The organism is Nocardia barduliensis, from assembly GCF_013315795.1.
GTDB classification, from domain to species: Bacteria; Actinomycetota; Actinomycetes; order Mycobacteriales; family Mycobacteriaceae; genus Nocardia; species Nocardia barduliensis.
In genome coordinates this window covers 1-56,641 of sequence record NZ_JABLTE010000036.1, presented here as the reverse complement: position 1 = coordinate 56,641, position 56,641 = coordinate 1, and the positions used below count along the sequence as shown (strand labels likewise).

58 protein-coding genes, 1 other RNA gene and 2 pseudogenes (1 of these 61 cut by a window edge) are annotated in these 56,641 nt (G+C 63.6%); 32 read left to right on the top strand and 29 right to left on the bottom strand.

All coding sequences use genetic code 11. The features are described 5' to 3' along the window. The 3 genes from HOV91_RS17480 to HOV91_RS17470 all read right to left on the bottom strand — a co-directional run. Positions 1-32, bottom strand: partial view of a hypothetical protein gene (locus HOV91_RS17480; RefSeq protein ID WP_174186465.1) — the start only. Its footprint begins 706 nt before the window's first position; the window shows 32 of its 738 coding nt (coding positions 1-32); its start codon is at positions 30-32; its stop codon lies off the left edge, out of view. Positions 33-359: 327 nt separating this feature from the next. After that, positions 360-1,283 carry a phosphotransferase enzyme family protein gene (locus HOV91_RS17475; protein ID WP_312884667.1) on the bottom strand — a complete coding sequence of 308 codons (924 nt, stop codon included), beginning with the start codon at positions 1,281-1,283 and terminating at the stop codon, positions 360-362. Positions 1,284-1,285: 2 nt separating this feature from the next. After that, the gene (locus HOV91_RS17470; protein WP_174186464.1) at positions 1,286-2,749 is read right to left on the bottom strand and encodes a helix-turn-helix domain-containing protein; all 1,464 of its coding nucleotides are present in this window, start codon (positions 2,747-2,749) and stop codon (positions 1,286-1,288) included. Positions 2,750-3,093: 344 nt separating this feature from the next. On the opposite strand from HOV91_RS17470, the gene HOV91_RS17465 reads away from it, so the two are divergent. The 6 genes from HOV91_RS17465 to HOV91_RS17440 are packed head-to-tail and all read left to right on the top strand — an operon-like array spanning position 3,094 to position 5,232. Next, complete coding sequence (locus HOV91_RS17465) at positions 3,094-3,303, top strand: hypothetical protein (RefSeq protein WP_174186463.1); 210 nt, start codon at positions 3,094-3,096, stop codon at positions 3,301-3,303. Positions 3,304-3,309: 6 nt separating this feature from the next. Then, positions 3,310-3,903 (top strand): hypothetical protein, encoded by a 594-nt coding sequence (locus HOV91_RS17460; RefSeq protein ID WP_174186462.1) that lies wholly within the window; start codon positions 3,310-3,312, stop codon positions 3,901-3,903. A gap of 6 nt (positions 3,904-3,909) precedes the next feature. After that, positions 3,910-4,113, top strand: a complete 204-nt coding sequence (locus HOV91_RS17455) for a hypothetical protein (RefSeq protein ID WP_174186461.1) — start codon at positions 3,910-3,912, stop codon at positions 4,111-4,113. Positions 4,114-4,150: 37 nt separating this feature from the next. Continuing rightward, positions 4,151-4,729 (top strand): hypothetical protein, encoded by a 579-nt coding sequence (locus HOV91_RS17450; protein ID WP_174186460.1) that lies wholly within the window; start codon positions 4,151-4,153, stop codon positions 4,727-4,729. Next, a complete protein-coding gene (locus tag HOV91_RS17445) occupies positions 4,726-4,929 on the top strand; it encodes a hypothetical protein (RefSeq protein ID WP_174186459.1) in 204 nt (67 codons plus the stop codon). The genes HOV91_RS17450 and HOV91_RS17445 overlap by 4 nt, the downstream gene beginning before the upstream one ends. Before the next feature lie 3 nt (positions 4,930-4,932). Further along, the gene (locus HOV91_RS17440; RefSeq protein ID WP_174186458.1) at positions 4,933-5,232 is read left to right on the top strand and encodes a hypothetical protein; all 300 of its coding nucleotides are present in this window, start codon (positions 4,933-4,935) and stop codon (positions 5,230-5,232) included. A gap of 212 nt (positions 5,233-5,444) precedes the next feature. On the opposite strand, the gene hisS is transcribed toward HOV91_RS17440, so the two are convergent. From hisS to HOV91_RS17405, 7 genes are all read right to left on the bottom strand, one after another. After that, positions 5,445-6,749, bottom strand: a complete 1,305-nt coding sequence (gene hisS, locus HOV91_RS17435; protein WP_174186457.1) for a histidine--tRNA ligase — start codon at positions 6,747-6,749, stop codon at positions 5,445-5,447. Between the two features lie 202 nt (positions 6,750-6,951). Beyond that, the gene (locus HOV91_RS17430; RefSeq protein WP_217440627.1) at positions 6,952-7,833 is read right to left on the bottom strand and encodes a phytanoyl-CoA dioxygenase family protein; all 882 of its coding nucleotides are present in this window, start codon (positions 7,831-7,833) and stop codon (positions 6,952-6,954) included. Beyond that, positions 7,830-8,540, bottom strand: coding sequence for a 2OG-Fe(II) oxygenase (locus HOV91_RS17425; protein WP_174186455.1), 711 nt, complete (start codon positions 8,538-8,540; stop codon positions 7,830-7,832). The genes HOV91_RS17430 and HOV91_RS17425 overlap by 4 nt, the downstream gene beginning before the upstream one ends. A gap of 17 nt (positions 8,541-8,557) precedes the next feature. Further along, a complete protein-coding gene (locus tag HOV91_RS17420) occupies positions 8,558-9,571 on the bottom strand; it encodes a Gfo/Idh/MocA family protein (RefSeq protein WP_174186454.1) in 1,014 nt (337 codons plus the stop codon). Continuing rightward, positions 9,568-10,962 (bottom strand): B12-binding domain-containing radical SAM protein, encoded by a 1,395-nt coding sequence (locus tag HOV91_RS17415; protein ID WP_281370902.1) that lies wholly within the window; start codon positions 10,960-10,962, stop codon positions 9,568-9,570. Before HOV91_RS17415 ends, HOV91_RS17420 begins: the two co-directional genes overlap by 4 nt. Continuing rightward, on the bottom strand, positions 10,962-12,125 hold the full coding sequence (locus HOV91_RS17410) for a radical SAM/SPASM domain-containing protein (RefSeq protein WP_174186452.1): 1,164 nt from the start codon (positions 12,123-12,125) through the stop codon (positions 10,962-10,964). Before HOV91_RS17410 ends, HOV91_RS17415 begins: the two co-directional genes overlap by 1 nt. Beyond that, complete coding sequence (locus HOV91_RS17405; protein WP_174186451.1) at positions 12,115-12,639, bottom strand: PqqD family protein; 525 nt, start codon at positions 12,637-12,639, stop codon at positions 12,115-12,117. The genes HOV91_RS17410 and HOV91_RS17405 overlap by 11 nt, the downstream gene beginning before the upstream one ends. A 201-nt stretch (positions 12,640-12,840) precedes the next feature. Between HOV91_RS17405 and HOV91_RS17400 the strand changes: the two genes are divergently transcribed. From HOV91_RS17400 to HOV91_RS17390, 3 genes are read left to right on the top strand one after another with little or no spacing between them, the layout of a single operon-like run. Further along, on the top strand, positions 12,841-14,217 hold the full coding sequence (locus HOV91_RS17400) for a helix-turn-helix domain-containing protein (RefSeq protein WP_174186450.1): 1,377 nt from the start codon (positions 12,841-12,843) through the stop codon (positions 14,215-14,217). A 43-nt stretch (positions 14,218-14,260) separates the two neighbouring features. Beyond that, entirely contained in the window at positions 14,261-15,280 is a 1,020-nt protein-coding gene (locus tag HOV91_RS17395; protein WP_217440625.1) for an asparaginase, read from the top strand. After that, on the top strand, positions 15,273-15,731 hold the full coding sequence (locus tag HOV91_RS17390; protein WP_174186449.1) for a PPC domain-containing DNA-binding protein: 459 nt from the start codon (positions 15,273-15,275) through the stop codon (positions 15,729-15,731). The genes HOV91_RS17395 and HOV91_RS17390 overlap by 8 nt, the downstream gene beginning before the upstream one ends. Positions 15,732-15,866: 135 nt before the next feature. Here the strand turns inward: HOV91_RS17390 and HOV91_RS17385 are convergent, their stop codons facing one another. Continuing rightward, positions 15,867-16,169, bottom strand: a complete 303-nt coding sequence (locus tag HOV91_RS17385) for a hypothetical protein (RefSeq protein ID WP_174186448.1) — start codon at positions 16,167-16,169, stop codon at positions 15,867-15,869. 270 nt (positions 16,170-16,439) lie between these two features. Here HOV91_RS17385 and HOV91_RS17380 point away from each other — a divergent pair, with 270 nt between their 5' ends. Continuing rightward, a complete protein-coding gene (locus HOV91_RS17380) occupies positions 16,440-17,198 on the top strand; it encodes an HAD family hydrolase (protein WP_217440624.1) in 759 nt (252 codons plus the stop codon). Positions 17,199-17,221: 23 nt separating this feature from the next. Here the strand turns inward: HOV91_RS17380 and HOV91_RS17375 are convergent, their stop codons facing one another. The 9 genes from HOV91_RS17375 to HOV91_RS17335 form a co-directional block, all read right to left on the bottom strand. After that, complete coding sequence (locus HOV91_RS17375; RefSeq protein ID WP_174186447.1) at positions 17,222-18,298, bottom strand: pyridoxal phosphate-dependent aminotransferase; 1,077 nt, start codon at positions 18,296-18,298, stop codon at positions 17,222-17,224. A gap of 21 nt (positions 18,299-18,319) precedes the next feature. Further along, on the bottom strand, positions 18,320-18,754 hold the full coding sequence (locus HOV91_RS17370; RefSeq protein ID WP_174186446.1) for a RidA family protein: 435 nt from the start codon (positions 18,752-18,754) through the stop codon (positions 18,320-18,322). Positions 18,755-18,789: 35 nt separating this feature from the next. Further along, the gene (locus HOV91_RS17365; RefSeq protein ID WP_174186445.1) at positions 18,790-19,464 is read right to left on the bottom strand and encodes a GntR family transcriptional regulator; all 675 of its coding nucleotides are present in this window, start codon (positions 19,462-19,464) and stop codon (positions 18,790-18,792) included. A gap of 5 nt (positions 19,465-19,469) precedes the next feature. After that, complete coding sequence (locus HOV91_RS17360; protein WP_174186444.1) at positions 19,470-21,122, bottom strand: flavin monoamine oxidase family protein; 1,653 nt, start codon at positions 21,120-21,122, stop codon at positions 19,470-19,472. After that, positions 21,064-22,011 (bottom strand): 2-phosphosulfolactate phosphatase, encoded by a 948-nt coding sequence (locus HOV91_RS17355; RefSeq protein WP_174186443.1) that lies wholly within the window; start codon positions 22,009-22,011, stop codon positions 21,064-21,066. Before HOV91_RS17355 ends, HOV91_RS17360 begins: the two co-directional genes overlap by 59 nt. Before the next feature lie 136 nt (positions 22,012-22,147). Further along, positions 22,148-22,570: a GlcG/HbpS family heme-binding protein gene (locus HOV91_RS17350; protein WP_174186442.1), complete on the bottom strand. Its 423-nt coding sequence runs from the start codon at positions 22,568-22,570 to the stop codon at positions 22,148-22,150. Between the two features lie 283 nt (positions 22,571-22,853). Further along, positions 22,854-24,176, bottom strand: a complete 1,323-nt coding sequence (locus HOV91_RS17345; RefSeq protein WP_174186441.1) for a hypothetical protein — start codon at positions 24,174-24,176, stop codon at positions 22,854-22,856. Then, a complete protein-coding gene (locus HOV91_RS17340) occupies positions 24,173-24,385 on the bottom strand; it encodes a hypothetical protein (protein WP_174186440.1) in 213 nt (70 codons plus the stop codon). The genes HOV91_RS17345 and HOV91_RS17340 overlap by 4 nt, the downstream gene beginning before the upstream one ends. A gap of 167 nt (positions 24,386-24,552) precedes the next feature. Continuing rightward, a complete protein-coding gene (locus HOV91_RS17335; protein WP_174186439.1) occupies positions 24,553-24,969 on the bottom strand; it encodes a hypothetical protein in 417 nt (138 codons plus the stop codon). A 163-nt stretch (positions 24,970-25,132) separates the two neighbouring features. On the opposite strand from HOV91_RS17335, the gene HOV91_RS17330 reads away from it, so the two are divergent. The 3 genes and pseudogenes from HOV91_RS17330 to HOV91_RS17325 all read left to right on the top strand — a co-directional run bounded on the left by HOV91_RS17330 (position 25,133) and on the right by HOV91_RS17325 (position 30,166). Further along, positions 25,133-29,239 carry a hypothetical protein gene (locus HOV91_RS17330; protein WP_174186438.1) on the top strand — a complete coding sequence of 1,369 codons (4,107 nt, stop codon included), beginning with the start codon at positions 25,133-25,135 and terminating at the stop codon, positions 29,237-29,239. Positions 29,240-29,326: 87 nt separating this feature from the next. After that, a pseudogene (locus HOV91_RS41080) lies at positions 29,327-29,533 on the top strand (hypothetical protein); the annotation flags it as partial. Between the two features lie 222 nt (positions 29,534-29,755). Beyond that, entirely contained in the window at positions 29,756-30,166 is a 411-nt protein-coding gene (locus tag HOV91_RS17325) for a hypothetical protein (RefSeq protein ID WP_174186437.1), read from the top strand. 125 nt (positions 30,167-30,291) lie between these two features. Here the strand turns inward: HOV91_RS17325 and HOV91_RS17320 are convergent, their stop codons facing one another. Next, positions 30,292-31,278 (bottom strand): hypothetical protein, encoded by a 987-nt coding sequence (locus HOV91_RS17320; protein ID WP_174186436.1) that lies wholly within the window; start codon positions 31,276-31,278, stop codon positions 30,292-30,294. 154 nt (positions 31,279-31,432) lie between these two features. Between HOV91_RS17320 and HOV91_RS40830 the strand changes: the two genes are divergently transcribed. The 17 genes and pseudogenes from HOV91_RS40830 to HOV91_RS41075 all read left to right on the top strand — a co-directional run. Beyond that, entirely contained in the window at positions 31,433-32,722 is a 1,290-nt protein-coding gene (locus HOV91_RS40830) for an OmpA family protein (protein WP_174186435.1), read from the top strand. Positions 32,723-32,783: 61 nt separating this feature from the next. After that, the gene (locus HOV91_RS17310) at positions 32,784-34,235 is read left to right on the top strand and encodes a hypothetical protein (protein WP_174186434.1); all 1,452 of its coding nucleotides are present in this window, start codon (positions 32,784-32,786) and stop codon (positions 34,233-34,235) included. A gap of 2 nt (positions 34,236-34,237) precedes the next feature. After that, the gene (locus HOV91_RS17305) at positions 34,238-34,486 is read left to right on the top strand and encodes a hypothetical protein (protein WP_174186433.1); all 249 of its coding nucleotides are present in this window, start codon (positions 34,238-34,240) and stop codon (positions 34,484-34,486) included. Then, positions 34,483-34,689: a hypothetical protein gene (locus tag HOV91_RS17300; RefSeq protein ID WP_174186432.1), complete on the top strand. Its 207-nt coding sequence runs from the start codon at positions 34,483-34,485 to the stop codon at positions 34,687-34,689. The genes HOV91_RS17305 and HOV91_RS17300 overlap by 4 nt, the downstream gene beginning before the upstream one ends. A gap of 201 nt (positions 34,690-34,890) precedes the next feature. Further along, positions 34,891-35,136: a hypothetical protein gene (locus HOV91_RS17295; protein ID WP_174186431.1), complete on the top strand. Its 246-nt coding sequence runs from the start codon at positions 34,891-34,893 to the stop codon at positions 35,134-35,136. Continuing rightward, positions 35,123-37,309 carry a type IV secretory system conjugative DNA transfer family protein gene (locus HOV91_RS17290; protein WP_174186430.1) on the top strand — a complete coding sequence of 729 codons (2,187 nt, stop codon included), beginning with the start codon at positions 35,123-35,125 and terminating at the stop codon, positions 37,307-37,309. Before HOV91_RS17295 ends, HOV91_RS17290 begins: the two co-directional genes overlap by 14 nt. After that, a complete protein-coding gene (locus tag HOV91_RS17285) occupies positions 37,306-38,325 on the top strand; it encodes a replication-relaxation family protein (protein WP_217440621.1) in 1,020 nt (339 codons plus the stop codon). The genes HOV91_RS17290 and HOV91_RS17285 overlap by 4 nt, the downstream gene beginning before the upstream one ends. Further along, entirely contained in the window at positions 38,322-38,888 is a 567-nt protein-coding gene (locus HOV91_RS17280; protein ID WP_174186429.1) for an MT-A70 family methyltransferase, read from the top strand. Before HOV91_RS17285 ends, HOV91_RS17280 begins: the two co-directional genes overlap by 4 nt. Positions 38,889-39,020: 132 nt before the next feature. After that, entirely contained in the window at positions 39,021-39,443 is a 423-nt protein-coding gene (locus HOV91_RS17275; protein ID WP_174186428.1) for a hypothetical protein, read from the top strand. Between the two features lie 110 nt (positions 39,444-39,553). Beyond that, positions 39,554-40,003, top strand: coding sequence for a hypothetical protein (locus HOV91_RS17270; RefSeq protein WP_174186427.1), 450 nt, complete (start codon positions 39,554-39,556; stop codon positions 40,001-40,003). Continuing rightward, positions 39,996-40,652 carry an antirestriction protein ArdA gene (locus tag HOV91_RS17265; RefSeq protein WP_174186426.1) on the top strand — a complete coding sequence of 219 codons (657 nt, stop codon included), beginning with the start codon at positions 39,996-39,998 and terminating at the stop codon, positions 40,650-40,652. Before HOV91_RS17270 ends, HOV91_RS17265 begins: the two co-directional genes overlap by 8 nt. Positions 40,653-40,747: 95 nt before the next feature. Beyond that, positions 40,748-41,170 carry a helix-turn-helix domain-containing protein gene (locus HOV91_RS17260; protein WP_174186425.1) on the top strand — a complete coding sequence of 141 codons (423 nt, stop codon included), beginning with the start codon at positions 40,748-40,750 and terminating at the stop codon, positions 41,168-41,170. 166 nt (positions 41,171-41,336) lie between these two features. Further along, positions 41,337-42,014: an ImmA/IrrE family metallo-endopeptidase gene (locus tag HOV91_RS17255; protein ID WP_174186424.1), complete on the top strand. Its 678-nt coding sequence runs from the start codon at positions 41,337-41,339 to the stop codon at positions 42,012-42,014. 38 nt (positions 42,015-42,052) lie between these two features. Beyond that, on the top strand, positions 42,053-42,472 hold the full coding sequence (locus HOV91_RS17250; RefSeq protein WP_174186423.1) for a recombinase family protein: 420 nt from the start codon (positions 42,053-42,055) through the stop codon (positions 42,470-42,472). Between the two features lie 29 nt (positions 42,473-42,501). Further along, complete coding sequence (locus tag HOV91_RS17245; RefSeq protein WP_174186422.1) at positions 42,502-42,885, top strand: helix-turn-helix domain-containing protein; 384 nt, start codon at positions 42,502-42,504, stop codon at positions 42,883-42,885. Continuing rightward, positions 42,882-44,513 (top strand): tyrosine-type recombinase/integrase, encoded by a 1,632-nt coding sequence (locus tag HOV91_RS17240; protein WP_174186421.1) that lies wholly within the window; start codon positions 42,882-42,884, stop codon positions 44,511-44,513. Before HOV91_RS17245 ends, HOV91_RS17240 begins: the two co-directional genes overlap by 4 nt. Then, positions 44,473-45,516 (top strand): annotated as a pseudogene (locus tag HOV91_RS41075) (recombinase family protein); the annotation flags it as partial. The gene HOV91_RS17240 and the pseudogene HOV91_RS41075, both read left to right, overlap by 41 nt. Before the next feature lie 72 nt (positions 45,517-45,588). Here the strand turns inward: HOV91_RS41075 and HOV91_RS17230 are convergent. After that, entirely contained in the window at positions 45,589-46,020 is a 432-nt protein-coding gene (locus HOV91_RS17230; protein WP_174186420.1) for a hypothetical protein, read from the bottom strand. Positions 46,021-46,150: 130 nt separating this feature from the next. Then, positions 46,151-46,521: a transfer-messenger RNA gene (gene ssrA, locus HOV91_RS17225) on the bottom strand. Positions 46,522-47,123: 602 nt separating this feature from the next. Between ssrA and HOV91_RS17220 the strand changes: the two genes are divergently transcribed. Both HOV91_RS17220 and HOV91_RS17215 read left to right on the top strand, forming a co-directional pair. Then, positions 47,124-48,437, top strand: a complete 1,314-nt coding sequence (locus HOV91_RS17220; RefSeq protein ID WP_246350300.1) for an ABC transporter substrate-binding protein — start codon at positions 47,124-47,126, stop codon at positions 48,435-48,437. 50 nt (positions 48,438-48,487) lie between these two features. After that, positions 48,488-49,747: an ABC transporter substrate-binding protein gene (locus HOV91_RS17215; RefSeq protein WP_312884665.1), complete on the top strand. Its 1,260-nt coding sequence runs from the start codon at positions 48,488-48,490 to the stop codon at positions 49,745-49,747. Positions 49,748-49,780: 33 nt separating this feature from the next. Here HOV91_RS17215 and HOV91_RS17210 read toward each other — a convergent pair whose 3' ends face one another. The 6 genes from HOV91_RS17210 to hisN form a co-directional block, all read right to left on the bottom strand. Next, positions 49,781-50,644: an EamA family transporter gene (locus HOV91_RS17210; RefSeq protein ID WP_174186418.1), complete on the bottom strand. Its 864-nt coding sequence runs from the start codon at positions 50,642-50,644 to the stop codon at positions 49,781-49,783. After that, complete coding sequence (gene smpB / locus HOV91_RS17205; protein ID WP_174186417.1) at positions 50,641-51,114, bottom strand: SsrA-binding protein SmpB; 474 nt, start codon at positions 51,112-51,114, stop codon at positions 50,641-50,643. The genes HOV91_RS17210 and smpB overlap by 4 nt, the downstream gene beginning before the upstream one ends. 56 nt (positions 51,115-51,170) lie before the next feature. Then, the gene (locus HOV91_RS17200) at positions 51,171-51,413 is read right to left on the bottom strand and encodes a WLR motif membrane protein (RefSeq protein WP_174186416.1); all 243 of its coding nucleotides are present in this window, start codon (positions 51,411-51,413) and stop codon (positions 51,171-51,173) included. Between the two features lie 67 nt (positions 51,414-51,480). Continuing rightward, positions 51,481-52,560, bottom strand: coding sequence for a metallophosphoesterase (locus tag HOV91_RS17195; RefSeq protein ID WP_174186415.1), 1,080 nt, complete (start codon positions 52,558-52,560; stop codon positions 51,481-51,483). A 76-nt stretch (positions 52,561-52,636) separates the two neighbouring features. Continuing rightward, entirely contained in the window at positions 52,637-54,520 is a 1,884-nt protein-coding gene (gene recQ, locus HOV91_RS17190; protein WP_174186414.1) for a DNA helicase RecQ, read from the bottom strand. 1,316 nt (positions 54,521-55,836) lie between these two features. Next, positions 55,837-56,622 carry a histidinol-phosphatase gene (hisN, locus tag HOV91_RS17180; RefSeq protein ID WP_174186413.1) on the bottom strand — a complete coding sequence of 262 codons (786 nt, stop codon included), beginning with the start codon at positions 56,620-56,622 and terminating at the stop codon, positions 55,837-55,839. Positions 56,623-56,641: the final 19 nt, after the last annotated feature.

Genomic DNA, 56,641 nt, shown 5'->3' with positions numbered 1-56,641 from the left:
CCGATCGTGGCGAATCCGGCGACAATCGTCATCGCCTTTCTTATTACACCGGTAATCAAGGATAGTCCTCCTGAATCCCTCATCAAAGGTATCGGCATCTAGACGAGCGCATGCCTGAGTTGCAGTCCGCAACTTCAGTCTTGCCATCCGATTGCCGCCCCGACCATGGATTATCATCCTCTTCGTTCGACTGTTCGTTACGAAATAGCTGAAAGTCTTGCTAGCCGGGCGTTTTTTGCGTGATTTTCCTGCCGACGCGCCAGGCTACGCTGTACAAACAGGAAGGATTTCGGCCTCGGTATGGTTCAAGCCACTCGGAATACTGAGCGATGAGGCAGGCCGATCCGAGGGCGACGTCGTTACGACACCGCCCGCCACAGCACACCCCTGTCGCCGCTACGCAGCGACCGCACTCGTATCTCCAGCTGCTCGCTGGCGGCCGGCTTATGCGGTGCCAGACGGATGTACGACGCAATCGAATGCAGCTCGGCAATGTCCCGAAGCAGTCGCCATCCTGACCAACTGAGGATGTCGTAGCCGTAGGCGCCGAGGAATTCCCGCCGCTCGGCCTCGGGCCGCTGGAAGTGGTCTGGCAATCCCCCGATGAGATCCAGTTCCCTTGGGCCGGTGCAGCATTGGTCCCAGTCGATCAGCACGTAGGCATGTCCGTTCCAAACGACGTTCTCGGTGTGGGCATCGGCATGGACGACGCCGGTGCCGAGTGGAAAGCCGGTCGCGCGGTACGCCCTAACCAGTTCCTCCGCCTGGTTCCGTATCCATTGGCGATCATCAGCTGACAACGCAGGCTTCTGCCGGGTGTCGTCCAGGTCGAGGGCTTCTCCTAACCGATGCAACGGTCGGTATTCCGGTACGGCAAACGGTGCCATCGGCTGGTTATGGAGACGACGTAGCAAGGTCGCGACATCGGTCAACGTCGCCGGGGCGCTCGGGGGGCAGTACGGCCAGAACGTGGCGACGGCACCGGCAGCGACCACTGGCTGGTCACCAGGAAGTGGCTGCAGGCCGATCGGTTCCGTCGACTGCTGGCTCAGCCAACTCGTAACCGCGACCGCAGTGGCGGCCCGCTGCCTGCGCAGATCGGTGTCCGGCGCCAACCGCACGATGACGCCGCGCTCGCCCTCCCCTCGCAGCAGGTAGACGGCATTCGACCGGTGGTGGAGCTGCCGAGCGCCCCGGCTGTTCATGCCGAAAATCCGGCACACCGTCGCCAGCGCGTTGCGGCCGGGCAGCTCGCTGTCTGAGCGGCCCGGGACTGCGCGCACTACTACGCCACCACGGGAATTGCTGCCCGGATGTCGGCACGCAGGTCGGCAACCTCGGTCTGTGCAGCAAATGGGGCCGCGGCTTTGGAAAGATCCTTGAGCCGCGCGTAGCACCGGGTCGATGACACGTTGCCGATCGCCGAAATGGCCTGGTAGCCAGTCTTGATAGCGCTTTCGGTATCACCAGCGCGGAACTGGGCAGCAGCCAGCGGCGGCAGGTTGACCGCCCGGCTGCGGGCATGGGCGTTCTCGTAGCTGCCGACGGCCTGGCCCAGCATGGTGACGGCCTGCGGTGCGTACTCCGGCTGTGATTGCGACAGCAGGTGCATGGCATAGCCCTGCTGCGCCGTGATCTCGGCCTCGGACACGACACCCCGCCAGCACCGGGCCCAGGACGGCACCGGTGCGGAATTGGCGTCGTCGTAGCGCTCTTCGGACTGACCGAGCGCCCGGCGCATCGGTTCGATTTCACCACGGGTGGCGCGGGACCACCCGAGTACGGCGAAGACATACGCCTCAGTGGTGATGGCGGCCGGATGCTTGCGGTTGCCCGCGGTGGCCTGGGCGAGCTGCGCCACCTTGAGTGCTTCGTCCGGCCGACCGAGATGTAGCGACTGGTGCGCCATGTCCAAGAGGACGCTGACGGTGAGATCGGTACTGCGTGGATGGTCCTCGCCCTGATGGGCGGCATCGAGGGCGTAGGTCCACAGCTTGCGGGCCGCGTCGTGATCCTCGACGTCGTAGGCGAGCCAACCCGCCATGCTGGCCAGTTCGGCAGTCGCAATGAGCAAGCGGGGGCGAAGATCGTCGGGGCAGGTTGCACTTCGGAGTGCCCGGACTTGCTGGAGTTGGGTAAGCGCCGCGCTGCGGCACAAACCGCCACCGTGGGCCAGATCCCACCGCCGGAACCCGTCGGTGATGGCCTCGATAGCGTCGATATCGGCCGCCCCGATGTGCGTGCGCGATGACGGCACGGCTTGCCCTGGCAGTTGGTTGCCCAGCCGGGCGAGTTCGGGATGCAGATTGGAGCCGAGTGTGGCTGCTGTCAGGAGTACTAGGAAATCGCGTCGGTCCACCCAACTCACCTCCTTGGTGGCCAGGCTACCGGTGATTCCGGCGGCGAAGCCGAGTAGTTCAGCTGGGATCCCCAGCCTGGTGGCAATGCGTGCCACCACCTTCACATGGCCAATGCCGCGCTCGCCACGCTCCACTGCGGAGACCCGCGATTGGCTCATATCGAGTAGTTCACCCAGCTCCGTTTGGCTGAGCCCGGCCTGCTGGCGAACGGCGAGGAAGATCGCGCCGAAGTCGTAGCTGCCGAGGGCGGAGCGCAGCGTGGGCGATTCGTAGAAATCCTCGGGCAGGCGCCCCACCACCTCGGCGATGGACGCGCACGACGAGCAGTCGCCGATCGGATTCGCCTCTCCGGCATCGCATATGCACCACGCCGGTATCCGCCTGTTCATGGCCGCTCTCGATTCGTCGATTGGTAACAGCCTGCCGTCGTCGGTACGCCCCCGGAATACCCCTGAATGGCCGGTATTTTCGGCCCCTCCGGCGGCAAAGTGCCGTACCGCATTTTGCCAGGTAAACCCACCAAATACGGGCCTGTCAAGCCCCATTGGGGCTACCCCTGCCGGGCCTTGGCCCGTCACCTCCCCCGATCAACGCTTGACCTGCACCCGGTACCGGGACGACGCCGTACCCTCTTGCGCGGCGCACCGGCCGCCAGGAGTGGCAGGCCGGTGGCGAAAGCCCTCGGTGCCGGGTGCATCCCCGATGCTCCGATCACGATCCGAGGTTCCAATCGATGCACTCTCTGGCCATCTATCAGCTCGTCGCTATGTGCGATGAAGCCGCCCACCGGGCGCCTCTCGCACCATTCACCATCGAGCAAGCGCACACGGTGATGCGCTATCACGTTGCCTGCCGGGCGAAGCGCTGCCCGCGCAAGGCCGCCGCGCTCCAGACTCTGGTCGAAGCCGGCCGGGTGGTGCCATCGCAGACGAAGCCGCGGTGATCCGTCATGACCACACTGCCCAGCAGCGGCACGCCAGAGGATCACCCACCCGACACCAGCGACAACGATGTGTCCGAGACGACACCGGAATGGGCGCCGGTCGAGCCACTGCCGTCCAGCGAGATGCTGCTGGCGGCGTTTGCCGGGCTGACCCCGATCACGGCCACGGACATCTTGGATCCCGCGAGCGATCTGGTGATCTGCCAGGAGCGCTACCGGCTGGCGTTCGACGTGTTGGCGAGTGGTGCCGTGGCCAGCGAACGGCTGCAGTCCGTTGCGGCAGCGCTGGTTTCTGCACGGGAGGAAATCGAGCTGCTGGTCACGATCATCGACGACGCGGTGGGCAAGCGGCTGCTGTGCCGCCGCCGGGATGGGACGCACCGCGCGGGCCCGGATGCGAGTGCCCGCCCGGTGCCAGTACATACGGAGTCACTCGGGGACATTGCGTCCCGCATGGCTGCGCTCTGGGAAGTAGTGAGCGCCAACGCCGGGGACCTCGATGACCTGCCAGAAGCCGACCGGCTGATGGAACTGTGTGAAGGCTACGACTATCTGGCCGCTGAGATCGAAACCGGCCGGCGCCTGCCGCCCGGAGTGTGATCCGCCATGCGGCCTCTACACCCGCCCCGGCGCATCCGGCACATCCACATCGAATCTGGCGCACTGATCCTGGACTACCAAGCTAGCGCCGAACAAGCGCAGAACGTCGCCGACCAACTGGCCCAGGGGTTCCCGGAGCTGGTCGTCACGGTTGATGACGACGTCCGGGCTGATCTGCCGCCGCTGCCCTGCGCCGACCTGTGGGACTGAGTCTCGCCATGTACCCAGACCCGAAAGGCACACAACTATGCCCGAAACAGCCCCGGAGCACACCATCTTCCATGGCTCCAACCCGGACAAGCCGCTCGCCTTCACCGTGCCACCCGTAGAAGCCACACCGGGTCAACCGTTACCGGATGCCGGGCCGTTCCTGCGCGTGTGCGCCGGGGTCGAAGAACCAAGCACGGTCATGCTGCGCGTAGCGCGAGAACTGGTCGGCGCTTGGCGGCATGTCCATGATGACCGGCCCAAAGACACGGCCAAGGTCAACGAACAGCTGAACCTCTTCATCTGGTTCATCGACCGTGAAGCGGGTGGGTATCTCAAAGATATTGCGCCCCAGACGGATGCGCCGCTCAGCCCATCGACCTACGGGCAGTGGGTTGCCTGGCTTGTCTGGAAGTACCTGCTCTACGCGCTGCGGCAGAACGACCCGCAGCACGATGAGCGTGACGCCGCTGAACTCTCCTGGTGCATTGAGTCGTTCGATGAGCTGGTGGCTGCGGTACGGGACGGGCGGTTGCGGTTGCCCAAGGAGCAGGTGGATGGGGACGGGGCGGAGTTTCCGCCACGGCGGGTATGGCCGGACGATGGGGGTTCGGTATGAGCAGGCCGGAACCGATGCCGGAGCGAACGTTCGTGCAGGCGGACGGCAAACTGGCCGAGTTCATGTGCCAGGTACACCTGATGGAACTGACGCCTGAACGTGCCCGCGAACTGCGGTATGTCCACCGATTCCACCATCCGGACGAGTGCATCGTGCACCTGGAGGCGGCGCTTCTGCTGCTGATCGAGGATGGCTACTGAGCGATGACGCCTCTCCTCGTCGCCATCCCGTGGACGGGATCCGTCGTCTTCGCCGGAGCGCTCTGCTTCCGACTGGGCTACTGGTGGAAGTCAACGGAGCTGCAGGGGCGGCATGCGGCGGGAAATGTAGCGGTGGCGGATGATCCCTGGGCCGATGAGGAGACGCTCGGCGAGCCGGATTGGGATCAGACATCACCGAGTGCACGACCGCCGGCAAGACCGGTGCGGTGGTGGAGCGACGAGGACGATACTGAGAAGTTGCCGCAGACCGAGCTGGACGACGGGAACGACGAAGAGTTTTGACAGCTGCTTCAACTCACCGTCGTACGGCGTATCCCTATGTTCCGATCGCCGAAGCCGATCGAGAGGACTGGCTCCGCAAAGTCGAAGAACAACGAGACGTCAGAGCCCGAACAATGACGAATAGCGGCAGCGCTGCGGAGCCAGAACTCTGGTATTCCTCTCTCCGGACGACCTTGGTGTGAAAGTCTGCCTTCTTCAGCGAACCCGGCCGATTACCGGGGGTGATCGTTTGAGGTGCGGGTCGATGTCTCCAGTTCACGCTCGTCGCTACGAACGACCACGCCGTCCGCGAGTTGAAGGATCACAAACGATCCAAAGGAGGCCGCTTCCAGTCGCTTCAATTGAGCGCCGAGCTTGCCGCTACGCCGGACAACTTCAACCGTGCGGCTATCGTGCCGCAGCTCGCGCGCTGCCGAGAGTGCCGCGGCGACGGGGACGTCGGGTTCGACGAGGATCGCGAGGGCGTCGTGGCGAGCCTGCTGGCCGAGTAGGTTCACAATGCGTTCGAATCCGATGGAGAAGCCGCAGGCGGGTACGTCTTTGCCGAGGGATCGGCCGATCAGCTGGTCGTAGCGTCCGCCACCAGCGACCGAGCTGGACGACTCGGGGTGGGCTATCTCGTAGATCTGGCCAGTGTAGTAGCCCATGCCACGCACCAGGGTGGGGTCGAATTGCCAAGCGAGCGAACGTTCTTCCGCGAGGAGGTCCAGGCTGGCGGTGGTGGCAGCGAAGTCGTCGAGGGACTGTTGGGGCACGCTTGGCAGCGCGTCGGCCAACACGTCAAGGAGTTTGCCTGTCGGGGTGTCCTGGAGCGCGGCGATCTTGTCCAGTGCTGCGGCCACGGCCTCTGCGGGCATCTCTGTCTTGGCGAGTTCGGCGCGGACGCCGTCCCAGCTGATCTTGTCGAGCTTGTCCAAGGCGATGAAGAACTTGTCCCAGCAGGCTTCGGGCAGGCCGGAGTCTGTGGCGACAGCGGTGAGGAACCGGCGGTCGGACAGCCGCACGGTCACGTTGTCGAGGCCAACGGCGGCCAGGGCGCTGGTGGTGGCTTCGATCAACTCGGCTTCGGCCAGCACCCCGGGTTCGCCGATCATGTCGATGTCGCATTGGTAGAACTGGCGGTAGCGGCCCTTCTGGGGCCGTTCGGCGCGCCAGACGGGGCCGACCTGCAGGGCGCGGAACGGGGTGGGCAGCTGAGCGTGATTGTTGCCGTAGAACCGGGTCAGCGGCACGGTGAGATCGAACCGCAGCCCGAGGTCGACCAGATCGGCGAGGATGCTGCGAGGTTCGACTTCGGGCGGCAGGCCGCGACGCAGGACCTGGTAGATCAGCTTCTCGTTCTCGCCACCCTGGCCACCCTGCAAGCGGGTGATGTCCTCCAGGGCGGGAGTTTCGATGCGCTGATAGCCGTAGCTGCGGTAAACCTCTGTGATAGTCGACAGCACATGGTCCCGCGTGGCGACCTCTGCGGGGAGCAGATCGCGCATTCCGCGGGCAGGGCTGTTGTCGACTTTCACAGGGATCCTTCGCTGCGTCGGTGGGAGTAGCCCGGCTCACCAGAGTGGGGCCGGTGGCAGGTACATGGACATGTTAGTCAGGCTCGGATCATGTCCGGTCCGCGACGTGTTCGGCGGCGGCATCGTGCCCAGGCACGCCCCTCAGCCTGTGACTGCGAGGTTGGCGTGGAGAATCACGGGTGGAACGGTCCGCCAGCCGCAACTAGAGGGTCTCGTAGGCATGGAGGCTTCGTTGTGCCTGAGCGAATTCAGCGCGGGCTTGGTCGGTATCGGACCAGTCGTCGCCGTAGATCAGCTCCAGTTGATCGGGGATCGCGCCGTAGACGTCGCCGGGGCGGCTGCGCGCCCCGAAGTCGCCAAGTAGCCGACGGCGGCGCGGCGTTTGGCGATCGAGGATAGCGACGTCAGGCGTGATCCAGTAGTCGACGGGTCGGCAGAATAGTTGGCCGTAGCGCAGGACCACGCTGATGCGGGTGGTGTCGCTGGTGTTGGCTGCGACGCCATGACCGAGTGAGAGCGGGAACAGCACCACGTCACCGGCATGCGCAAGGATTTGTCTGGGCGCGGCAACCTGTTCGAACGCGATCTTGCCTGGAAAGTTCGTGCGATGGGAGCCAGGAGCGACAGTGAAGTTCCCAGCGTTGGGCCTGGTGAGGTCGGTAAGGAAGAACTGGGCTTTGATCTGTACTTCCTTGACGCTCGGTGCGGCGTGGATGAGCGACGGGCCCTGGTCGGTGTGGAAGGCCACGAGGGGCTCGGGCGCGGGGTATCGGAAGAAGATCTCCGAGCCGAGCACCTGCAAGTACGGGCCGATGAGCCCGAGAATCCGGCCGAACACCCCAGGGTGATCGAGCAGCAGATCCAGTTCTGGGCACCAGCGCAGCGCGTTTGCGATGCTCAGGTCTCGATTGTTGCCGGCGTCGAAGACATCGGCAAAATCGACGGCAGCGTCGCGGCAGTGCAGTTCGAGCAGCGCAGCATGAAGCGTTTGTACTTCGGCAGGAGCTAGCGCGCCGCGGATGTGCAGATAGCCCTGTTCGGCCCATTGCCTGCGTTCGTCGTCGGTCATCAGCTGTTGTGTCATCGCTCGATGCCTCCGTACAGCGTGGTGATCGAGAACCGGGATCCGCGTTGGACGGGACGGACGGCATGCGCTCGTGTGGGTGCTAGCGGGAGCAGCAACGCGGAGTTGAAGCGCGGGGCCAGCTGCCGTGTTTCGGGTCGCAGGGTCCATTTCTTCAGGGGAAAGAACCAGTCCGGATCGTCGTATTCGACGACGTCTTCGACGAGACCGACGACGGTTTCCCCGCCGTCACCCGAATTCCAGTCCGCCGTGAAATTGCACACGACCGAGAGCCGATACTCGGGTGCCGGACAATCATCGTGCGGGTCGACGTAATCGCCAACGTCCATACGGTAAGGCGTCGTGGGCCGCAGCGCCTCAAGAGGTTGTCCGAGCCATCGGCTCAGCTGGTCCAGCCACCACGGGCTGACGAACATTTCGAGGGCGTCGAGAGCATTCATGTCGGGCGCGGCGGTCAGTGCAATGGGACTGTCTGGCATGTCGCCCAGACGTTTTGCGCGGCTTACACGTTTCGTGTCGCCGATTTCGTCGCGCTCGTAGTGGATTCCATGCGCCAGATGGTCGGCAAGGGAGCTGGCGTAGTCGGGGTCGAGCACGTCATCCACACGGATGGCGACAAGTTCGTCGGCGATGACCACCGTGTCCTCGATGAGGCAGCGGCCTGCAGCGACCGGACGCGTCTCCAGTTCGAATTGCGGAATTCGCATTGTCTTTTCTCCTCCGTTCAGCAGGCGCCGTTGAGCCGACCGAGGGCCTTTCCCCGCGGCCGGATCCAATGCGAGGTAGTTCGCTCCGCGTGGTCATAGGCGGCGTTAACGAGCACGCTGATCTGCTCGACGTGACTCAGCCGGGAGCCCATCGGCGGTTGGCCTACAGCGATGCGGTGCAGGTCAGTGACCGGCCGCAGCATGGGTTGGGGCGCGATGACGGTGGGTGTTGGCGCATCGAAAGTACAGCCGTTCTCGTTCAGGAGGGCGACTCCTTGTTCCGCTTCGAGGGCGATCTGCCAGTCTCCGCAGGCAGCTCCCTCCTCCGCGTCGGCGAGCACCAGGCGCACCTCGACGGCCCCGGCACGAAAACAGAGGTCGGCCTCGATATCTGCGCCACGTTCATTGCGGCCGAAGACTGCCGTGATTGTGTCGGGCGTCTTGGCTGGAACGTTGGCGGGTAGGAACATGGCAATGGCATCCAGTGCATGGCTGCCGTTGTCGATCAGTACGCCGTGCCGGGGGCCGGCGGCTGCCCTGTGGGTGGGTGCTGTGTGGGCGAATCTCGTTGCGTACGGGCCTGTCCAGCGTGCCTCAATTCGGCGCAGTGGCCCGATAGCTCCCTGTGCGACCAGCTCGGCGCTCTCGCGGATGTGCGGCTGATAGCGTCGGTTGAACGGGGCGACCGAGCACGGGCGTGCGCTGGATAGACGCCGCAGCCGGGAGAGTTCGCCGGCGGTTGCGGCGACAGGCTTCTCGACCAGGCATGGCAGTGTGGCGGGAAGCCCCTCGAGTACATCGAACACCGCTCGCGGCGGCACCGCCACCACGGCGGCATCGAGCACGCCAGCGCGCACCATCGAATCGACATCGGGAAATGCGGTGCTGCCGAAGTCCTCGGCTAATGCGGTCGCCGAACTGTGGCGAGCGGCGGCTACGCCAGCGAGGTCCATGGCTGAGTCGGTCACGATGTCGAGGGCATGGGAACGCGCTGCGAGTCCGGCACCGATGAGTCCGATTTTGAGGCTCATGCCGGTCTCCTGACGAGCGGAAGGTGTTTCTGCACCTGCTCAGCCGCGTGGTCCCATTGGCTGCGGATCGGTTCCAGGCGTTTGAGATTGGCGATATCGCGAAAGTCCGGGGAGCAGAACTCGTCGTAGCAGCGGCTGACCCAGTCGCGAATGTCCGTGGCGGACATGGCGTCGTTGTGGCAGACGGGCATGTCGAGCCAACTGGTTGTTTCGTACCAGTACTTGTCGGGAATCGTGATGCCGTACCGTTCGGGATTGGCGTACACGTCCGTGCCGGGGCGGGGCTCCATGACGTTGAACGTGGCGACCGTGGGGTTCACGAGCCGGATGAAATCCATAGTGGCCGCCAGAGTTTCGGGGCTGTCCCCTGGCGCGCCGACAATGAATGACGCGTGCAACTCCAGCCCCGCCGCCATGATCCGCCCAGCCGTCTTGTACAGCCGCGCGGGCGAGGTTCCCTTTTTCACCAGTCGCAGCGTCTGTTCCTGAACGGACTCGAATCCGACGAACACCCGATATGCGCCCGCCTCGATCATCGCGTCGAGCACTTGCGGGCGCGCATCCTGTGCCCGCATGTTGCTGGTCCACGGGATCGTCAGGCCACGCCGCGTGATCTCCTCGCAGATCGCAACTGCTCGGCGTGGGTCGCCGGAGAAGGTGTCGTCACCGAAGAAGATCGAGGAGAACCCCATATCGGCGACGGTTTCCATCTCGTCTGCGACGTGCGTCGGGCTGTTCCACCGGGCCGCGCGGCCAGCGATCGTCGTCGAGCAGAAGGTGCAGCGACTTGGGCATCCTCGTGCGGTCATGACGACGGTCTCGTAGTCGTAGTCGAGGTAGTTGCGCATGTCGAAGATGCTGCGGTCGGGTCGTCCGTATCGGTCGAGATCCATCTCTGGAGGCGCGGGCGCCGTCGTCTGGAGGCCGGGTCCGTCTCGGAAGACCAGGCCCGGCACCTTCGCCAGCGCCGAGGTGCCGCCGCCGGAACCAAGAGCGTCGGCGAGGTCGACGATGCTGTCCTCGGCGTCGAACAGCAGCACGAAGTCGACGCAGTCGTGGCGGGTGAGGCATTCGGTGCCGATGAACGAGACATGCGGGCCACCGAACACAATCGGGGTTGTCGGCCGCCAGCTGCGGACGGTTCGCGCGATCTCGAGCGCGTGGTAGTAACTCTGGGCGACGGAGGTGACGCCGACCAGGTCCGGGCAGATGTCGTCGAGCCTTGCAATCAGCGCATCGACGTTGTTGCCCTCGAACGGCAGGTCCACGTGCACCACTTCGTGTCCAGCACGGCGCAGTGAGCGCGCCATGTAGGCGTAGCCGAGAGGCGGATGCAGCAGCAACGTATGCGGGTCGTGTGTGTAGTGCGGATTGACGAACAGAATCTTCATCATTCGGCTCCTACGCGTAGCCGAGGCAGACCCACGAAAACCCCCGGCGCCCTTTGCGGGGCAGTCGCAGGGATGGTCTGCTGCGCGGTGTCAAGTCCGTGAGGGCCGAGATCGACGAATCGTTGTGCGCCGCAACGCTCGTCGTACTTGCCGTTGTAATGGAACGCCTTGCAGCCGCCCATGCATGGCCCGAGCGCCGAGCAGGAGCCGCACGGTCCGGCCGGCGGTTCCCGACGATCGGAGTAACGGTCGACCAGCCTTCGCCAGATGTCGGCGAACGGCTCGTCGCGAACGTTGCCGACGGCTTCTTCGATGAAGTTGCAGCCGGACACGTTGCCCACCGGGTCGATCGACACCATGCTGGTCCCTACATTGCACAGATTCGATCCGATGAACAACTCGCGGGCAGCCTGGTCGATCAGCCGGTCGTCGATCAGCGTCAACATGAACGGGTCGTGGGTGTAGATGTCCAGCACGCCTTGGTGATCCAGGATCAGCTGATACAACCGCTTGCACACATCCTGATAGTGGGGCCATAGGGCACGGTCGAAGATGTTGTGCAGGTTGTATCGGTTCTGCATGAAACTGATTGCGTCGACTCCGATGTCCAGGGCGAAGTTGACGATACGGTCGACTTGCTCGTAGTTGTGAGAGTCGATGGTGGTCGAAAACCCGACCGTCGCCATGCCTTCCTGCTTGAGCATCCGCAGAGCCCGGACGGCGACGTCGAACGCCCCGGCCTTACCGCGGACCCCATCGTGCACGGCGGGCTCCGTGCTGTCGATCGACACCATCGCGCGGCTGATCCCTGCTCCGATGAGCTTCTGCGCGTCCTCGGGCTGGCGGACGTAGAAGCCGTTGAGCATCAAGGTCTGGTAGAAATCCAGGTCTCGGAAGACCGCTGCCGCCTCGTGGAAATCCCGACGGATCATGTTCTCGCCGTGCGAGTACACCAGGCTTGCCGCGCCCTCGCTGTGCAGTTGTTGTGCTAACCGGTCGATCTCGTCGAGGGTGAACTCGTCTCGGTTGCGCCGGTACAGGGCGTAGCAGTGGCTGCATTTCAGGTTGCATCGATAGGTCAGACCCAGCTGGACCAGGATCGGCAGCGGATGCTCGGGAAGCTGGAAGTCGTCAGGCCTGACGAGAACGGCCTCATGCTGCATCGTCGCCCCGCTTGAGCAGCCCCGCAGTGGTGAAATCGTCGATGAAAGCGGTGACATCGGCGGCGATCTCTTTTGGCGCCGCGTCGAATTCGAGGGTTAGCGCTTCGACGATTTCGCTGAATCCGAGGGGGCCGTCCGCCAGCAGACCGACGACGGCCGACGCGGATTCGTTCAGTTCGTACATCACGCCCTTGGCTCTGTCGAACAGCATTGTCAAGCCAGCGCTTGTCTTTCGCGCCACGGCGTGGGTGTGAAGAGAGATCTTGGTGCTTTCGAGTTTTGCGGACATGGCGGCCTCGCCTTCGAGCAGGAACGGCTTGTCTTTTCTGAGTCGGTGCCCGCCTTCGACGACTCGGGCGGGCACCGACAGTCCGACCGGATCAGCAATGAGTCCGGACGTTGCGGGCGCGCCACTGCGGACGACGCCAGGGTCGCTTGACCTTGGCCATGGAGATCCTCCTTCCCCGCTGTTCAACTCGTTGTGACCGCTCGCCACAACGACTTCCAGGATCACCACTTCCCCTGTCCGGCGCTGACCGAATCAGGGCTGTCAGCCCGGACAAACATGCTTGTCCGCACGACACCGGCCCCGGGCTCCGATCTCGGTAGACACCCCGGAGGCCGCTGAACGAGGCAAACGAGTAGCGGACACGCCGTCGCGATTGCGACAATCGACATCGTGGGGCGGGCGCCGGATCATCTGCACGGACCATCCGTGAGCAACAGGTTCGGAGTCGAGCTGCGACGACGGCGGGAAGCCGACGGCTATTCGCTCGCCAACCTGGGCCGACTCGTGCACGTCAGCGGCGACCTGATCGGTAAGATCGAGAAGGGGCAGCGGACGGCGAGCCCTGACCTGATCCGGCGACTGGATGACATCCTCGTCGCAGCGGGGGCTCTGGTTGAGTCAGTGCACCCGCAACCTCGGGCAGAGGGCGTCGTGCTCACCACCAAACACGCTGCCGCCGCTATTGTATGGGCGCGAAAGCCGCGCCGTCCGTTGGGGCAGATCGCCATCGAGACCCCGGCTGGGGAACGTTTTGCTGGCACGACCATCCCGGCCCTCGTTCTGCCTGCCGACAGCAAGGGCGAGCGCATTCTTCTTGACGGCGGATCGCAGCGGGTTCGCGATCACACCCGCATCCGGAACGGACTTCTGGTCGCTGCCGTCGAAAACAACGGGTCTTCGCGGTACTTCGGGCTCGCAGCCAGGAGCGGTCGACAGCAGGAACTGCTGCTGCCGCAGGCATATGAACTCGACGAGATAACGATGGGGATGCTATGGGCCGTCAGCAACCTCGATGAGGGCCTGCTCGATAGCGACACCGAACTCGACGCAGCGATCGCTGTACGTCATGTCTATGACAGCACGACGGCTTCGGCGGTCAGCCGAGACGACGCGTTGTCCCCGGTTGCCCAAATGTGGCTTGGTTCCGACTTCTGCGCCCGCCACATTCTCCGGCACGCTGATCGGCTCGGCCAGACACCGTTTTACTGGACGGCGGAGCGAACCGGCGAAGAGGCGAGTGCCTGGCTACTGTTTGCACACAAACTCGAATACCTACAAGAGACGGCCGCGCGCCATGCGGCCGGCGCGCCATCGACCCGGGCCTTCCACGTCCCACCCGAGCCATCCGGATCAATGCTGCCGGAACGGATTCTGCTGCTCCTTGCCGCAGCGTTGATGGAATCGTTCCGCATTCGAGTCGTAGTCTGCCCGGACCCGCTGTTCGATGACACGCCCGGATTCGTCTTGGACCCTGGCGCGAGAGCCATACTCGCCAACTGGGTGCGAAGCGACGACGTCTGGTTGGTGGATGTCACCGACAAACGAACCACCGTCCGTCAATTCGCCGACGTAGTTGGGCACGCCACGGCTCACTCGGCGATCGACGCGCCAGAACCTCTCCAGCGCCTGCACCGCCTTGCCCAGTACCTCGATATCGACTGGAACTGGGTCACCCGCAGATGCCGTGGGCTGGCCAGTACAGGCATAGCTGGACTGGTCCGGCCGAGGAGCCGCCTATTGTCCCTGGCGGGACTCGAACGGGCCTGTGCCTTCCTCGGCATGGCGGCGACTGCGGGCCGATAGTCTGGCTGGCGTGTCGAACCCTAATAGATTCGGCCGGGTCGTCGTGTTCGGGCTCGGTGGAACGATTGCCATGACGCCAACCGACTCGGGTGGGGTCGCTCCCAATCTCACAGCCGAACAGCTCGTCGCCGCCGTGCCAGGGTTGGACGGCACTGGAGTGAAACTGGACGTGGTGCAGTTCCGGCAGATCCCCGGGGCCTCGCTAAGTTTCGCCGACGTCGCCGCGCTCCAGAAGGCCATCTCCACGGAACTGCCACACGCCGCGGGCGTCGTCGTGACGCAGGGGACCGACACCATCGAGGAGACCAGCTACTTGCTCGACCTCCTGCACGATCGGCCCGAACCCGTGGTTGTAACTGGCGCGATGCGCAACCCGAGCATGGCCGGAGCCGACGGCCCGGCCAACCTCCTCGCCGCAGTCCAGGTAGCCGCGTCCCCACAGGCGCGGGAGCAGGGTTGTGTGGTCGTATTCGCCGACGAAATCCACGCCGCCCGCCGCGTCCGTAAGGCCCACACCACCCGCTGCGCCGCGTTCGAATCACCGAACGGCGGCCCACTCGGCTGGATCTCAGAGGGCCACGTGCACTTGGCTAATCGCTTATCCTTCCGAACCTGGCTGCCCGCACCGCCGACCGACAATGTTCGTGTGGCCCTGCTGCCCATCTCGCTCGGCGACGACGGTACGGTCCTGGACGCTGTCGCCGACCATGTCGACGGGATCGTCGTGGCCGCCGTCGGAGCCGGACACGTACCAGCCCCCCTGGCTCCCCGCCTCGGGGCGATCGCCAAAACTAAACCGGTAATCCTGGCGTCCCGCACAGGCGGAGGCACCGTGTTGGCCGAGACCTACGGATTCCCAGGTTCCGAACGCGACCTGCTCGCTCGCGGCCTCATCTCCGCCGGGTTCCTCGAGCCAGTCAAGGCCCGACTGCTGCTGCACACCCTGATCTGCAACCAAGCCGACCGCGACACCATCGCGTCAGCCTTCGCTGCATCCGGCGGCTACGCCGATCCGACTTCATGGCCCTGGGCCACGCTAACGGCAGGTGCAGACAATGCGTAGCACCGAAGTCAACATCGGCAGAACGTTTTTGGTGGTGTTCGACCATGGCGACGATTTTTTTCTCGCGCTGCAGGACTTCTGCCGCTCCAACAGCGTCAAGCAGGGATTCATCCCGTCCTTCATCGCCGGATTCTCCGAGGTCTCCATCGTAGGCACTTGCGAGAAACTCGAAAACCCCGCGGCCCCAGTCTGGTCCAAAGTCCAGCTCACCAACGTCGAAGCGTACGGCGGCGGCACCCTCGCCTACGACCCGGACCACGACACAATCCGACCGCACATCCACGTCGCAGTCGGTCTCAAGGAGCACAGCGCCACCGGCCATACCAGCCATCTCCTCGACGCCTCAGTTCAGTTCCTGACCGAGATGATGCTCATCGAAGTAACCTCTCCCGACCTGAGACGCCTCCCACGCCCGGATCTCTTCGACGTTCCGCTTCTCCAATTCGATTGACGGGTAGACCGTGCATGAAACCTTCTTGACATACCCAGTCAAGTGGACTGCACTCGTCGATAGCGCTGTGGCTGAAGCGGACTCCGCACCGTGACGCGACAACCGCAGAAGCGCGGTTGTCCAGGCGGACACGGATCACGGCCTGATCGGCAGCCTGGCGCTCGCTGAGATACCCGGACGCCGGCGTGACGGCGCTAGCGGCGACTCCTCTGCCGCGCTGGCCCGGTAGATGCCATAGGCAAGATTGGCCTGCCCATCGGTCAGAAAGAGCTGGTCGAGCCGGATGTCGATGGTGCCGATTGCCGATGAGCGCGGCGGCGACGTCGTCGTCGATGGCGAAAGTCTTATGGCAGCATCGGTCTGCCACTGCAATTCGCAGCGTTCAAGGTAGCTCGTCACCGCGGCGAGGGTGCTGGGACCGCCGGTGTACCAGCGCATGAGTTGGTCGTCCTCGCCGGCCAGATGTGCTCGGCATCAGCCACGGCAATGGGACATAGCCTGATCGTGCCATCGGTGAGGTTCGGGTCACAGACGCAGTGTGACGAGGCGATCCAGCTGAATGCCACTGGCCTTTCCGTTGTTCAGGCGTTGTGGAATCCCTGTTGTCACCATCTGTCCGGGATGCATACTTGCTTTATCCTTCAGAGGGAAAGATCTTGTGTATGACACGCGTGCGATAGGTCCTGATTTTCGGATGGAGTCATTTTTGTGAACATCTCAGCGCCGCTGGCGGACCAGCAGCCACATACCTTAGTGCTGTGGGATATTGACCACACATTGATCGAATCGCGAGGTGTCGGTCCGGCCGTTTATCGACGTGCTTTCAGAGCAGCGACTGGCAGGAACCTGCAAGATCTGGTTATCGTACCGGGATGGACCGAACTCGCAATTACGGCAGAGACGTTGCGAACGAACGGACTTGAAGTTTCCGATCAGACCATCTCAGCTTTGATCGGGCGGCTGGTGGAAGAGTTTCGACGGGCACGGGTCGAGCTGGCGACTATTGGGCGTGAACTACCCGGAGCGAGCGAGATCCTGAAGTGCCTGTCCGCCGAGCCCGCTATCCATCAAACTGTTCTTACGGGTAATGTCCGGGCGGTTGCACAAGTAAAGTTGGAGGCCTTCGATCTCGACAGGTTTGTCGACCTGGAATCTGCCGCCTTCGGCGACGACGGCTATGACAGAGCAGCTCTGGTATCGGTTGCTCAACATAGGGCAGGACTTCGAACTGGTGTCACCTTTTGCGGGGAGACAACGGTGATAATCGGAGACTCTGTCGAAGATATCCGCGCAGCACGAAAGGCACAGGTGCGGGCGATTGGAGTGGCGACGGGTGCAAGCACGCTTGATGAACTAAGATATGCTGGTGCCGACGACTTATTGCCTGATCTGTGCGACCATGCACGCGTTAGGCGACTTATACTTGGGGACGTGCGAGCCACTCGCGTCTTCGGTTTTTCAGAATAGGAACGTGTGACGTTAGGCGCCGATCACATAAGTAGTTCGTCCGCTTGGCTAGCCAGCAACTTCAGAGATATCTCAAGAGCGCTAGTAGACGCGGTAGCCGATATCCGAATCGTACCGGGTGAGTCGAAAAGCGAACCCGGTACGACAGCGATCGATGTGTTCACAAGTACCATCTTGCAGAACTCAGATACGTCGATAGCATTCACCACTCTTATTAGAACGTACCCTGATCGACTGAAGTCAATTGGCTCAAACCCGGGCGTCGCATTCGCCCAGCGTACGATAATCTCCCTGTTCATATCCACGAGATGTCGGGAGTTCGATATCACATCTTTCGTCTCGGATAGTGCTGAGAATGTCAGTGCACTATGAAGATGGCCGGGTTGGCCATGCATTGTTTCATCCGAGGTGGCGACATCCAAAATGAAATCCCGATTGGCCAGTAACCAACCTACCCGAAGCGCACCCAGCCCATAGCATTTCGATAGTGATCCGCAAGTGATCACTGTCTTGCTCGTTGGATCGAAAGCTGTTCCGGCGTCAGGGTCGGCGAAGTCGCGGAATACCTCGTCGACGAGTAGAACTGCCCCGTACTCTGCGCATGTCGTACTCAGACTGTCCAGCTCGAGGTCCGTCAGATATCGGCCGGAAGGGTTATGAGGATTTGTTATGCAAACCATCTGCACACCTTCGGATAATGTTCTCCTGATAACTTCATCTCGAAAGGACCAGTCACCCGAAACCGTCCGGTCGATCGGGACTGCCTGGATTCGGAGTGCGGCGGCGACGCTGGCAAAATTCTTATATGAAGGAGTTTCGATCGCGACGCAAGGGTGCTCGAACTGTCGGGACAGCGCAGCGAGTCCAAGGGACACGCCAGCACTCGCTCCGCGGCTCAGCCACACGTGTTCGGGCGAGGTTCCGTACCGATCGGCTACTGCAACCCTACCTATCTCCTGGTCACTGACTCCTGCCGGAACGTTACGCAGAATTGAGTCGATGAGCTGAGAGTTCTGCGGCAGTCCAGAGGAGGCGAGGTCGTACGCTGCAACTCCGGTGACACTGCGAATATATTTCAAGTAGTCTGCGACGTCGGTCATGGCCTTCCTTGTCAAGTGATATTAGGCCGAATAGACTGCCTTCAGGACGACCGGTACGTTGCGCACCAATGACGACGCACCGATGGCCGCCCTTGTGTGCACCCCGCATTCCCCGAATACACGCTCGAAAAGATCCGATGCTGCGTCAGCAATTTCGCTTTGAAAACCAAAGCCTGACTGTGCATTGCAGAAGACCATTACGTCCACGACATCTGTGACCTCATCCAGGTTTATCACAGTTCGAAGGCAGCCGAGTGAGTTCGCGACGCACCATTTCGCCGCGTCCTTGGCCTGTTCGAGGCTTACGTTGCGTCCGATCCTCCCGACGTATTCGACACCACTGGCCATTTTGGGAGTGACGGACGATACGTAGATGAGGCTGCCAATTCGTTTAGCTGGAGAGAAATTGTTGGCAGGCGTGACGTTCGTGGGTATCGGATACCCCAAGTCCATCATGACTTCCGCTACTCGGGAGCTGGGGCGCCGATCGGTCATTCGGTCACCGCCGAAATATTGAGCCGCCCGGCGGTTGCCAGCAGGTGCTGTGTAGCCAGCTCGCGCGCACGTTGCTCGTCACCAGCTTCGATGAAGTCAACGAGGTCAGCGTGCTCATGCGCGACCAGTAGCATGACATGCCTACTGTGTAGGGCTCCGACGCCGATCACTCGTTGGAGATCCTGCCATGTTCGCATTATCCGGGCAGCATGGATGAAACGAGCACGTTCCGCGAGAAGGCAATGGAATTCTGCCGCGTGGTCCATAAATAGTATCCGCTCGTCGGCTACGGCTGCTCGTCGTTGTGCGTCGATCTCTTGTCGGAGGGCATCGATATCCTCGTCCGTTGCAATTCTCGCTAATTGTTCTGCAACGCGACTTTCCACGTCGTGTCTGATGGCAAGGATCTCGGAGATTTCATCCTCCGTGATCACTCTGACTACAATGGTGCGGCCTCCGCGGCGCTCCAGAATCCCTTCGGCCTCAAGATTTGAAAGAGCTGAAGCGATATGCCGCCGCGGTATTCCGAGTCGAGATGACAATTCACCGGGATCGACGGTCTCGTTTCCTTTGATTACGCCGGCTTGCAGGAGTCTTCGGATTGTATGCTGAGCATCCTGAACTTCCGCCGTGTTTACGCCGAACTTGAAGTGTGCGGTGAACCATGTCACTTGTATCACCCTTCCAATGTGCGGGGAGGAGCAGCGAGAACTTCTATTACCGCATCGAGAGCTGCTTGCACTGCGCCTTGAATCCAGGCGTGGATGACCGATGTGTGCTCGCCAGCGAAGAATATTCGTGGCGAATCCGCCGGATGAGGCGCGACCAGGCTCGCTTGGTAACGGTCGTGTTCGCCCGGTGCAAAGTAGGCGAAGGCTCCGCCGCCGGGGTTACGCTCGGTGTCCCACGAGACATGTACGACGTCGTCTACTTGGTCTCGAAGCCCTGGATGGAGGATATCCATCGCGCCCAACACCTCCTGGGCACGCTCCTCATTCGAAAGAGCTGCCATCCGGCGCGAGTTCGCTTCCCAGGTGTATGAGGCTGTGAGCACTCCTGGTGATCTGGACATTTCCGATGATCTCGGACCCCATATCCGCGGGGCATGGGCGTACTCTTCGCCGCGTGCCTCAGATCCTGTCGGTCCCGCGAGGAGATCATCGCCCAGAGGCATCGCATTATCCGAGGGGTACCAACACTGCTGGAATGTTCGATCCGAAAAGCTCCCTCCCCCGAATATTTGATCGGCGGATTCCCAAAGCCGCCTTTTCACATGTATCAGTACCTTCGAGGCACTTGCGTAGTAGAGACCGTTCAGTGCCCTGGAGTGGTCGATGGGTAGTGGTGGATCAAAGGCGATACGGGCAAGTTGAGGCGCCGGCACTGCGCAGATGACGTAGTCGAACTCGTGCTGACGGCAGCCATTGATCGTCAATGTCGTGGAACCTGCGTCTGTTCGGATCGCGTCAACCCTACTGTTCAGGTTGATGGCTCCATCGACCGACGTGGCCAGTGCTGAAACTAGCTCGGACATACCGCCTTCTAGCTCGATCTGCTCAACGCGAAGGAGGCCGAAATAGTCGATCAGCGTTTCGAGAAATGATGCACGTTCGTACTGGATCATGCCGGTCGTGTGTCCAATGTACTCGATTGCTTCTTTGGACAGGTGCGTCGTCTCGAGGTATTGGCGTAGCGACATCGCGCCGAAGTCGCGACTGTGTCCGGTCAGGGTCGGGCCGAACATCTGCCACTTTTCAGGAGTTGACAGGTTCGCCATCGCCACGAACATGGCATCGTCGAACAGCCTGATCGGATCCCGTATTTCGCGCGGAGCCAGTCGGAAATGTTTCGTCAGGAGTTGCCAGTCTTTGATCCGTAACTTCTGGTTGCGGATCAGGTAGTATGCCATAGGATTCGTGTTCACGAATGGTCGGCAGTTCAAGCCGAATTGGCGGATGTAATGTAGTGCACAGTCGTGGTGTGAAGGTATGCGCATAGCGCCGAGTTCGCCGATCGTACCGTCGTAGAATTTGTGCGTCTTAAGGCGACCCCCCAGACGGGTATCGGCCTCGTAGAGGGAGACCGCATGCCCCCGCTGGCCCAGCTCATAGGCGGCGACCAGACCTGATATTCCGCCACCGACTATTGCGATGCGTTTTCGCGCTCCGGGGAGGTCGGCGTTCGTGAGCTCGTGGTGCGGGAACCGCATGACATCTTCGATCGAGAAGGGATGTCCGTTTGAGGAGAGGTGTTTCAGTCGTGACGACAGGTTAGTCATTGTTCTTCGCTCCCGTACGGCTATTGTCAGGAACCAAGAAGGGGTGGTCATTCGTGGCGAGCTTCAATTTGACCGCCGCCATGTCGTCCCAGAGACGTCCCTGCATGCCGATCCCGGCGACGGCCGCTTCGATGTCGCCGCCGTGTCCAATGTCTGTCAGTAGTCGCCCGACTTGCTGGTTGCGGAGCTTGGCGATCAGTTCTTCTGTGGCGAGGCAGCCTTCGCGCAGGTACCAGCGGGCCGCCATCAGCATGTGCTGGGCGTCGTCATCAATTTCATGCTCCGTAGCGAAGCCCCGCTTGATAAGGTCAGAAATAGCTATTCCGCACGCGATGCTGTCCTCCATGGAGCCGCTGCCGTAGAACCCTCCACAGGACAGCCATATGCGGTCGGGGTGATAAGAAAGGACTGCCTCGACGGTGCTTTCGATGTTTGCCAGGCACATCACGTGAGCCGACTTGAGGCCAGCGTGCATCATCGACTGTATTGCCTTCGAACCGTTCGAGGAAAAGAAGCGAAGGAGCTTGCCCTCGAAAGCTGCTGGTCGAACCTCTCTGGGCGAATTTCCGATGACGCCGTCGATAGGGTTTCCGTCTGCGTCTACACCGCGGATCGGACGGCCGTTCAATTCCCCCCCATAAATCCACTCGCCGGGCTGTATGGGCAGGGGATTGGGGGGTATGAAGGGGTAGTCTCCTGTCTTAGGCTTGACATCAACGTATACACCACGGCATCCCGCGCCGGTGATCGCGACGAGGCTCGTGGTTGCGCGGAGTACGTCGACGATTACACCTGAGGTGGCCGATGCGTCGAAGTGTGGAAAGTGTTGTCTTTTGTCATCGAATGCCGCAGGCGCAAGTGATCCGAATATCTTAAATGACGAGAGTGAACCTCTCCATACCACGGATTCACTGGTGCCAACCGGTCCAGCTGATTTCAACCCGAACTCCGACTCGGTTATCGGCGGTTCACGACCGCATATCTACGCGCTGCCGCGCGGTGAGGGCTTGGAAGATTTTGCGAGACCGTGTGGCCTGGGAGGCGCACCACTGGGTGCGCCTCCGACCGCGATGCGGCTATACGTCGGTGTCGCAGCCCAGCTTGTCGAGAACTGCGCGTCCGATTGCGGCATCTTGATCGACGGTTCCGCCGGCGATCCCGATGGCTCCACATACCGCACCGTCAAACTTCAGCGGGAATCCGCCCGGAACATTGGTCAGCAGATTCCCGGCGGCCAGCGGCAGGGTGAGCGCCAGCTCCTGCGGCATCCATCCCGTTGCCTTCCGGGTCGACGCAGCAGTGTTCGCCTTGCGACGGCTCGTTTCGGCGCTGTGCGCGGTTGCACCGTCCGCCTTGACGAAGGCGATGAGGTTCATCCCCGGGTCGACTACCGCTACCGACACCGGAACTCCCTGTTCGGCACCTTTGGCGAGTGCTGTAGTTACTGCTTCGATGGCGGCGTCGACAGTCACGACCGCCTGCTGGCGAATGTAAGTCACGTGTATTTCTCCTTGGATTTAGGTCGCACATGCGGCGAGTAATCTCGAGCCGGGCATGGGGCGATTGGCATTATTGTACCATGTTTTGTATTGATATGAAAGTTTCTGCCGCCCTGCACCTCCCTGGCTCGACGAAAAACACGTCGATCTCTTGATAGCCGCCGAGCTCTTGTGCGGGACGCAACGGCGGTCTATGAGCCCGTGGCGACGGTTAACTGAACGAGGTGTCCTGATTCATGGAGGTCACCTTGCCCAGAGGGCGTCCATAGACCGTTCTCGCTGGTCAAGGGCATGTTCTCGCGGATAGTTTCGTCGACTCCCGGATGGCGTCAGGCTGGCGACCGAAAGCCGAGCCGGAGCGGTGGTCTCTGGTGCGTGGTACGAACGAATCGAGCAACCGCGCGAGTTCGGGATCAGCGCTGCTCGATTGGCCTACCCATGCTCGGATCTGGTCTCGCAATTCGTTGCTTCGCGCTGTGAGTTCGGCGTACCAGCGGGTGTTCTCGGCCGACTCGTACCATGCGGGCCCCGCCGCGATGATCGTCGGGGCGAGATCACGTGCGTAGTGGATGATGGCCATGATGTTTAGCGCCAAGATCGCCTCCCGCACCAGGGGATCGGCGTATTCGGGTGCCACCAGTGCAGGGTCGACACCACGAATGGGTCTTTCGCCGTGGCGGTGTCGTCGGGCATGGGGACGAGCGCTCCGGCCGAAAGTGGTAGGGCTGCTCTTGCTTCCGGAGATCATGCTTTCGAAAGCGATGATGGCCTCGTGATGGAGGAATGTTCGATCAGGATCTCCGGGCAGCACCCCACGGAGGGCCGATCCGTTGTTGCTGTGAGAGGGATCGAGGTGAAGCGCATATCCTCGCTTTGAGCCAGGGTGAGGATCCTTCGGCGACGCGGCAAAGAACATCAGATGCCCGGAGAAGGTTGTCAGCGGGTAGGCCGCCGCCAGCATCTCCTGGATGCTGCCCTTGAGGCCGCTGTCCACCAGACGCACCTCTGTTCCTTCCGCGGTGATCTCGATGCCGCAGAGGCGGAAGTACATCGTGAGGTCTCGCAACGCGAGTCCTGGATCGGTCGGCACCGCCGACCGCTTGCGGAACGGTTCAGCAGCCGGAAAGGTCTTGCCCTCGCGATCCTCGAGTTCACGTAGCGCAGCGTCGACCAAGGGGCGCGGCAAGTACATGGCGACACAGTGGCGCGCGTAGAAGTCCGGCAGGAGCGCACCGAGAACGAAACCCAGCACGAACCCGTCCCTGCCTGCAAAGACGATCTTGACGTTCGGATTCTCGGCGACCGCGTCGATCAGATCTTCGACCATGTCGACGACGACCTTGAGGATGAACGGCGCCAGGTGATGGCGGGCGAGGCCGTAGGTTCGGCTGAGGACGCGCACCTTCTCCGTGCTGTCGATGTGGAAGGCACGGAGGAAACCCTCAACGGCAGGCGGTTCCAAGCCGAGGCACATCGGGGTGACGTCTGCAGGCAGGATGCTCGCAGGATCGAGCCACCAGTTGACCTGATCAGTATGCCCGGCGCCGTTCAAAAGGAACGCCCCGCAGGCCGGGCACTGCGGAGCGTTCTGGTTGGGCTGGGTCACGCTTGGACGACCTGCTGCAGCCACATCTTGGTGGCCTCCATCAGGTTGATGGCCAGCATCACCATTTGTCGGCAGAGCTCCGGGGCGACCGCCATGTGGTGCTCTGCTGTTTCCAGCAACTCGGCAACGGTTTCGTTGACGGCCTCCAAAACGGTGTTCACCAGGTGGGCGGAGATCGGGAGGGAGTTGGCATGATGCAATTTATCCATTAACTCAGGATGGGAATTTATCCATCCCGAATTCGTCCACCATGGACAGGTGGTGGACAGATCGTGGACAGATCCGTTCTGCCTGCGTAGGTACGGATAAATGGTAATGCCCACTCCTTGTTGGAGTGGGCATGGTGGCGCAACAGGGTAATGGATTTATGCTGTCGTCACTCGGCGCTGATCGGCATGCTGGCGAGCAGCCGACCGATTTGCTCGAGGTCGGATACGTGACTGTATGGCTGGTAACCCGATATCGTGATGCGGCGCAGTGGCCGTGGCACAGTACGTACCTTGCCGTCGTGACCCGGGCCTATGAAGTCGAGTTCGGACGAATCCCTCAGCGCACTGTCGATGATGGCGAGCAGAATGTACGGCCGCAGCTCAGAGAACAATACCTTGGCTTCCTCCGAGTCGAGCGGATCGACATGATCGTTGACCCACTGATCGAACAGATATTGAAGCCCGCCGGTATCTCTGTGGCTCGACGGTCCGTAGATGTCCCGATCGAAACCCCGGACCCACACGAGGAATTCATCCCGAAATTCTATCACTTCGCGTGCGAGGTCAGTTCCGTCTGAAACCATGACTCCGCAGTCTCTCAAATTTACCATTCGCACTTACCTCGTTTCGTGTAAGTTGCGCCTTTGTAATTTATAAAGCAAATTCGAGAATTTGCAAGCGATAGCAGTTTGATGGGCATATTTCAAACTGCCCACTCCTGGCCGGACACGAGCTATCGTGTCGATCGTGTACGTGGACATCGACACCGCGCGAGGGGATGCGCTCGACGAGCTTCGCCTTCTCGCAACCAACGACGTGGGGGCTTCGGCAGGTGCGTTGTCCAGTTGTCAGTCGCTACGGGAGCACTTGGCTCGCATGGTCGGCATCCCGGAAAAGGGGGTCGACGGTGAAGCGGCCCGGGTGATCTTGGCTTGGGTGGTCGAACAGGTCCGAGCCCGCGAGCCCATCGAGACCGATCGCGTCACACCATGTGAATGGGATGCGCCGCTCGTTATCGGTGCGCTGATCGACCCGTTCTCGCCAGTACCACGCTCTTACCGGGAACGCCTCGAAGCTGCCCGTTGCGCTGTCGACGACAGCCGTGCCTGGAAAGATATCAAGCGCTACAGAGCCTTGAAGGAAAGCTTGAAGGAACACCCGGAAAATCCGGGAGCTGACTTCGTTCGACAATTCCTGGGCACCGTGGATCGTGTGTTATCCGACCAAGACGCTCCGATTCAAGATTTGCATATCAGACTCGAACACCCCGAGCGCCCGGGGAAATCTGACATCGGCGATGAGGAAAGCCCGGTGAGGCCAGAGGAGGCGTTGGATAGCGACAGCTCGCGGGCAGAAGTTACAACGTCCAACGAGCCCAATTCCCTGTCGCTCGCAAGTTCAGTCCTTCGTCGGTCACGACAGTTTTCCGATGACCTCGGTCAGCTTCTACGGGCGGATGACGGGTCGTCGCTACATGTGCGACGCGACATCGAAGATGGGCTCATCGAAAGGCTTCTCGCTGTCGAACAACCCGCTGCGCTTATCGTAAAAGGTGCTCCCGGGCATGGAAAATCCACGTTATTGTGGTCGATCAGCAACCAGCTTTCACAATATGGCAAAACACCTTTATTGATCTCGGCTAACTGGCTGGCAGGCGCAGGCGCCCTCGCGATGTCGGAGCTGGTGACAGCTCTTCGCGCCGTCGAGAATGCCGTACTGCTGTTGGACACCGCTGATCTGCTCCTTCACGCCGACGACACCAGATTTGCGCTGCTCGACATGCTGACATTGCTCACCGATGAGCGTGTTCCCTGGGTGCTCACCAGCCGACTCGAGGAAGCCGCATTACTACCCCGGAAGGTCGGCAGGGACGTGCTTCTCGGGGCCTATGGGGTCGATCGGGAGTTGCGTGAAGCTGTGAGTCGTCTGATCACACAGTATTGCCCGCAGTCCCTTCATCCCGGCAGCGTTGGTGAAATCCGGGACGCTGTTGCACGGGATCTTCCGGTCGCGCCAATCTGTACGAGCCCACTGCTGCTTCGCCTTCTGTTCGAGCTGGCGGCTCCAGAATTCCCCACCTTCCAGGAGTTGGATGTCACCGGGCTCTTTCTGAAGTACTGGATACGCCGGGTCGAAGCAGACCTACGTGCTGGAGTCGCTCGGCCAGCGGGCAAGGAAGCGCAGCTTGATCTCTCGTACCGGGCTGGCGGGTTCGGGCTGGCGCTCCTCGCAGAGGGCAAGCCCGAGGTGTCACGTGACGTGATGGTGGGTGTCGCGGAAGACATCGCGACACATTGGCGGAAGGCAGACGCAATCGGCGTCGGTGACGGGGCGGAGGTACTTATCCGGCGGGGGGTGTTGGTGTACCATCACGGCGATCTCGGATTCCTGCACCAGACGTTGTTCGAGTTCGCCGCCGCTCAGGGGCTCATCGCGCGAGGCGCTGAAGATGAGATCCCTGTGATTGCCAGACGACTTCAAAACGATCCCACTGATCTATTCGTCGGCGCGGTCTACGAGCAGTTCCTGATCTTGCTGGGCCGTAGGAAAAGTGCCAGCACCTCGGTATCGGCCGCAACCCGAGCGTTACTGCACAGCGAGCATGCCACACTGCGCGGGATCGGTTTAGCTGTATGGGCGCACCATCCGCATCTCATTGCCGATCACGCCGAGCTGTGCCAGTCGCTTCCGGCCGAGGAACTACGCCGGTTTACAGAAATCGCACCGACGGTGGCCCACCCGAACAACCGTCCGCTGTTGTCGGTGCTGGAGAGCTTTTGGCTGGCGGGGGACCGCGGCTCGAGAATCTTGGTCGCCGAGATCCTGGAGCGTCTTGCACGACGTGCGCCGGCCGACGTGACCCCAGTGGTGCAACGTCTCAACTGCGTGGAGTACCTCGTTCACGAGCATCTCGGAGGTGTACGAGCGCAACCAACAGTCGCCGACTTGGTCGGTCACCTCGCCAGCGCCGACCCACCATTCGCGCGACAAGCAATCAACCTCATAGCGACCGAGTTCCGGCGCAACGGCGTCGGCTGGGATGCGCTGAACCGGCTGCTCGGCGTCATCGCACGCCCAGAGGTATGGCAACATGTCGGCACCGAGGAGTTCCTTGGCTCGCTCGAAACTTGGTTCGACCCCCCAGGATCCGAGTCGCCCAAGGAACAGACCCCAGCCCAGCAACGTGCAGCACGCCGCGCACGCAGGGGTAACCGCGCAATGCGAAACAGTCTGGGCGCCGTGTACGCCCAGAGCTGGCGGCAACTACTCGACGGATCCGAGCCCGGTGGAACTGCCCATCAGTGGACCGAACTGGTCACAGCTGCCTGCACGGCGCTGGAGGAGGACGGTCAGGACGTGCTCACCGGGGCGAAAACAATCGGCCTGGCGCTGATCCTGAGAGAACAGACGGTCCCCACCCTGGTCGGTGACAGTCTTCAGCGACTGTTCGCAATCGAAAGCCAGAACGCACAACGCGAAATCGGCAAAGGTCTGTTCCCGTTGCTGCTGGCGACACCCTCGATCGCTAGAACACTACTTGTAGAACGGTTTTCATCCGAGCTCGACAAATTCTCGTCAGCCAGCACCTGGCCAGCGGTTATCAGAGACTGCCTCATGCGCGACGACGTCCCCGCCGACGTGACCGAACTGATACTCAACGCCAGTACCGTAGCCAGACGTCGCAGCATGTGGTTCGACGAGGAGAGGCTTCTCAAGCTCACACCGAAGGCCGCGACCGCCGGTGTGCCCGAGGCCATCACTTTTCTGTCCGAAATTGCGGATGATCCCCAGCAACTGTCGCTGAATTCCCAAGGACTGCTGCTCGACACCTGTGGCAAGGTCGCTCTCGGTGACCCCTCACTGACACCTGTCGTGGTGGGACTGGCACTGGCGAAACGGCGCACGGCACACTTGGAGCAACTCGCGAATCGGCCTGACGCAGCAGCACACCTTCGCGCCCACCGTGTAGCGCTCAATCTGCTCATCGACCAAGTCATGTCCGGAACAGCCCAGGACCAAGCAGGCGCAGTCCGTTTGTGGCAAGCGCTCGTTCGTACCGGCGCGCTGCGACCCGATATCCAGCGCATCGTTGATTCGTACAAGTCGACAACCTTCCCCGAAGTGAAAGCTGCCCTGTTGTCACTGGCCGCGACAGCCGTCCGCGAGGATCCGGCCCAAGGCGATGTCGCGGTCGCGTTGTTCGGGACAGTGCTGCAACTCGACAGGAACGAGCCACCAGAGATCGTCCCGACTTCTGCGGGCCAGCAGGAGCAGCCCCAGGTGTTGGAAGCAGCACGCCGGGCATGGCTCGACGCGCTTGCAGCACAGCCGCAAGCAGATCCGACGAGCTGGGCGGTCGTCCGTGCATTAGTTTTCCGCCCGGCCTTCGTCGCCCGCGACGAAGATAAGGACAACATCGCCGGGATCGCCAACGTCTCCCAGTACATAACAAACCTAGTCGTTAGCGGGTACGTCGATGAGGGCATCGAGACCCTGATCGACGCGATTGTCGCCCTCGGTAGCGGCCCGTACCGGCCCAAGCAGCAGACGAACGCGGGAAACAGATGGATCCGCGCGATCGACAAGGTCGTGGAGGTGAGCTACCCGAACCAGGTCCGCCGGTTGATCGCGAGGATCCCTGACTTCCCGTCGACCTTAGGGCAACTGGTGATCACCACGATCCTTCGCCAGGACTACTTGCAGTTCGCTGCGGACTTCGATGCACTGCTGCGTGGTCCACTACCGGACCGGACCGCACGCCACCTCCGGAAGCACATGCAGGCACAGGCCCGCCAGTTCGGATCAAAGCCCTTCGGTGAAATTATCTGGATGCCCGCCCATTTCGATGGATAGACGCTGATCAGAGCTCATTCGCCGACCCGGCCCTTTCCGCCCGGGATATCATCGCTCTGTTCGATCCTGCTGACCGGAGACGGATTGATGCCACGCCCGCAACGCCCTCTTGACCCGTCCGCTGGCCCGATTCAAGCATTTGCTGCCGAACTGCGCGAACTCAGAGCTCAAGCAGGCAATCCGAAGTACCTTCAGATGCAACGTATGTCGGGACGATCACGGACGGCCTTGTCGGAAGCCGCTGGCGGCGATCATTTGCCGACATGGGAGACGATCGAGGCTTTCGTCAGGGTATGCGGTGGGGACACGACAGCCTGGCGGATCAAGTGGGAACGCGTTCGCGATGCGGTCGAGCCGGAAATCACCCCTGAGCTCCCTCCAGCGATAAGCCCCCCGGACCCCGAGGGCGAGACAGACCGAGCCGAGGAACCCCATGATCGAACGACCGGAGAACTCACGTCGGAGTCACCTGCCAGCCAGGCCGAAGTGCTACTTCCTATGTGGCAGGAGCAGCGAATGCAAGGACGTCAGTCCGAGAACCACCGGGCGATCATGACCATGCTCGTGGTCATAGGCGCGATTGGCGGCATGACGTACATTGCGCTGCAACATGACAGCCACATGATCAGTGCGGCCGTATCGCTCGCCGTCTGCCTACTCGGGTTGTTCGGCGCCCTGATCTCGGCCAAATACTTCGAACGCTTCAAGATGCACATGGACGCCGCGCAGCTTCTCCGACGCCGCCTGAACGACCTCTATCCTCGCCTGTACCTCGAAGATGACTGGGCGGCAAACCGGCGCCAGCATGAAAGCAAATACAAGGTGCTCTCGTGGATTCGGCTCGAGCACCTGTGGGTCCTCGCGCACCTGGGCATCGCCACGCTCGGCGGCGTGGTCGCAGTCCTGGAGCTACTCGCCGAAATCTAGCCCTCCCGCATTTATCCCCAATGCTGTATCATGTCGCCCGACAGGATGCTGAGTTCGCGTACCCTTCTGCGGTTAGTACCTGTTGTAATGCCAGGTAGCGTAGGAGACATGGTCGTGGTCCCCGATCAGATAATCGGGAGACCAAGAGCCTGCCGAATCAGTTGCACTGCAGCCTGCAACGCCAAGCTGTGGACTTCATGGTCGAGCATGGCATACGCGCGGGCATCTGCTGGCTTGCCACCGAGTACGACGGCGTCGTTTTCGGCCCGATGAGTAAACCAATACTCCTTGGCCGTTCCTCCGGTAAACGCCAGCGGAATTACTGGGATTCCATACTTATCCGCAAGTTTCGCCTCCTCCGCTGTTCCTTTGGAGCCACCGAACAGAATGGCCAAACGCGAAATGCGCAGCATCTCCCGCCGCTTCTCAAAGGCATTGATGCCGAAGTACGTCAGGGTACCGATCGGGCGGTCGGCCTGAGTAGGTTTGCCGGCGTTGGCTTGGGCAAAGAGCATGACGCGTGTGGGTGCGTAGATACCTTTGGCGGCCAACGCATCCGCCATCGCGTATGCGATCCTACGGCCGGGCAGCGCGGAACCGGACACGATCGTGACTGGCAGCTCGGCAAGCGCGACACCGAGTTCGGCGGCATCGCGGTCCCAGATCGGGTCGGTGTAGTTGCCTCCGATGAAGATCCGCTGGGTCGCGGGCTGCGTACGAAATGCCTCGGCAAGCTCGGCTGCAAGGTCGCCAATCACCCGTGCTCGCCGAGTCTTGAACTGCTCATCGGTGAAGCCAAGGTCGTGCTCACGGACATACGCGCGCCGTTGTTCAACCGTCTTGTCGTAGAACTCGGGTGTCGCGGCCAACACCGCCTCGGCGATGCGCCGGTCCACCGGATCGGCAATTGCCGTGATGAGCGAGCGCAACACAGTGACGACCCTCCGCGCGAGTTGCTCGCGGTACCGCGGGTCGGAAAGCCGAGTGTCATCGCCGAGCTGGCGCAGCACCACGTCAACACTCAGCATCCGGCCTTCCGATAGACGTCGTCCTCGTCGGCCGTACTGCTCCAGTGCTTCATGGAGTTGCGAGCGAGGATTGCTGCGGGTCATGTCGCCATCATGTTCCCACCTGGGGAAGTGCGCCATGAGTGCGGCAGCTACCCGCCAACTTTCCCACCAACTTCAGCGCCACCTTGCACGCCTGCTTTCTGACCTGCGAATTTCTAACGTTTCTTCCGGGGCTACAACGTCATCTGCCAGTGACGTGGACGGCTCGCATCCCATCAGCACACCCCGGAAGGCGGAATGCCGCATGTCTCATCACACCTATTTGAAGTCATCACCGGACACTGCTGTTTGCCAGCTTGTTTCGCGTCCGACTGCCTATTCGTTAGCGATACACGCAGTTCTTTCGCTGCTGACCCTATTCGTGAGCTTGCCCGCGTTCCTCAGCCTGATCGGCTGCACCGCGGTCTCGGCGGACGAGGTGCCCTCCACGATCACCGTCGCCGCCACCGCTACCAGCGCCGAACCCCGAGCCGCCCTGCCGGATTCGCTTGTCACCAAGCTGACCGACATGGCCAAGCAGTCCAAGCGCACCGGCGACGCCACCGTGCGTGTGGTGTCCTCGGCGACCGGCGAAATCACCACGAAGGACCTGACACCGCGCCGACCGAACGGCCAGGTGCAGCACGCCGCGGCCGACGCCGATCGCCAGATCACCGCCTCCGTGCGCGAACTAGCCAATGCGGTCGCGGACGCCCGCGCCGACCGGCCCGGCCTCGATCTCCTCGGGCTGCTCGACCGTGCCAGCCAGCTGCCCGGCGAGCTGCATGTCGTGTCCTCCGGCATCACGACGGTCGCGCCGGTCGATCTGCGCGTCGTCGGCTGGAACGCGAAAACCGACAGTGTCATCGACAGCATCGCCCGCCAGGGCCGCTTGCCTAGCCTGTCCGGCCGTCACGTGACGTTCCACGGTCTCGGTATCGCCGCCGGATCGCAGCAGGGCTTGCCACCTTTCGCTCGCACGCTGGTCGAGCAGCTGTGGGTGAGCATCTGCCAGCGCGCCGGGGCAGCCAGTTGCGTCGTCTCGCATGACACCCCATCCGCGGCGGCGCCGGTAGCCACCATGCCCGTACCCGTGATGCCGGTGCCGGACGCGATCACCGAGGGCAGCTGCCCAGTCTGGGCCAGCCTGAACGACGGCACACTCCACTTCGCGCCGGAGAGCGCGGTCTTGCCGGCCGAGGCCGACGATCAACTACGACCGATCGTGGACGCTATGTCTCGCTGCGACATCCAAGGCATCGATATCACTGGGCATATCGCGGACACCGGAACCGGGGACACCCGGAACAACCTGTCCGAGCGGCGGGCCCGTGCCGTGGCGGATCGCCTTGTGGCACTGGGGCTGCCGACCGAGCTGCTAGGCATCGTCTCCGGCCGCGACGCCCGCGAGCCGATCATCCCGAACTTCACTGACAACCACTTCGACGAGGCCAAGGCGCAGCAGAACCGCCGTGTCGAGCTGACCTTCCACCACGGCAGCCGCTGATGTCCCAACGCCGTGTATCTCCCCGGAATCCGTATCCCCTCACCAGATTGGAGCCAGCATCATGACCATCCAGCCCACCACGCCCACGAACGGAAATAGCGGGCACGTCGATCACGGCAAGGCGTTGCCCTCGGTGATCCCGACGCCGCCGGCGACCGGCGCCGGTGCAACATCACCGCCGTCCATACCCAAACGCGACATCGCCATGTCGTGGGTCTTCGGCAAGCCGATCCCGCGCAACTGGCTGCCGCAGGTGCTTGCGCTGGTCGATGAACAGCAGCGCATCGGCGAGCAGCGCGAGCCCGACACCTTCAGCCAGATGGAAGCCCTGGTGATGAGCAAGGGCATGTTGGCTGCCGAGGAAGCCCGCGAGCGCGGTGCCGATCAGCTCGGCCAGCTGGTGGACCAGGCCGCCGCGATCAAGGGCGAGATGGCGACGGTGCGAGCGGAACTCAATCGCCTGGACGAGCAGCCGGTGACCGGTATGAACGGCGACGTCATCACGGCCCGCGACGCCCGCGACCGGATGGCGAAGGTCAGCGCCACGATCACCGAGGAGCACGACGCGGGCAGTCTGAAGCACCGGCGAGTGCCGGTCTGGCTGCACCGCTTCGCCACTTGGGCGGCGCTGCTGGACTTCCCCGTGCTGCTGTACTTCTTGAGCCAAGTGTTCAACGTCGACCTGACCGGCATCGCCAGCGGGGACGGCGCGGCCTGGAGCGGGAGCGTGGTGCCGCTCGTCACGGCAGTCGTCTTCGCGCTGCTTGGCACCGCGGCCGTGGCCGTGGGTTTGAAGTTCTTCGGCCGAGAACTCAAGGGCTACAAGGACACTGACGGAGGCGTCGCGTTGCCTGCGGGCCCGGCGCGCATCGTGCCGCTGGCGTTCGTCATCCTGGCGACGACGCTCGCCATCGGGGCGGGGATCGTCATGGCCTACCGGATCATCAGCGACAGCGTGGCTGCTGGCGGCAGCACCACCGGCGCGGCGATCCTGGGCGTGTTCTTCGCGCTCATCGTGTTCGTGGTCAACGTGGTGGTGTTCGCGACCCGGTTCCGGGACGGCTCGCTCCAGACCGACGAGGTCGGGTATCTGGCGGCGCGGCTGGAGCCGATCGAGCAGCAGCGGGTGGCGCTGCATCGCCAGTGCGATGGTCTCGCCGCGCAGTTGCCGCCGCTGAAGCTGAAGGCCGAGCGAGTCTTCGCCGCCACGCTGGCCAAGCTGGGTGCGCCGATCAAGGGCGCGGACCAGCTCCGGCTGCTGGCTCGGTCGTACCACCAGGGGTCCGGACCGGAGGCGGAGTTCGCGTCGCAAGACAGCAGCCCGAACGGCAATCTGCTCCGGCCCAACGTCGGCGTCGACCGCTCCGTCCTCGTCGAGCTGATGGAGCGGCTGGACGAACTGGTGGCCGAGGACGGCAAGGCCACCACGGGCGCGACTGCGCCAAAGAGCATGGCCGTGGTACCGATCGCGCCCACCGAGGCGGACGACGACGATCTCGGCGGGGAGTGGTGAACATGAATACGCGAAACCACCGCGTTGTGCTGAACGAGCTTCAGCCCAGGGTGCCCCAAGGTGACGACATCGAAGCATGCAGTGAGCTGGTCAATTTTGTGGTCAGGCGTAGTCTGCGCCTGACCCGCGACATCCAGCGCTTGGCCGGACAACGCGACGATGCGGCACCGGCCAGTAGCCTGCTGGCTGTGGAGTTCAGCGCCATCGTGGCGAGCGAGGCGATCGACAGGGTGCGGCGGTGGCCTCGATGAGCGGTGACTCCCCTACTGACTTGGCCGAGTCGTTCAAGCGGGCCTGTGTGGCCATCCTGCTCGGCGTCGTCGCCATCTACTTCGCGGTCGCGTTGATCGAGTCGATGTGGCCGACGTTGGTGGTGATCCTGGGGGTGGTCGGCCTGATCGCGCTCGTCATCGGCGGCATCGTGATTTACCGAAAAATCCGTGCCGGATGGTAATCGAAATCCCATGCTTCTATCGCAAATGTTCACCTCTAACAGGGGCGTTCATATCGGTGTAGTGGTATTTGCAACGATCGTTGAGTTTTGCGCATGCGCAAAACATATTGGGGACAGTACTTTTGCGCACAAGCAAACAGTCGGAACCAGAACGCTAAACGCGTAATCGCTCATCAAAGTAATTCATCGAGGAGGAGAGCTATGTCTAAAACCGGACGCTATAACCCCAGACGGGCCGCGAAGGGCCGCAATCAGCCGAACTGCTCGCAGCATCGGATCACCGTGCGCAGCGAGCTGCGCACGCCGCCGGATCTGCGCAAAATAAGCCGGGCCGTCATCGCGATGGCCCTCGCTGAGGCCGAAGCGGATAAGGCGGTCACCGAACAGCCGATCCCGGTGACCAAATCCGTCGAAAGCGACGAGGAGGCCGACCATGACCGCAAATAATCAGGGACCCGAGCTCACCGCCGACTCTCTCGTCTGGCAGCTCCTGTTCTGGCCCAGTCCATTCCGTGAAGGAGCAGCCACGTCGCTGCTCCGCCACTGGGCCGCCCAGAAGCACGCGCCCCAGCTCATCCTCGAAGCCCGCTCGACTAGTGATGGCGTGGAATACCTCGTCGGCAGCCAACTTCGGCACGCTCACGGTGTCCGGCGATCGGTCGAGCAGTTGGTGTCCGGCGCGGTGGTGACGCCGTTCGATACCGAAGAGCGCGGCGACATCGTCACGGCTCGCCGGTTGAAGCTGACCGCAACGGACTGGCCACTCGAACCCGTCGATCGGGTGGCATCGAGCCGCTCCATCCTCTCGGCTTTGACCGCCGTGAAAGGCACTGAGCGCCTGGTGATTCAGGTGGTACTGGGGCCACGCCGTCAGCCGATGTTGCCTCCGGTCGAGCAGGCGCCTGGAACACATCAGTCGGTGGCGTCGAAGGTCTGGAACGGGCTGCTGCCGGACAAGCGGCCGCACGCCCGCCAGGCCATCGCCCGCAAGCTCGGCCAGCACGGCTTCAGCGCGGTTATCCGGATCGGCGTCGAGGCCGGCACCGCGGAACGACGCAAATCCTTGCTGCTGGGGCTGGCGGCGGCCATCGGGACGGTCGAAACGGCCGGGGTGCACTTCAAGCTGGCGGAGGAGAAGGCCGCGAAGATCAATGATCCGAAGACCACCTGGTCGATTCTCACCCCGGCCCAGCCGCTGAGCGTGCCGGAACTGAGTCATCTGCTGGCGTGGCCGGTCAGCGACCGCGACGAACGCTTTCCGGGGCAGCCGCCGCTCCATCCGAAGCCGGTACGGCCGACCCCGCCGCTGCTGTCCGGTCAGCGGGTGATCGCCGAGGCCAACGCACCCGGCGTCTCCGGCACCATCGGTTACGACGTGCTCGACAGCATGCGGCACACCTGGGTCATCGGTCCGAACGGCACCGGCAAGTCGACGCTGCTACTCAACCTGATCGTTCAGGACCTTCAAGCCGGGCGTCCGGCGGTGGTGATTGAGCCGAAGGATCTGGTGGCGGACATCCTGGCCCGGATTCCCGAACATCGGAAACAGGACATCGTCCTGCTCGACCCGCTCGATGAAGCCCCCGTCGGCATCAACCCGCTGGCGCACAGCGACGGCCGCACGCCGGAAGTAATCGCCGATTCGCTGTTTGGCACCATCCACGCCATCCACGGCGACCTCGGTCCGCGATCGGCCGACATTCTCCGAAACTCCTTGGAGGTGTTAGCCAAGCGCGACGGCGCCAGCCTGACCATGCTGCCGCTACTGCTGACCAATCCGGGCTTTCGCCGCTCACTGACGCAGCGGGTGATCCGGGAGGACCCGTTCGCGGCCGGACCGTTCTGGGCGTGGTTCGACTCCCTGTCACCGGAGGCGGTGGATACGAAAATCGCGCCGCTGAGCAACAAGCTGCGCCCCTTGCTGACCAAGCAGCTGCGTGCCGTTCTGGCCCAGCGCCACCCGAAGTTCAATATCCGCCAAGTTCTCAATGAGAACTTGGTGCTGCTGGTGCCACTTCAAAAAGGCGTCATCGGGCCCGAAGCGGCGCAGCTGCTCGGCGCGATCATTCTGGCCGAGCTGTGGCAGGCGATTCGGGAACGGGCCGGGACGCCGGAGGACACCCGCACGCCGGTCATGGTCTACATCGACGAGGTGCAGGACTACCTGCGGCTGCCAACTGATCTTGGTGACGCGCTGGCAACGGCGCGCTCCCTCCGCGCTGGGTTCCACTTGGCACATCAGTACCAGAAGCAGCTTCCGCCCGCGATGCTTGACGCTTTCCGGAACAACGCACGGAGCCGGATCACCTTCCAGCTTCAGGCGGGCGACGCCAAGGACATGTCCACCGGACAGTCCGTGCTCGCGCCCGAAGACTTCGGCGCCCTGCCTGCCCACCACGTTTACGTGAACCTGATGCGCGACAACACTGTCCAGCCGTGGGCGTCGGGCGTCACGCTGCCGCCGCCCCCGGAAACCAGCGATCCGGCAGAGATCCGGCGCTTGTCCCGTGAGCGCTACGGCCAACCCCTCGATGAGATCGAGGCCGGGTTCGCCGAGCTGCTGGAGCAGGTGAACGGCGACGCGGACGCTACACCTCGTCGCCGAAGGAGGCAGGCATGACCGAAAGATCGCGCGGACCTAGCCTCGGAGATAGCGGAAGCGACGTAGAAGTCACATCTGTTGACGGTATTCGTCCCGGTATTCGTGCCGCATCGACCACACCGTCCCCAGCTACGTCGGTCAATGGCTCCTTGCGGGAGCCGAATGATGGTGCGCTGTCGGGCACCACACCCCGCCGCCGCTCACGCGCCACCGGTCCCGTCCGCGACATCACGTCGCTGGCGGCCCAACTTAGTGACCGGGACTGGTCGATCCTGCGTTCCGTGGCCGAACACCGCTATCTGACCGTGCCACAGATTCAACTGCTCCACTTCGGCGACCTTCCACCAGCCAGCGGCCTGCGGACGACGCAGCGGGTACTCGCCCGGTTGCGGCGCTACCGGATACTGGCGAGCTTGACGCAACGGATCGGCGGTATCCAGGCAGGCAGCAACGGCCTGGTCCACTACATGGACGTCGTGGGCGACCGCCTCCTGCGGCTGGAAGCGGGCCGGGGACCCCGGCGACGCTTCGAACAGCCGACCCAGCGGTTCCTGGACCATCAGCTCGGCATTGGCGACGCGCATGTTGCCCTGGTGGAGGCGAACCGGCACGGTCGGCTGGAACTGCTGAAATGCGAGATCGAGCCTGCTGCCTGGCGAGATTACGTCGGCATTGGTGGAACGCGGCTGACCCTCAAGCCCGACTTGTACGCCGAAACCGCCTCGCCACCCGGCAACGAGTACGTCGACGCGGCGTTCATCGAGGTCGACAAGGGCACCGAGAGCATCCCGACGCTTCTCAAGAAGTGCCGCGAGTACGAGGCGTATCGCCGAAGCGGCACCGAGCAGGACCGCAGTGACGGGGCGTTCCCGTTCGTGGTCTGGAGCATGAGCGCCGACACCGAGGCCAAGGCCGAACGGCGACGGATCGCGCTGCGCGACGCGATCGACAAAGACCGGACACTTCCCAGCGATCTGTTCCGCATCATCGCGCCCAACGAACTCATTCACATCATGAAGGGAGGTGAACCATGAAGAAAACCAACGCTATTCAGAAAGTGCCCGCTCCAGGCAAGCGCTACCGCACCATCCTGGCCGACCCACCGTGGGACATTTCCCAGGCCGGTGGACGCGGGGCAATCCAGCACTACCCGCTCATGACCGTCGAGCAGATCAAGAACATGCCCGTGGGTGATCTCGCCGAGGACGATGCCCACCTGTGGCTGTGGGTTACCAACGGGTCCTGGCGGGCAGGGTACGACGTCATGACCGCCTGGGGCTTCACCTACCGCTCCCCGCTGACCTGGGTAAAGCCGCGATTGCAGCTCGGCCAGTACCTCCGCAACATGACCGAACACGTCCTCTTCGGCACGCGCGGCAAGGCACCAGTCAACTTCCGCGCGCAGCCGACGTGGTTCATCGCCCCCGTGCAGGACCACAGCCACAAGCCCGAGGAGCAGTTCGCCATCATCGAGAGGGTCAGTCCAGGACCGAATTTGGAGCTGTTCGCGCGGCGGCGGCAGCCCGGCTGGGACGCGTGGGGCAACGAGATCGACGGGGACATCGTGATTCCCGGCTACCCGGTGCCGGGCCGATGAGAAGCACGCCCAGCGACCACGCGGCCGTCCGAGCAAGACTGCCGCATAGCGGGATGCCCTCGTCGGTGCCATGCGGCCGTACTCGTAAGCGCAATCAGCGTTTACCGGCCGCTCGCACCGAGGAGGACCATCATGTCCGAACCATCGAACCGGGAAGTCACCCTGGCGATCCGGATCGACACCGCAAGGCATACCCAGCTCAGCTGGATTGCCGAGCTCCGGGGTAGCAGCCTCAAGGCTGAATGCTTCCGGGCTGTCGACGCTCACATCGAAGCTGCCAAGAACGATCCTGATCTGATGGCCAGGGCCAACGCCGCTCGCGCCGCCATCGAAGAAGAGGCACGCGCCCGGCAGGCAGCCATCGAGAACCTGTTCACCGAGACGCCACCGCCACCGCCCGACGACCAAGCCGACACCGAACGTCCTACCGTCACGGCGGAGGAGGTCACGGTTGGCGAGGCCGAGGCGCCAGAAAGTGAACCCACGCAGGGTAATCGGCGCGCTCGGGGCCGCCGCGGTGGACAGCACGTCGACGGCGAACCAACGGACAGCTGAGCGATTCTCAGCACCCCGGTGAAGAGGCCGGCGGATAGCAGATCGAGGAATGCACAACCTCGCCGCTATCCGACCGGCCAACACTCAAACATAACTCGAAGGAGGTACCGATGAACGAGAGACTTCCAAATACCAACGCACATAACGAATACGGAGACAACCAACCTGCCCCAGCGCACGAGCTGAGGCCGAGCCCGGCTGTCGAACCGGATAGCAACGCCGAGTGGCAACTCCGGTGGGCAGTCAGCGAAGCACTGCTCCGCACCGTCTACGAGGTGGTCGAGCATCCCGGCGCGGATGTCCGTTCCGCCGCCGCGACCGTCGCGCTTAAAGTGGTCCAAGCCACGCGCACATTCAATCTGGCCGATGAAGCCGACCAGCACAGCCTGGCCACGCAGGCTGATTACGTCGCCGACCGGCTGATCGAACTGGTTGACGCCTACGACGAACTGACCACCGGTGACCTCCAAGGTGGCGTCGGAGCGGTGGCGTTCATGCTGGTGCGCAACATGCTGCCCGTCGACGGAACGGAGCGGATCGAAGGGGGTGGTCATGAATGAGCGATTCCCAAACACGAACGAGCACAAGGACTATCAACATGGCGGCGAACCGGCGCCCTCCGACAGCGAACCAAACCGCGAACAGCAGTCACGGCTCAACCCACGCATCTACGTCACCCGAGGGCTGCCATTACGAACTGAACTCACCCACGGGGCGTGGCTGGATATGGCCCGCGACACCCAAGCCGTCCACGCCGAGTTGTACAGCATTTTTGCCGAAGAGGTCTACGAACAAGAGGGCCTGTACATCTGGGACTACCAGGATTTCGGCAGCTTCACGGTGACCACCGGTGCGATCGGGCTCGAAGGAGTCGACAGCATCGAACTGCTCACCCAAGTGGCACGAGGTATCAAGGACCACGGTCCGGCCTACGCCGCCTGGGCAGAAGCGCACGAAGACGATCCACGCTTATTCGATCACTTCGCCACCGCCTACAAGGGCCACCACGAGAGCATGGCTGCCTACGTGCGCCAACTGTTCGAGCCGCTGCGCATCGAAGACAGGGTCAACCAGGCGCTGCCCGCGACGCTGGGGGAGTTCGTCTCTGTCGACTACGCAGCCATCGGGGAGGAGATGCAGCGCGAAGGCGACATTGCCGCGATTCCAGCCGAGGGTGGTGGGGTGTGGGTATTTGACGAACGATCCTAAATATTCCCCATTCGCCTTTCGCTAATTGTTGTAAAAGTTGCCAACCATTTGCGTACGCGCAAAAAGGGAGTTATTATAGTAATTGAAGAATATAAATGGAGAAAACGCAAATGGGAGCATCTCGCACCCGCGAAGCCAAGAAGATTGGCAGCATCATCAAAAAACGTCGCGGTCAATTGAAACTGACGCGCAGCGACCTCGCGCGCCGCACCGGCCTGACACCGTCAACGATCCAGCGGCTCGAAGATGGGATCTTCGCCCATCCCAGCCCACGTTCCTTGCAGGCGATAGCCGAGGGCCTCGAACTGCCGGTCGATACGCTGCTCGCCGAGGCAGGTTGGATGCCGAAGGCGGCGCGCCCCACACTCCGCCCCCACCTCAGTATTACGTATTACTGCATTCCAGCCGAAGTCACCCGCGATATTCAAAAAGCAATCGACCGGATTGTTAAACGACGCGCCGCCACCTTCGATACGTACCATCATTCCGTCACGCGAGAAGACGACATCGCTTCCTGAAATTATCCATCCGACCTCCGAGAGAACAACCAAAGGAAAGGACGAACAAGCACAGCAATGAGAGCACCCACGACCATGACCAAATAGCCGCACTACAGACATCGACACCCATACGAAAGGACATCAGAGCAGCACAGCACAAACCATTCGGAAGGAGATTCCAACTATGTCAATAGCCACCACATCACCGCACGCGATCGTCAGCACCTCGCGCGCATCGCGAGCAGCACCACCGGGCGGTCGACGCATCCTGGCTCAGCTACGGGAACTGGTCCCCGACCAACCCATCAGCGTCACCCGCAGCCTGCGTCTGGCACGACAACAGGCTGATAGCCTCCTGCACACGCACAGCGGCACTGATCCGGTGCCCATCGACCTCATCACCGAGTCACCTCGAATCCGGGTCGAATACGCACTAGACCAACAAATGCCCCGCGCCAGCTTCTGGGACATGACCTCCCGTCAGTGGGTCATCCAGCTGCGCTTGGCCGACGGCTGGAAGCACCAGCGATTCCACATCGCTCACGAGTTCAAACACATCCTGGACCACGGCCACGAGCTGACGCTCTACCCCAGCAGCGCGGTCAGTTGCGGGGCGTGCGACGCCGAACGCGTCGCCGACTACTTCGCCCGCTACCTGTTGGTGCCGGATCGCGCGCTCCAACGGGCGTGGCGCACCGGACTGACCACGATCAGCGAGCTGGCCGACCACTTCACCGTCGCCGACGACGTCATCCAAGAACGGCTGCGCGACATCGGGTACGACCACTCCGCACATCTCGACACCATCGCCCATCGCCACTCGAAATCCAGCCCCAGCAGGCAGAGAAACACGGCGCGATGAGGCCAGCCGCAACTAACCCTGAGAGGGCGGCCACGGTCATGCTCGACAGCGAGATGGCCTTTACACCGGCGGTGCTGTTCCTGTCGACCGACGCCGCACCCGATACAACTGCCACGATCGGTGGCGAGCCGATCAAGATCCACGTGCAACGCGAAGCCGGGCACCGACTGGCGATCCAGCGCGGACTCGGAGTGGTCAAGGAATTCGTCGAACTCGGCGCCGCTACCACTAGCCTGCGCGGTCGGCCGGTGCTGCGCCGCATGCTGGCCTACCTGGAACGACACCCGGAAGTACGGTGGGCGATCGTTCCGGGTGCCCTGCCGCATGACATGGCCGGTATCAAGCGCGTCCAGCAGCAACTCGAACGACTCAAAATCGCCACGGTGGTTCAGCCACCACCAGTCATATCCGCCCCACACCGCAGTGTGACGAAAAAGAAAGCAACCCAACGTACCTGACCCCACGGGACGAGAAAGGAGGCGCACACATGCACCAGACACCATCATCGACCACCACCAAGAACACGAGCATCACCCCGCGTGTGAGCCTGCCGCTCGAAACCCGCGCACTGCTGCGCACTCTCGGCTCCGTGGCGATCAAACTCGCTGACGACGGCACCGCCGATGCCGACTGGCTTCGCCACCAAATCGGTGGCCTGCCGAGCGATCCCGCTCCTGGCGTCAGCCGCTCGTCGGATCTGCTGACCATCCCCGAAGTCTGCTCCCGGCTCCGGCTGAGCCGGTGGAGCGTCTACCAGCTGATACACCGACGCGAACTTGCGTCTATCAAGATCGGACGCCGCCGATTCGTCCCCGCTGCCGAGGCGGACAGATTCCTGAGCCAACTCATCGGCATGGGAGCTCGGCCATGAACCGCCGACGCAACAACGGCGAGGGCTCCGTGTACCAGCGCAAGGACGGCCGCTGGGAAGGAGCCGCCTACCTGGGCACGGTCAACGGAAAGGTCCGCCGCCTGCGGGTGTACGGCCACACCCGCGCCGAGGCGCGCGGCAAGCTGACCGCGCGTATAGCCGACTCAGAGCGGGGAATCCCGATCCCCGACCGGTCGTGGAAGATCGGTGACTACCTCGACTACTGGATGGGCACTACCACCAAACTCCGTCCATCCACACGGGAACTGTACGAGACGGCAATTCGCCTCCATCTCAAGCCAATGGCGGGTTCATATTCGCTAGAGGGCCTAACTGTCCCCATGCTTCAGCAGCTCCTGAATCAGGAACTGGCTAGCGGCAAGTCGGTACGCACTGTCCGGCTGATCCGCACGATTCTCAGCGCCGCCCTGACCCGCGCGATGCGCGAGGAGTTGGTGACCCGCAACGTCGCCCGGCTGGTCGAGTTGGAGCAGTCACACCGCAAGGAGATCATTCTCTGGACAGTTGAAGAAGGCAGTCGCTTCCTGAAGCACGCGCAGTCCCACCCCCTGTTCGCAGCGTTCCTGATGCTAGGGCTATACGGAATGCGCCGTGGGGAGGTCCTTGGACTGCGGTGGACCGATATCGACTGGGACCGCGGCGTAATCCGTATACGTCAGCAGCTTCAGCAGATCGGCAACCACCTCGAAGTTGGGCCGGTCAAGACGAACGCAGGTCAACGTGATCTGCCTCTGCTCGCCGTCGTGCGCGAGGCGCTGAGCCAGCACCGGGCACACCAGCTGCAAAACTTGCTCTCCATCGACAGCGGAGTCGACGAGGGCGTACTGATCGGCGCCACGACCCACCATGACAGTGACGCATCCATGGTTCATCCCGCCACGAGCGGCGATCCACAGGATCACAATGAGTTTGGCGACCTAATTCTGCTCAGTGAAAATGGAACACCTTTGTGGCCACGCAATTTCGTCCGCGCCTTCCATCGCCTATGCAAACAAGCGGGTGTTCGCCGCATCAAACTCCATCACTTGCGCCACGGTGCCGCAACATTCCTCAAAAACACGGGTGTTCCGGCCCGCGACGTACAGCTCATCCTCGGCCATGCCCACATCTCTACAACTCTGCAGATCTACCAACACGGCGATCTGGACACACAACAATCAGCGCTCGACCGTATTGGTCGAGCGCTGATGCAGCCGTCGGCGGCAGTTGTTAACAGCGATAGTAGCCGTCAAACTCTGCCGTCAAACGAGTATTTTGTAGACGAATCTACATCAATTATCTCTGGAGGGACCAGTGGGTTTCGAACCCACGACACCCTGCTTAAAAGCATTACCCGACTCGGTAGAGACCCCGCTCTGACCACTGTTATCACACGCCTGCGCACACGGGCGAACACGCACATTCTCGGCTGCGTAGCCGTCAAAAGCTGCCGTCAAGATGATCAAACCTACAACGCCGAGACGCTCGTGCTGTGCGAATGGTTTCCGCTCCGCGACGCACTCACCCCCATCGTGACTCCGTTCACCAACCCACCGACCCACACCGATTTCGACCAGGAGGTATCCGATGGCCCGACGAACCCTGCCGAACCGAGCCAACACCGATGAGAAAGCCGTTCTCCTGCTACGGGTCTCGACCAAGAAGCAGCTCGACACCGCCATCGACATTGACCCCGATGGCCTGTCCATCGCCACCCAACGCGACCACGGGAACGCTAAGGCCAACGCGATGGGCGTCGAAGTTGCCACGGAGTTCATCGAGCCCGGCTATTCGGCCAAGAGTATCGATAAGCGGCCGGTCTTCCGAGATCTGCTCAAGTACCTCGCCGAGCATCCCGAGGTCCGCTACGTCATCGTCTACATGCGCTCCCGCGCCTTCCGCAACCGGTTCGATGCCGCCATCATCGAAACCCAGCTCAACAAGATGGGCGTCCGCCTCATCAGCGCCAAAGAAGACTTCGGCGAAGGACCTCACGCCGTGGCCATGGAAGGCATGCTCGACGTGATGAACCACCTGATGAACACGCTGCAAGGCTTGGACATCCAGGAGAAGATGCGCACGAAGGCCCTCAACGGCGGCACGGTCGGATTTGCCAAGGTCGGCTACCTCAATACCCGCGTCGAGTACGAGGGCAAACAGATCAACACCATCACCCTCGACCCCGAACGCGCACCTCTGGTACGCCGGGCGTTCGAGCTGTATGCCACCGGCGACTACGGCCTCGAACACCTCGAAGCCACAATGGCCGATCTGGGCCTGACCGCCCGCACACGCGGTACCATCCCCCAGCGCCCCCTTTCGTTCAAACTGCTGCACCGCATGCTGCAAGACCCCTACTACGCAGGCTGGGTCTTGGTCGACGACCAACTCCGACCCGGCAGGCACGAGCCGATCGTCAGCCAGGAACTGTTCGATCGCGTTCAGGACGTCATGGACATGCGCAGCCGTCGCGGGCAGCGAGACCGCGTGCTCCAGCACTACCTCAAAGGTGACCTGTTCTGCGACCGCTGCCGCCGCCACAACCGCACCTTCAGGCTCATCTACACCGAAGCCCGAGGACGCAACGGCCACTACTACGGCTACTTCATGTGCCGAGGACGCCAAGAGCGTGTCTGTGATCTACCTCACTTGCCAGCCGAGCAGGTCGAACAAGCCGTCGCTGACCACTACGCCACTCTGCGGCTACCAACCAGTTTCCACAGCACCCTCCGGGAACTCCTGGACGAAGCATTGGCTGACGAACAAACCAGCGTCCGCGCGATGCACGCCAACCTCACCACCCGCCTCAAAGAACTCGACGCCAAAGAGGAACGGCTGCTCGACCTCGCCGCTGACGGCACCCTCCCCCAGGCCAAGATCAAGGCCAGACTGCGCACCATCCATACCGACCGCACCAAGGTCCAAGCCAGCCTCACCGCCACTAGTGCTGAGCTGGCCGTCGGTGTTGACGTCCTCAAACGTGGCCTCGACCTGCTGATCGACCCGGCCCAGCTCTACCGAACCAGAACTGACACCGTCCGCCGCCACCTTAACCAGGCGTTTTTCCAGCGGTTCTACCTCGATGTTGGCGGCGTCACAAGCGACCAGCTCCACCAACCATTCGCTGACCTGCATCAAGCCGCCGGAACCCGCCCCGCCTGCGTACAGCCTGCTGTTAGACCACAAACCCCTGCAGGTCAGGAACCAAAAAGCGGCCTTACCCTCACCCAGGTCCTTACGGACCCCGGTTCGAGTAAGGCCGCTGTGGTGGAGCTGCCGGGAATCGAACCCGGGTCCTCCGCCGCGTCTTCAGGGCTTCTCCGTGTGCAGTCCGCTGTGCCTCTACTCGGATCTCCGGGTCCCGCGAACAAGCCCGGATGACGATCCCAGTCGCTGTTCGATGTCCCGTCCTACTCCGCGACCGAGTAGGACGGTTAGCCCTCTAGCTGATGCCGGCACCGGGACCGAGGGCATGCCCCGGGCCGACAGAGACGCTCTGCTGGTTAGGCAGCGAGAGCGTACTCGCGCTGATTGGAATCGGCGCTTAATTGGTTGCAACGACGCTTACGGTGGTCTCTTGCCTGCACCGACACGCTTCCCCTGAATCTACGTACGCAGTCGAAACCGTTCAGCCCCGTACGCCCCGGCACCTTGCCGGGCTGTCCATGTTAACACCGGTCAGGACCGGGATCATCCCATTATCCGTCGGTGGCGGCCACCACACCCCACAGGGTCGGCGGCTGCCATGCCGAAGGTCATCGGCGCAGGTCAGCCCCTCGATGTCTGGTTGGAGCCCGGGCGTGCTGCGCTCCCCCACCCGGCGCACATGCTGTCGAGGACCCTGCGGTCGGCACTGGGTCCGCGCCGGGCCATCCCCCGAGCCGGTGCCCCACGGCGTCGACAGCGGACACCCTCAGTGGACGCGGCGAGGCGCGCGCCAGAGCAGCAATGCCCGTGGCGCGGGAACCAGCGGTGGTCGGGACGACCGCTGAGGACGCGGCCCTGCCCGTCAGAGCGGGTGCCGATCGACCGGCGCTCCGCGAGCACATCCGCCGTCACGATCGAGACCGAATCCCGCCACCCTCTACCCGTTTGCGAACACCGCGCGTTCCACTACTCGAGCCTTCCCGGATGCTGGTAGCCGATTCTCCCGGCTCGACGACCAACCCGACTTACACTGCACGAGCCGTACGATCGGCTCTGAGCAGCGGATCTCGATTTCAGACTAAGGAAACACTTTGGCAGTTCGTATCATTCGGGACAGGTTGCTGCGCCTGTCCGCCCTCACCGTCATCGCCGGGCTGGTCCTGACGGGTTGCTCCGCCCTGCGCGACAAGTCGGCCGAAGCGATCGAGCGGGGTGTCACCAAGGACCCGTGTCCGAACGCCGTCGACAACCGCAAGGGGTGTATCTACCTCGGCGTGCTGTCGGATCTGACGAGCGGGCCTTTCGCCGCGCTGGGCAAGGACATTCACAACGGCCAGCTGGCGTTCTGGAAAGCGGTGAACGAGGCGGGCGGGATCGGTGGCAAGTACGAGGTGGACATCGCCACCCACACCGAGGACACGAACTACGACCTGCAGAAGCACGCCGAGGCCTACCGGCGGATCGAGCCGCACGTCCTGGCGCTGTCGATGAGTTTCGGCACCGTGCAGACGCAGAAGGTACTTCCCGAGATGGACGCGGCGAACGTGGTCGCCATCGCCGGAACGCTCTGGTCAGGTTGGCAATTCGAGAACAGCGACAAGGGTCTGCTGCTGGAGTCCGGCTACTCCTACTGTTCGGAGGCGATCATCGCCCTGGACTGGATCGCCGAACACCTGGCGAAGCCGAGCTCGATCGCCACGGTGAGCTACCAGGGCGACTACGGCGGCGACTACTCCACCGGCGCGAAGAAATGGGCCTCCGCCAATCGCGTGGACATGGTGGCGCACATCGACACCGAGCCGAACACCCAGATCGGCAATCAGGACGCGGCGGTCGCCAAGATCCTCAACGCCGGAGCGGATCTCGTACTGCTGGCCACCGGGCCCGCGGAGGCGGGCGAGATCATGGGCAAGGCGGCGCTGGCCGGTTTCCCTGGCCGATTCCTCGGCTCGGGCCCGACCTGGAACGGCGGCCTGCTGAAAAGCCCCGCGGCGTCAGCGATCACCGCGCGCTACAACATGACCTCGCCGCTGGACGGCTGGGACGGTACCAGCGCGGGCGCCAAGAAGGCGCGGGCCTCGGCGACCAGGGAGCCCTCGACCTGGGGCTACAGCGCCGGCTGGATGTTCTCCTATCCGATGAAGGCGTTGCTCACCCGCGCGGTGAACGAAGGCAAGCTCACCCGCAAGGGCGTCCGGGAGGCGGTGCACGGCCTGCGCGTCGACTACGAGGGCGCGATTCCCGAATACGTGTACGGCGCGGCCACGCCCGACCTGACCCGCCAGCGTGCCGTCATCGAAGCGCCGGAACAGACCGCGCCGCTGGGCGCGAAGACCCTGGCGGTCGCGTATCACGGCCCGACTCAGGACCGCATCACCCTCACCGAGCCCTGCGTGCAGCCGTAAGCGAGCCAGATATGCCTTTCCCTAGTTTTTCTCGTCGGCTACTTCGACTGGTGGCCGCTCCGCTCGCCCTCGGGCTCGTCCTGGCCGCCGGGTGTTCGACTTCAGCGCCCGCCGCCGCGCCGGGCGTCACCCGCGAACCATGTCCACACGCGATCAACCGCGACAAGGGCTGTATCTATCTGGGTGTCCTGTCGGACTTGAACAACGGTCCCTTCGCCCCGCTCGGAAAGTCCTTGCAGGAGGGGCAACTCGCGTTCTGGAACGAGGTGAACAAGCAGGGCGGCATCGGCGGCTACGAGATCGACATCACCGCCTACACCCGCGACACCGCCTACGATCCGCGCAGGCACGTCACCGAATTCGAGAACGTGGCGCCGCACGTGCTGGCGCTGGCGATGAGTTTCGGAACCGCCCAGACGCTGGCCGTCCTGCAGGAGATGGACGAGGCGGACCTGGTGACCGGGGCCGGCACGCTCTGGTCGGGCTGGCAGTATCGCTCCACCGACCGCGATCTGGTGCTCGACGACGGATTCTCGTACTGCACCGAGGCCGTGCTCGGCCTGGACTGGTTCGCGCAGAACCACTATCAGCCCCGCACGGTCGGCGTGGTCGCCTACCGCGGCAACTACGGCGGCGACTACGCCAGCGGAGCGCTCAAGTGGGCGCTGGACAACGGCGCGACGATCACCTCGCGCATCGACACCGGCCCCAACACCGAGGTCGGCAACCAGGACTACCCGGTCACCGCGCTCATGGCCGATCCACCCGACGTGGTCCTGCTGGCCACCGGGCCGGGCGAAGCAGCCGAGATTGTCGGCAAACTGGCGAGATTCGGCTACCAGGGCCGATTCCTGGGCTCCACCCCGACCTGGAACAGCGCGCTGCTCAAGTCGCCGGCCGCGCCCGCGCTCACGGCGCTGTACAACTACACCTCGCCGTTCGACGGCTGGGACGGCACCAGCACCGGAGCCCAGCGCGCCAGGAACGCCGCGACCAGCGAACCGACCAACTTCGGCTACAACCTGGGTTGGGCAATCTCATATCCGATGAAGGCCCTGCTCACCAAGGCAGCCGAGACCGGCGGTCTGGACCGGCCGACCTTGCGCAAGGCCCTGGCCGGGCTCACCGTGGATTCCGAAGGCATGGCGGCGCCGCAGGTCTACGGCCGGGAGGAACCCGACGTCGCAGCGCAGCGCGCGGTGGTCAACGAGCCCGACCCGTCCACGTCATTGGGTTCGCGCACGGTGGTCGCCGATTACCGCAGCCCCACGCTGAAGCGGATAGCGATGCGGGAGCCCTGCACGAGGTGATTCGCGACCGGCCGACGACCGTGCCGGGCGCAGTCAGGCCGCGGCGATGAGCACGACCGCGGCCAGCGCGAGGACCAAGCCGACCTGCTGCTGCCGGTGGACCCGCTCACCGAGCAGCACCATCGCCAGCAGCACGGTCACGGCCGGATACAGCGAGCCGATCACGCTCACCAGCGACAGCAGCGATCCGTGGAACGCGTACAGCAGCGCCGCGTTGCTGATGACGTCCAGCACGCTGATATAGCAGGCCAGGCGCAGCGGTTCACCGCGCAGTCGACCGGAGTCCCCGGCGACCAGCGCGGCGAGCCAGACGACTCCGGTAGCCGCGACGCGCTGCATGAGCAGCGGCCACAGTCCCGAGTCGGCCGCTGTCTTGTGCAGGAAGACGAAGGCGAAGCCGTAGGCGGCGCCGGAACCGATGGTCAGTGCGGCGACCTTGCGGGTGAACCGCAGTTCGCGTCCGCCGATGATCTCCTCGGTCACCTCGTCCGGCGACTCCCGGCTCACCAGGAGCACCGCGACCAGCGCGAACACCACACCCGCGAAGACGAGCGGGCCGGGACGCTCGCCGGTCAGCAGCCCGGTGAGCACCGGAATGCCCGCCACCAGCACCGCCGTCAGCGGCGACACCACCGCCATCGGACCGTCGGCCAGCGCGGCGTAGAACCACCACACCGCGACGCCGCTGGTTACCCCTGCCGCAGCGCCCCACACCAGCGACGCGGCATCCGGGCTCCCGGACACGAACGGGAGCGCGACGAGCACCAGCAGCACCGAGAACGGATAGGAATAGATGACCACGCGCAATGCGGTCACCCGCCGCGAGGCCACACCGCCGTAGAAATCGCTCACGCCGTAGCCCACCGCGGCAGCCAGCGCGAGCAGGACGGCGGTCACCTCATGCCTTTGACCCGCCGTCCCAGCTCGCGGGTGACCTCTCGCTCGGCGGTGCGCCGAGCGAGGTCCTGGCGCTTGTCGTAGTCCTGCTTACCCTTGGCCAGCGCCAACTCGACCTTCACCTTGCCGTCGGAGAAGTACATCGACAGCGGCACCAGCGTCTGGTTGCCCTCTCGCGACTTGCCGACCAGTCGCTCGATCTCGCGCTTGTGCAGCAGCAGCTTGCGCACCCGGCGCGGCGCGTGATTGGTCCAGGTGCCATGGCTGAACTCGGGGATGTGCAGCCCGCGCAGCCACACCTCACCGTTGTCCACCGTCGCGAAGGCGTCCACCAGCGAGGCCTTGCCCTCACGCAGGCTCTTCACCTCGGTGCCGACCAGCGCGATCCCGGCCTCGTAGACGTCCAGGATCGTGTAGTTGTGCCGCGCCCGGCGGTTGGTCGCGATGACCTTGCGCCCCTTTTCCTTCATAACGGTCCACTCTAAGTGACCCGGCAACCAGATTATTCCCGCAGGTCGCGGGCACGCTAGCCGCTCTGGTGCAGCATGATGTAGAGCGCCAGCACCGCGAGGAACGCCACAACCAGGATCACCGTCGACATCCGCGGTGCGCCGGGACGTTCCGGCGGCGGCCTGCGCCGCAGCCACACGTTCTCGACCGACGGATCGCTCCTGCCCCGGACATACGGCGGCGCGTCCGGTGTTTCACCCCCTGACGAGCCGGAGGAAACGTCTTCGCCCGCATCGCTGGAACCCTCACCCGGTGCCATAGCCAGCACGGTAACCGCCACGACGGCGACACGCCGCAATTCCCGCGCCGCGCAACAGAGTTGGAACTCAGGCCAGGCGCCGCCGGAACGCCTCGGTGGAGGCGCCGCTCGCCAGGTCGACCGTGTGCACGCCCAGTTCGGCCCCGCCCTCGGCCAGGTCGAGGACCATGAAGCCCAGCTCGTGATAGGTCTCGTACAGTGCACCGTGGCCGGCGCTCGCGCTGAGCCGCGGCTCGGGTCCGACCGTCTTCGCGGCGGCGCCGGACACGATCTGCCTGGTTCCTTTCGACGCCGCGGTGGGCTCGAGCACCTGTAGCGAGTGATCGTGCCCCGACAGGATGAACTGGCACCGGCCGAGCACGTGGCCTTCGATGAAGCGTTTCACGTGCACGCCGTTGATCGGCTCGAGTGCCAGGCCCTCGTAACGGCCGGCGTCTCCGTGTGGGCCGTTGCTCAGATACGGCTGGTGGGTGCAGGCGATCTTCCATGGGGCAGGCGATTCGGCGAGGGCGCGATCGAGCCAGTCGCGCTGCTCGTTCATGAACTGCCCGTCGACTGCCCAATAGGGCGAGAAGATCGGCGGCAGGTAGGCGGCCAAGGGATTGACGTCGAGGACGAAGAACTCGACGACAGGGTTCCGCTCCGGGATTCGCACCGAGTAGTAGCGGCTGGGCATCCACCAGCGCCGCGAGTTGGCGTGGTACTCGACCTCGGCATTGCCGCGCAGCAACCAACCGCCGTCGCCCCCGAGCACCGAGCTGTTGTCGTGGTTGCCCAGCACCATCAGCCACGGGAAGTCCAGCCCGGCGTTGGGGTTCTCGAACTTGTCGGCGAACTGCGCGTCGGCCGCGCCGGCGGGGCCGTGCTCGTAGATGTTGTCGCCGAGACCCACTGCGAGCGAGACCGGTTCACGGCCGTGATACGCGCGCATGGCATCGGCGACCGCCCACTGGGTGCGGGTGCCGGTGCCCGCGTCGCCGGTCACCAGCACCCGCACCCGGCGATCGGCCGGAAAGGGGAATTTGGTGACGCCCTCGGCGACGGGTACCGCGTGCGCGGGCGTCCGGCCGACCAGCGTCGCCCCGGCCGCGAGGGCGGCCGCACCGCCCAGGAACTCCCGGCGCCCGATCGTCTCGCTCTCGCTCACACTGTCCTCCACAATCTTCCGCGCTTCCGCACGCCGACCATCCTCGCCCATCGGCGTGCCGCGCGCCGAGGACGGCTCATGCGGCGGCCAGCACTTCGAGCACCTGCTCGCCGTATTTCGCGAGCTTGCTCTCGCCGACACCGCTGACACCGCCGAGCTGGGCCAGGCTCGCGGGCTTGCGAGCCGCTATCTCCCGCAGGGTGGCGTCGTGGAAGACGACATAGGCGGGAACGCCCTGTTCCTTCGCGGTCGCCGCGCGCCATTCGCGCAGCTTCTCGAACAGCGGCAGATCGGTGGGTGTCAGGTCGGCGGCGGCCGCCTTGGCGGCCTTCGCCGCCCGCGCCGGCTTGGGCGCGCGTTCGGGCTCGCGGCGCAGCAGGACTTGCCGCCCGTCGAACAGCACCTCGCTGCTGGCCTCGGTGAGCGTCAGCACGCCGTAGTCGCCGTGGACGGCCAGCAGCCCGTGGGCGAGCAATTGCCGCACCACGCCGCGCCATTCCGTGTCCCGCAGGTCGGTGCCGATGCCGAAGACCTTCAACTCGTGGTGGTCGTGCTGTACGACCTTCGGGTTCTTCTTGCCGAGCAGGATGTCCACGATGTGGCCGGCGCCGAAGCTCTGGCCGCGTTCGCGCTTCAGCCGCAGCACCGCGGACAGCAGCTTCTGCGCGGCCACCGTGCCGTCCCAGGATTGCGGCGGGGCCAGGCAGGTGTCGCAGTTGCCGCAGGGCAACCCCGGCTCGCCGAAGTAGGCGAGCAACTGGGTGCGGCGGCAGGCGACGGTCTCGCACAGCGCGAGCATCGCGTCCAAGTGCAGTTGCAGCTGGCGGCGATGGGCGGCGTCGCCCTCGGAGGAGTCGATCAGCCTGCGCTGCTGCACCACGTCGTTGAGTCCGTAGACCATCCACGCCGTGGAGGGCAGTCCGTCACGTCCGGCGCGACCGGTTTCCTGGTAGTACCCCTCGACCGACTTCGGTAGGTCCAGATGGGCGACGAAGCGCACGTCGGGCTTGTCGATGCCCATGCCGAAGGCGATGGTCGCCACGACGACCAGACCGTCCTCGCGCAGGAAGCGCGACTGGTTCGCCGCGCGGGTCCGGTGGTCTAGACCCGCGTGGTACGGCACCGCGGAGACGCCGTTCTCGGTGAGAAAGGCCGCGGTCTTCTCCACCGAATTGCGGGAAAGGCAGTAGACGATCCCGGCGTCGCCCGCGTGCTCGGTGCGAATGAATTCCAGCAGCTGGCGCTCGGGACGGTTCTTCGGCTCGATCCGGTACTGGATATTCGGCCGGTCGAAGCTGGACACGAAGCGGCGGGCGCCGCCGAGGTCGAGACGCTGGATGATCTCGTCGCGCGTCTTCTCGGTGGCGGTCGCGGTCAACGCGATCCGCGGGACATCCGGCCACCGCTCGTGCAGCACGGAAAGGGCGAGGTAATCGGGGCGGAAATCGTGACCCCACTGGGAAACGCAGTGCGCTTCGTCGATGGCGAACAGCGCGATTTCGCCGCGGTCGAACAGCTGCGCGGTCGAGTCGAGGCGCAATCGCTCCGGCGCGAGGTACAGCAGGTCGAGTTCACCCGCGACGAATTGCGCCTCGACGGCCCGGCGCTCGTCGGGATACTGGGTGGAGTTGAGGAAGCCCGCGCGCACGCCGAGGGCGCTGAGCGCGTCCACCTGATCCTGCATGAGGGCGATCAACGGCGAGATCACCACACCGACGCCGGGGCGCACCAGAGCGGGCACCTGGTAGCAGAGCGACTTGCCGCCACCGGTGGGCATGAGCACCAGCGCGTCGCCGCCCTCGATCACGTGCCGCACGATCGCGCCCTGGTCACCGCGGAAGCTGTCGTAACCGAAGACTCGGCGTAGAACCTGTTGCGCCGCAACGGATCCGGCGTCCGATCCGGACGCGTCTTCGACCGCTACAGCCGCGAAATCATCGGGGGGAGTCACCCGGCCCATCCTACGAGCGCCCGGACGGCGCGGTACCGGTACGGTTCGGCGTTCGCCCGGTTGGACGGCCGAGTTGTGCACATGTGCACAACTCGCGACGAGGTTTCCCGTCCTGGCCCGCTGACCTCGGCGAATTCCCACCCGGGCGGAAATCGTCGGCCCGGGCCGCCCGTTCGGCGCTGTTATGTTGTGGCGCATGGCAACAGGGATCGGAACCAGGGCCCGCGCGGTGATGCTCATCGCCGTGGTGGCCGCCGCGGTCGCCGCGGCACTGCCGGCCGCGCGGGCGCAGACATTTCCCGCGACGTGCTCGGACGGCTGGGAGGCCGCCACCGTCGTCGAGGGAGTCGGCAATCTGGAGAATCTCGATTCCGACGGGCACGGCGGTTTCTACGTCACCGGCCTGATGGACGGTTACCTGGCGCATGTCGACCGCGCCGGGCGGTTGGAGAAGCTGGTCACCGATGTGCACCGTCCGGCAGGCGTGCGGGTCGCCGGGCGCTCTGTCTACTTCCTCACCGGCGACGGGGTCAGCGAGCCACCGGGCACGCTCCAGCGCTACGACATCGAGACCGGTGCGGTCAGCGTCCTGCTCACCGGGCTGAACGGGCCGAACGGCTTGCTGCTGCTGCCCGACGGCAGCCTGCTGTTCACCACCATCGGCCTCAACGGCCCGAACGGGATCTCCCGCTACTGGCCCGAGACGAACGAGTACGAGCGCGATTGGTCGAGTCTGCCGCCCGCCAACGGCCTCGCGCTGGCCGCGGACGGCGAGTCGGTCTACGTCGACACGCTGACGATGCAGATCCTGCGGGTCCGGCTGGACGCCCCCGCGCACCCCACGGTCGTCTCCGGTATCCCGGACCTGATCGCACTGCCCGACGACATGGAGGCCACCCGGGCGGGCGAACTCTTCGTCGCCGACCATATGCTCGGCGCCGTCTATCGGGTGGACACGATCACCGGCGCCACCTGCGCGATCATCACCGGCTTGATCAAGCCGGGCCCGGTGCGCAACCCCCGGACGGCGCCACCTCGGTCCGCATCGACCGCGACGGTGATTCCTGGGCGCTGTTCGTCACCAGTATGGACGGCACGCTGCGGCGTTTGCGCCCACCGGCGGGTATCGACCTCACCCCCGCGAATCCCGCGCGGGCCGGTTAGTTCTGCCGTGTGTCTCCGGAGATCGCGAGATCACCGAGATCGGGTTCGCCACCGGAGGGAGGGAAGACATGGTCGAGACGGCGCCCATGGTGGCGTCCACCGCGGTGGACGCCGAGGACATCGCAGGTGCGGGCCCGGCCCGATCACGCGAAACGGAGCGGTCACCCGCGCAGGCGGTCGAGAACCTCGTCGTGGAGCAGACCGTTGGTCGCGATGGCATCGCCGCCGTGCGGACCGGGTTTGCCGTCCAGCGAGGAGAATCGCCCGCCCGCTTCACGGACGATGATGTCCAGCGCCGCCAGATCCCAGAGGGAGACCTCCGGTTCGGTGGCGATGTCGACCGCGCCTTCGGCGAGCAGGCAGTAACTGAAGAAATCGCCGTAGCCGCGTACCCGCCAGACGTCGTCGGTCAGGGCGAGGAAATGCTCGCGCAGCCCGCGGTCGTGCCAGCCGGAGAGGCTGGAGAACGCCAGGCTGGCCGAGCCGAGGTCGCCCACGGCGGAAACCGAGATCCGCTCGGCCGCCTGCTCTTCGAAACTCGACCAAGCTCCCCACCCCGAGGCCGCCCACCAGCGCCGGACCAGGGCGGGCGCGCTCACCACGCCGACGACCGGTTCGCCGTCTTCCAGCAGCGCGATCAGCGTCGCCCAGATGGGCACCCCCCGCACGAAGTTCTTCGTGCCGTCGATCGGGTCGACCACCCACTGCCTTCCGCTGAACTCGGCGGCGCCGCCGAATTCCTCACCCAGCACCGCGTCGTCCGGCCGCGCCTCCGACAGCAGCTGCCGGATCGCCTGCTCCACGGCCAGGTCGGCGTCCGACACCGGCGTCAGATCCGGCTTCGCGTCGACCTTCAGGTCCAGCGCACCGAAGCGAGCCCGGGTGATCGCGTCGGCGGCATCGGCCAGCCGCAAGGCCAGTTCGAGATCGGAGGAGTACTCAGCCACGCCCCGCACCCTATCGGCC

Coding starts and splice junctions, on each gene's coding strand:
- HOV91_RS17300 (WP_174186432.1), top strand. CDS start 34,483: ATGAGCGGTGACTCCCCTACTGACTTGGCCGAGTCGTTCAAGCGGGCC.
- HOV91_RS17430 (WP_217440627.1), bottom strand. CDS start 7,833: ATGACACAACAGCTGATGACCGACGACGAACGCAGGCAATGGGCCGAA.
- HOV91_RS17240 (WP_174186421.1), top strand. CDS start 42,882: ATGAACCGCCGACGCAACAACGGCGAGGGCTCCGTGTACCAGCGCAAG.
- HOV91_RS17310 (WP_174186434.1), top strand. CDS start 32,784: ATGACCATCCAGCCCACCACGCCCACGAACGGAAATAGCGGGCACGTC.
- HOV91_RS17230 (WP_174186420.1), bottom strand. CDS start 46,020: ATGCAGGTCAGCGAATGGTTGGTGGAGCTGGTCGCTTGTGACGCCGCC.
- HOV91_RS17415 (WP_281370902.1), bottom strand. CDS start 10,962: ATGAAGATTCTGTTCGTCAATCCGCACTACACACACGACCCGCATACG.
- HOV91_RS17370 (WP_174186446.1), bottom strand. CDS start 18,754: ATGATGGACTTGGGGTATCCGATACCCACGAACGTCACGCCTGCCAAC.
- HOV91_RS17275 (WP_174186428.1), top strand. CDS start 39,021: ATGTCCGAACCATCGAACCGGGAAGTCACCCTGGCGATCCGGATCGAC.
- HOV91_RS17260 (WP_174186425.1), top strand. CDS start 40,748: ATGGAGAAAACGCAAATGGGAGCATCTCGCACCCGCGAAGCCAAGAAG.
- HOV91_RS17295 (WP_174186431.1), top strand. CDS start 34,891: ATGTCTAAAACCGGACGCTATAACCCCAGACGGGCCGCGAAGGGCCGC.
- HOV91_RS17375 (WP_174186447.1), bottom strand. CDS start 18,298: ATGACCGACGTCGCAGACTACTTGAAATATATTCGCAGTGTCACCGGA.
- smpB (WP_174186417.1), bottom strand. CDS start 51,114: ATGAAGGAAAAGGGGCGCAAGGTCATCGCGACCAACCGCCGGGCGCGG.
- HOV91_RS17460 (WP_174186462.1), top strand. CDS start 3,310: ATGACCACACTGCCCAGCAGCGGCACGCCAGAGGATCACCCACCCGAC.
- HOV91_RS17255 (WP_174186424.1), top strand. CDS start 41,337: ATGTCAATAGCCACCACATCACCGCACGCGATCGTCAGCACCTCGCGC.
- HOV91_RS17455 (WP_174186461.1), top strand. CDS start 3,910: ATGCGGCCTCTACACCCGCCCCGGCGCATCCGGCACATCCACATCGAA.
- HOV91_RS17250 (WP_174186423.1), top strand. CDS start 42,053: ATGCTCGACAGCGAGATGGCCTTTACACCGGCGGTGCTGTTCCTGTCG.
- HOV91_RS17200 (WP_174186416.1), bottom strand. CDS start 51,413: ATGGCACCGGGTGAGGGTTCCAGCGATGCGGGCGAAGACGTTTCCTCC.
- HOV91_RS17390 (WP_174186449.1), top strand. CDS start 15,273: ATGCGTAGCACCGAAGTCAACATCGGCAGAACGTTTTTGGTGGTGTTC.
- HOV91_RS17340 (WP_174186440.1), bottom strand. CDS start 24,385: ATGGATAAATTGCATCATGCCAACTCCCTCCCGATCTCCGCCCACCTG.
- HOV91_RS17280 (WP_174186429.1), top strand. CDS start 38,322: ATGAAGAAAACCAACGCTATTCAGAAAGTGCCCGCTCCAGGCAAGCGC.
- HOV91_RS17425 (WP_174186455.1), bottom strand. CDS start 8,540: ATGCGAATTCCGCAATTCGAACTGGAGACGCGTCCGGTCGCTGCAGGC.
- HOV91_RS17305 (WP_174186433.1), top strand. CDS start 34,238: ATGAATACGCGAAACCACCGCGTTGTGCTGAACGAGCTTCAGCCCAGG.
- HOV91_RS17325 (WP_174186437.1), top strand. CDS start 29,756: ATGCAAGGACGTCAGTCCGAGAACCACCGGGCGATCATGACCATGCTC.
- HOV91_RS17360 (WP_174186444.1), bottom strand. CDS start 21,122: ATGACCACCCCTTCTTGGTTCCTGACAATAGCCGTACGGGAGCGAAGA.
- HOV91_RS17265 (WP_174186426.1), top strand. CDS start 39,996: ATGAATGAGCGATTCCCAAACACGAACGAGCACAAGGACTATCAACAT.
- HOV91_RS17245 (WP_174186422.1), top strand. CDS start 42,502: ATGCACCAGACACCATCATCGACCACCACCAAGAACACGAGCATCACC.
- HOV91_RS17285 (WP_217440621.1), top strand. CDS start 37,306: ATGACCGAAAGATCGCGCGGACCTAGCCTCGGAGATAGCGGAAGCGAC.
- HOV91_RS17445 (WP_174186459.1), top strand. CDS start 4,726: ATGAGCAGGCCGGAACCGATGCCGGAGCGAACGTTCGTGCAGGCGGAC.
- HOV91_RS17410 (WP_174186452.1), bottom strand. CDS start 12,125: ATGCAGCATGAGGCCGTTCTCGTCAGGCCTGACGACTTCCAGCTTCCC.
- HOV91_RS17440 (WP_174186458.1), top strand. CDS start 4,933: ATGACGCCTCTCCTCGTCGCCATCCCGTGGACGGGATCCGTCGTCTTC.
- HOV91_RS17470 (WP_174186464.1), bottom strand. CDS start 2,749: ATGAACAGGCGGATACCGGCGTGGTGCATATGCGATGCCGGAGAGGCG.
- HOV91_RS17270 (WP_174186427.1), top strand. CDS start 39,554: ATGAACGAGAGACTTCCAAATACCAACGCACATAACGAATACGGAGAC.
- HOV91_RS17335 (WP_174186439.1), bottom strand. CDS start 24,969: ATGGTTTCAGACGGAACTGACCTCGCACGCGAAGTGATAGAATTTCGG.
- HOV91_RS17450 (WP_174186460.1), top strand. CDS start 4,151: ATGCCCGAAACAGCCCCGGAGCACACCATCTTCCATGGCTCCAACCCG.
- HOV91_RS17385 (WP_174186448.1), bottom strand. CDS start 16,169: ATGCGCTGGTACACCGGCGGTCCCAGCACCCTCGCCGCGGTGACGAGC.
- HOV91_RS17320 (WP_174186436.1), bottom strand. CDS start 31,278: ATGACCCGCAGCAATCCTCGCTCGCAACTCCATGAAGCACTGGAGCAG.
- recQ (WP_174186414.1), bottom strand. CDS start 54,520: ATGGGCCGGGTGACTCCCCCCGATGATTTCGCGGCTGTAGCGGTCGAA.
- HOV91_RS17420 (WP_174186454.1), bottom strand. CDS start 9,571: ATGAGCCTCAAAATCGGACTCATCGGTGCCGGACTCGCAGCGCGTTCC.
- HOV91_RS17465 (WP_174186463.1), top strand. CDS start 3,094: ATGCACTCTCTGGCCATCTATCAGCTCGTCGCTATGTGCGATGAAGCC.
- HOV91_RS17290 (WP_174186430.1), top strand. CDS start 35,123: ATGACCGCAAATAATCAGGGACCCGAGCTCACCGCCGACTCTCTCGTC.